The following is a 57181-nucleotide window of genomic DNA, read 5'->3' as shown; positions in this document are numbered from 1 at the left end:
GGCGGCTGGCTCAGGGGACACGGAGGTGCAGCATCCCGTCCAGGAGGCGCTGACGCACCCCATGCAGACGATGACGACGGCAATGGAGAAGGTCCCTGGCGCCGAGAGGGCCAAGGGGATCGTCGACGGTGTTCTGGACTCCGTCGGGATCGTCTCGCCCCGGGCGCGGCGTGTCGCGGCGTACACCGGTGCCGGGCTGCTCGGCGTGGCCGGTGTGGTCGAGTGGCCAGTGGTCGCGGCGGGCGCCGCCGTGGTGTGGCTCACGCAGCCACGCCCCAAGGATGTCGCGGCGGCCCGGACAGCCGAGGCCCGCGCCGAAGCATTGCACGCGAAGCGCGCCGCCGGGTCGGCCAAGGCGTCGACCGCCACCGGGAAGTCGAAGACCCGTCCGGGCAAGGCCACGCCGGGGACGGCGAAGACCCGCGCGCCCAAGAAGACGAGCACCTCGGGCACGGCGAAGGCCGGCTCGTCCAAGCGTGCCGCCACGACCACCTCACAGGCCAAGGCAGGTGGGCGGAAGAAGCCCTGACGCCGGCCTTCCACCCGCTCTCATGACCGTTCCACCGCCGACCCGTGCGGCAAGCCCGCGAAGGTGAGACATGATGCTCCGTTTGCTGACCGGGCTGCCCGCCGTGGCCCTCCAGAACGTCTTGGCCGCCCCCGTCGAGGCCACCCGCCGGATCGCCCCGCCGGCCACCGGCACGGCCCAGACGGTCGCCGAACTGGTGAGCGCCGGTGCGCGTGGCGCTGCGAGCGGCGCGGCGGCGGTGGCGGCGACGGCGCTGCGGGTCGGCAGGGTCGCCCGCAACGCCGTGACGCCTCAAGTCGGTTACTGGCGCTCCGGCTCCCGCATCCACCTCGCACTGCGGCAGCATCCGGACTCGCAGGAACCCACCGTGGAGCGACTCGAGGCCGCCGCCGAGAAAGTGGCCGTCGAACTGGCCGAGCACCCTGACGTCCTGATCGCCTACTGGGACGGCGGCCTGGGGCGGCTGATCGTGCAGACCACCGAGGGTGCGATCAGCGAGCAAGTGGTGGACTGGGCGTCCGAACTTGCCGCCGAACACGGGCTGGAGCCCGTCGGAGAGCAGACGCTGGAACACGCGCATCCGGGTGCACCCGGGGGCGTGCGCGCCAATGCTGTCGCCGTGGCGTGCGACGCGGCGGGCATCGCCACCTCCCTCGCGGCACGGGCACTCTTCCTGAAGCCCGTGCCGGAGGTCGCCGTGGCCGCGGTCGTCGTGATGCGCGAGGACTCCCGGGTACGGACGGTGCTGAGCCGCGCGCTGAGCCCGGACGTGGCCGACCTGGTGCTCGCCGCGGCCCATGCGGCGGTCTGCGGGGTCGGGCAGTCGCCGACTCCGCTGCTGCTCGACGCGGCATTGCGGACCGCCCAGTTGGTGGAGTCCGTTGCACAGCTCGCGACATTCGACGCCCTGCACGACACGCTGTGCGCTCCGGACAGGCTGACCCTGGCCGGAGACGACGTCGCACGTCCGCCGCTGCGTTCGTGCCCTGGCGAAAAGTATGCCGACGCCGCGATCAACGGGATGCTGGGCGGCGCCCTCACCACGCTCCTGTTCACCCGCAACCTCGATGGGGCGGCCGAGACCGTACTGGCCGGTTCGCCCAAGGCTGCGCGCTACGGTCCGGCGGCCTTCACCGCGGCGCTCGGCAGCGCCCTGGCGCGCGAGGAGGTGCTGGTCCGCAGCCCGGAGCGGCTGCACCGGCTGGAGCTGGTGGACACCCTGGTCCTGCACCCTGAAGCGCTGCGCGGCACTCGGCGCACCGTGCTCGAGGTCCATCCCAGCATGGCCGGCTGGGACCACCGTCGGCTGTGGCAGGAGTCCCTCGCAGCCCTGAGTGCGCACGCGGACGGAGCGACGCCGTCCGGGGAGCCGGGACTCGGCCTGCGACCGGTGCCCGACGAGTTGACGTCGGACAAGGGGCGGTCGGACACGGGACTGATGATCGCGTCGGTGGACGGCGAAGACGTCGGTACCGTCCTGGTCGGCTGGGAAGTCGACCCGATGGCCGAGGCCGCGTTGGACGCGGCGCGCCGGGCCGGCCTGCACGTTGTGGTGCTGGACGACCACTCGCTCGGCGAGTTCGGGACGCTGGCCGACCAACTCGCCCCTGCCGAGATCCCGTTGGCCGAGGTGGTGGCCGGCCTGCAGAGCAGCGGGCGGACGGTCCTCACGGTGGCGCGCGTGCCGGACGACCGGGTTGCAGCGGAACGGGCGTTGACCGCGCCCGCCCGCGACGTACTCGACGGACTGCTCCGCAGTGACATCGCCGTCGCCGTCGCCGACGAGCGCAGCGCTGTCGTCTGGGGCGCGGACATTCTGCCGCTGCGCGGGCTGGAGGGCACGTGGCGGTTGCTGTCCGCCGTGCCCGCTGCACGGGCGGCCAGCCGGCGGTCCAAGTTTCTCGCCGAGGCGGGCGCCACGCTCTCCGAGCTCCTGGTGCTCACCCGTGGGGCCCGGACACAACGGGTCCCCTTCCCCCTCGAACTGCGGATCAGCCCGGTCAACATCGCCACCGCCGCGGCTCTGGTGTCGGGCTGGTTCACCGCGCTGGGTGTAGCCGCCCGTACCGCCCCGCACCCCAGGCCGCGGGTGCCTTGGCACGCTCTGCGTCCGGAGGAGGTCATGGACCGGCTGGCGAGGGCGCCGCGGGCCGCGCCCACCGCATGGGCGGTGGTGCGGGCCCGGGCCGGACACGTCATGAGCGCCGCAGCCACTCATCCGGCCTTCGCGCCGGCGCGGGTCGGCGCACATCTGGCAGGCGCCGTGTGGGCCGAACTCGACGACCCGTTCACCCCCATCCTGCTGGTCGGTGCCAGCGCATCGGCACTGCTGGGATCCGCAGTGGACGCATTCCTCGTCATCAGCGCCGTCGCGGGGAACGCCCTGGTCGGCGGAGTACAGCGGCTGCGCGCGGAGCGGGCACTGTCCGAGCTCGTCACCGGGCAACGGCGAACAGCCCGGCGGCTCCCCGACGTGTCAGCAGATGAGGCGTCCCTCGTCGAGGCCGAACGACTGGCGCCCGGCGAGGTGATCGAGCTGCGCACCAACGACGTCGTGCCGGCCGATGTGCGGCTTCTGGAGGTCAGCGGCTTCGAGGTCGACGAGTCCTCGTTGACCGGCGAGTCACTGCCCACCCGCAAACAGGTGGCCGCCGTACCACAGGCGCCCGTCGCCGACCGCAGTTGCATGGCGTTCGAGGGCACCACGGTGGTGGCCGGCCACGCCCGCGCCGTGGTGGTGGGCACCGGCGCCCAGACCGAAGCCGGCCGCGCGGCGTCCCTCGCCGCCCGGGTCCCCACCTCGGCAGGGGTCCAGGCACGACTGCACCGGCTGACCCGCCGGGTCCTGCCCCTCACTCTCGCCGGCGGCGCCGCGGTGGCCGGCCTGTCCCTGCTGCGCGGCCGCCCGGTGCGCACCGCGCTCCAGGGCGGGCTGGCAGTCGCGGTGGCCGCCGTCCCCGAAGGCATGCCCTTGGTGGCGACGGTGGCGCAGATGGCCGCGGCGCGGCGGCTCAGCAGGCTGGGTGTCCTGGTCCGCACGCCGCGCAGTCTGGAGGCCCTGGGACGCGTGGACACCATGTGCTTCGACAAGACCGGGACCCTCACCGAGAACCGGTTGCGGGTCGTCCGCCTGGTCACTGCCGCCGGCGCCGAGCAACCGACGACCGGCCCCGAAGCGGAACCGATCCTTCGCATCGCCGCCCGAGCCTGCCCGCGCGTCGCCGAGCAGCCGGGTGCCCACGCCCACGCCACCGACGAGGCCGTCCTGGCAGCCGCCCCGCCCGCGACCGGGTGGACCACCGTGCGGGCCCAGCCCTTCGAGGCGAGCCGGGGCTACGCGGCCGCCGTCGGGAGGGACGACGACGGCGAGGACATGCTGGTCGTCAAGGGGGCGCCCGAAGTCGTGCTGCCCTGCTGCCCCGATGCGGATCCGGCAGCCGTCGCCGCGGCACATGCCCTTGCCGCCCAGGGCCTGCGGCTGCTGGCCGTGGCCCGGCGCCGCCTCGCGGTGGAAGAGGCGGCGGAGGCCCTGGACAAGCCCCTCGAACTGCTGGAACTCATCGGTTTCGTGGCACTTGCCGACACCCCTCGCGCCAGTTCGGCTCCGCTCGTGGCCGGTCTCGGCGAGATCGGCGTACGACCCGTCATGCTCACCGGCGACCACCCTCAGACCGCCCGTTCCGTGGCGGTCGCTCTTGGCTGGCCATCGGATGTCACGGTCGTCACCGGTGACGCGCTGGCCGCACTCGACCGGGCGGGGCGGGCGCGCCTGCTCCGGGACTGCGGCGTCGTGGCTCGCGTCGCACCCGAGCAGAAGCTGCAGGTGGTCGAGGCGCTCCGGGAGGCGGGACGCGTCGTCGGCATGGTCGGGGACGGCGCCAACGACGCCGCCGCCATCCGGGCCGCCGATGTCGGGATCGGCATCGCGGCGCGCGGATCGGCCGCCGCGCGCAACGCCGCAGACCTCGTGATCACCAACGACGAACTGTCGGTTCTCATCGACGCCATCGGCGAGGGCCGTGCCCTGTGGCGAAGCGTGGCCGACGCGATCAGCATTCTGCTCGGAGGGAACGCCGGCGAGGTCGGCTTCTCCGTACTGGGCACCTTGCTGTCCGGTACGTCACCGCTGACGACGCGTCAGCTGCTGCTGGTCAACCTGCTCACCGACATGTTCCCGGCGATGGCGGTCGCGGTCACCCCTCACGATCCGGAACCCGAGGGCGAGCCCACCGCAGCCGACGACGTACCCGTGGGCCTCGCCGTCCTCGGCGGGCCGCTGACCCGCCAGATCCGCCATCGTGGCCTGATCACCGGAATCGGCGCCGCCATCGCATGGCTGATCGGCACCCTCACTCCGGGCTCGGCGCAACGCACCAGCACGATGGCCCTGTGCGGTGTGGTCGGCGCCCAGCTCACCCAGACCGTCGTCGGACGCCGCCACAGCCCACTGATCCTGGCCACCGTCCTCGGCTCCGCTGCCGTGCTCATCGCCCTCGTCCAGACTCCCGTCGTCAGCCACTTCTTCGGGTGCACGCCGCTGGGCCCACTGGCGTGGGCCGGCGTGGCCGTAGCCGTCGGCGCCGCCGCCCTCGGCCCCCGCGTACTGCCGCAGGCCGACCGGCTGCTGGCCGAGCTCACCTCGCGCGTGCGCCCCCTGGTGCGGCTCGCCCACTGACGACCTGAAGGTGATTCAGCGCGGCGCCGGGAGTCAGCAGTGGCAGATCAGCGACGTCGGGGGCAGGTGACCACAGCGACCGGCCGCGGGGGTGCTCGGTTCCACTCCCCGGCCTCCCCCGCGGTCGGGAGCCCACTCCCTGTCGCGGGGAAGGCCGTTACGGGGTCATCGGGTCCGGTAGGCGTCGATGACGGTTTGGGTGAGGGTGTTCCCGTCGGTGTCGGTCAGCTTCGCGCGCAAGGAGACACCGGTGTCCGCGTTCGGGTTGTGGATCGTGACGGCGCCGTTCTCGACCGGAACCCGGGTCCACGAGACGCCGTTGTCCACGGACACCGAGACTGCCAGCGAGCACACACGTCCGTCCGCGGCGGCGCCCATCACGGTGACGGGCACACGGAGTGCCGCGTTCGCCGCCGCGGTGCCGGTCGGGCTGAGCTCGGGCGAGAACCGCACGGCGCTCACCGGGACCGGGACCGGACCCGTCGTCCTGTCCGAGGTGAAGGTCCACGCCGTGGTCACGCGGGTGGCGACGCCGGGCGCACCCTTGCGATTCACCGTACTGGTGAGCCGGTATGCCGCTCGCCCCGACGGCACGTTGAACGCGGCCCGTCCGGGGGCGCCTGCCTTGGTGGCGACGCGCACGCCGTCGCGGTAAAGAGTGGTCGAGGCCGTGCTGAACTGCGGTGACCACGGCACGTGGCCATCGCCGTCGGCGAGCAGCGGGACATCGACGGTGACGCGGTTGCCGTCGCGAACGACGCCGGGCCGGCCGGTGAGGTCGGGGCCGAAGACGGCGTTGTCGAAGGTGTGCGTGGTCGTGCCCCCGGCCCGCACGGCGACGCCGTCGGCGCTGTAGCGGCTCGATGCCGCGCCGGGCGTACCGGGGGTCGAGTAGGAGATGTCCCAGGTGCCGCGTTCAGGTGTCACGAGGTAGGTGGCGGTGCCGGGGGTCGCCAGCATCTGGGCGACGCCGACGGTCGGTCCGGCACTCTGTTGCAGGTCGCGGACGCGGTCCCCGGGGCGCCCGGCCGGGCCGCGCCGCGGATCTGCACGGTGGCCAGGTCCTTCGGGGAGGGGTGCCGGGTGAGCCCTGTCAGGGCGCGGGGGCCGGTGAAGGTATAGCCGAGCGCGTAGCCGGCGGTCTTGGTCGACCAGTACGCGTCGAACCACTGCTTCACCGATCCGGGTTCGCTGTCGGGGCCCAGGTGCGCGACGCGCAGGTTCGAACTGGAGTTGATCAGGTTGGCGTCCCGGGTGGCACCGTCGTGCGTGACCTCGACGAACATCGCACTGTGCAGGAAGCCTGCGGAGCCGTCCGGCGGCCGTACGTCGACGGGGACGGTGGTCCGTGCGTCGACGGTGATGGTGGTGTCGCGGTCGAGGTCGAGGCGCGGTTGGACGACCCAGTCCGTCCCGTCCGCTTCGTTGCCTGTGGTCAGGGAGCTGTCCAGGAGGTACCGGCCCCGGGGCAGGCGCACGGTGGTCGTACCGGAAGCGTCGTACGGATGGACGGCCTCGTCGGCGCCCGGGCCGGAGATTCCGGTGACGTTGGTGGCGTAGTTCCCCGTCTTGTGGCCGGTGCGGTCCAGGTGAGTAATCGTGAGGGCGTATGTCGTCGGCTCCGCGGCGAAGGCGGTGGTGTCCCATGCGGGCGTCGCGCTGCCGACCAGGGCGACGGCGAGAGCCAGAGTGCGGAGGACACTCCGGCGAGGTAGGGAAGAAGTGTTCATGACCTGCACTGCGCTTCCGTGCGCCGGCGTTCCCGTGAGCTGGGTCACGCCGGGCGCGAGGACGCGTCCCCGAAACGGCACGTGTGGCGCACGTCACCGGAACCGGCGCAACGGACGTGGCAGAGCAGAGTGTGGAATCACTCATGAGGAATCGCTTCCGCCGCGGAGACCGCGACGCCTTGGGAGAGCTGTACGACGAGCACGCCCAAGTGCTGTACCGCTATGCCCTGCGGGTGACGGGTGACTGGGCGGGGGCCGAAGACGTCGTCTCGGCGACCTTCCTGGAAGCATGGCGCAGCCGGGAGAAGCTGCGCCCCGACGGGGACAGTCTGCGCCCGTGGCTGCTGGGAATCGCCACCAACATCATGCGCCGCAACGCACGCGCACGCCGACGCCGTGAGATCGCGCTCGCCCGCGTCCCGGAACGCGGCTCGATCCCGGACTTCGCCGACGATCTCGTCACGCACCTCGCGGACAGCGAGCAACTGCGCGCCGCGCACGCCGCTCTCGCCCGCCTGCGCCGCCGGGACAGGGAGGTCTTCACCCTCGTGGTGTGGGCCGGCCTGGACTACGCGGCAGCGGCCGAGGCACTCGGAGTGCCGGTCGGCACCGTCCGGTCGCGCCTGTCCCGCGCCCGTACCCGACTGCGCGAGCTCACCGGCGCCGAAGCCCGCGCCACACACGCGCAGGGCACGCCGGCCGGAACCGAACGGCCACCCGCGGCAGGAAACAGAGCCCCCGCCACCCCCGCCAAGCCACTGCCGGGCCGCACCGTGGCCCCGTTGCTGCCCCAGGAGAACCACCGATGAACTTCACCTCGCGGCGCCGTACGCACCACCGGTCCGAGCAGACCGAACGCCCCGGCCTCACCGAACTGCTGCCCCCGCCGCCGGTCCCCGGCCTGGGCCCCGACCGTGAACTGCTGCTGAAGGAAACCCTGCTGCGCAAGGCCGCCGTCGCCGAACCGCGCGGCGGCCTCACCCCCCGGGCCTCGCGCCCGCGTCGGCGTCTGGTCCGGGTCATGGTGCCCGCCGTCGCCTGCGCCCTGGCGGTCGGCGGCATCGTGGTGGTCAACCTCGCGGACACACCGGGGCACGGCACCACCGCCGTCACGGGCAGCCGCGCCCCCGGCACGTCCGAAGCGGCACACCTCCTCGACCGCATCGCACTCGCGGCCGCCGGAAAGAAGCAACCGACGGTCGGCGCCGACCAGTTCGTGTACATCGAGAGCCAGGTCGCCTACGCCGGGCAGAGCGCCGGGGGCGGCAAGGTGACCATGCCTCCCGCGCACACGCGGCAGGTGTGGCTGTCAGTCGACGGCAGCCGCCCCGGCCTGCTGCGCGAGGAGGGTGAGCCCGACTCCTCGCTCGGCGGCGACGCGCCGGTCCACGACCTCGACAGCCGAGGGGCAACACCCAAGCCGCGCAACTCTCACCAGGAGGCCGCGTCGATCAGCGACCCGACCCATCAGTACGTCGCGTCGCTGCCCACCGACCCCGACGCCCTGCTGAGACTGATCCGGGCCGAGACCCGCGGACAGGGCCAGGACCCGGACCAGCGAGCATTCACCGCGATCGGCGAACTGCTGGCCGAGACCTGGGCACCCCCGCAGGTCAGCGCCGCGCTCTACAAGGCCGCCGCGAAGATCCCCGGAGTCACGGTGGTCGATGCGGCCACCGACGCCACAGGACGCAAGGGCATCGCCGTCGCCCGTACGGCACACGGGCAGCAGACGCAGTGGATCTTCGACCGGACCACGTACGCGTTCCTCGGTGAACGCACGGTCCTCACCGAAGCCGGCGACGCCGGCCCGGCCGGGACCGTTGTCGGCACCTCCGCGGTCCTCACCAAGGCCGCGGTCGACCGCGCCGGCGAGACTCCCGCGCCGACGACCACGTAGAGGGGCAGCCATCCACACGGCCGCCCCGGACCGCGGTTCCACCGGGGCGGCAGCTACCGTCTCCCATCCGTTCAGGAAGCCTGTGCGCGGATGCGGAACCGATCAGTTCCTGCTCACCGGCAATCCAGGCCCGCTCGCCCCTACTCGCCGATGCGCACCATCGCGAGCGTGATGTTGTCGGGGCCTCCCGCCTCGATAGCGGCCTTCCACAGCTCGAAAGCGGCCCTGCCGTCGTTGTGCACACGCAGCAGACTGTCGAGCGCGTCCTCCGTCACCTGGTCGGTCAGCCCGTCGGTGCAGACCAGGTAGCGATCACCTGCGGACAGCGGCGCCGTCGTGACGTGGGGCGTGATGGCGCTGAACCGGCGGGCGCCGCCGAGCGCCTGTGTGACAAGTGACGTGGTGCGCCGGCCCGGGGGCAACGGCGGGCTGTCGTCCACGCTCACCTGGCGGAGTCCGTCCCGAGTCGCGTCGAGCACCCTGCTGTCGCCGACGTTGAAAGCGAGCAGCGACTCCGCCAGCACGACGGCGCCCGCGACCGTGGTCCCCATGGTGACCAGTTCCGGATTGCCGTCGGCGGCTGCGTACACCGCGTCGTTGCAGACGTTCAGCGCGTCACGAACGGCTTCCTCGCTGTCCAACGAAGGGCCGAACGACGCGAGTTGGCGGACGACCAGCGCACTGGCCACTTCGCCGGCGGGCTGCCCGCCGATCCCGTCGGCGACCGCGACGACGAGCGGCGTGCCGAGCGGGAACAGCAGCGTCTGCGGATTCTCGGTCACGGTGCCGCACAGCGTCCACGGTCCGACGACGAGGCTGTCCTCGTTGTGGTCGCGAATGAGCCCGGTGTGGCTCAATGCAGTGACGGCTATGTACGGCATCGAAGGGCCCCGCTCTCCGCAACGGCAGGCGCGTCCCGCATCTCCATTGTGGCGCTGTGCGCACGCGGATGACGCGGCCCCGCCGAGCAGCCTGTCGCGCGTGTGCCCCACCGCACCGGACCGCGCCTTCGCGACGTCAGACGTTACTAGCGGACGAGATAGTATCTTCCGCGCTACTATCTTTGGGGACAGTCAGGAGGGACCGCCGTGCACCGCTTCATCGGCCGGGCCCGGGAGCTGAGCATTCTGGGGCGGACGCTCGACGAGGTCCGGGCTGCCGCAGGGTCCGCGAAGCCTGGGCAATGCACGCTTCTGCGCGGTCGGCGACGGGTCGGAAAGTCCAGCCTGGTCGAAGAGTTCCTGCAGCGTGCCGGGGTGCCGTATCTGTTCTTCACCGCGGCCGGCGGGTCGGCCGCGGACGAGCTCGCCGAGCTCGCCGATGCGGTGGCGACCTCCACCCTGCCGGAGCGCGGCCTGTACGCCGAAGAAGCACCGAGCCAGTGGAACGCGGCCTTCAGACTGCTTGCGGAGATCGTGCCCGAGGACACTCCGAGCGTGATCGTCATCGACGAGGTTCCGTACCTCATGGACCGCGTCGACGCCTTCGAAGGCATGTTGCAGCGAACCTGGGACCGCCTGCTCAGTCGCAAGCCGGTGCTGCTGCTCCTGATCGGTTCCGATCTGTCGATGATGGAGGCGCTCGGCAGCTACGACCGGCCCTTCCACCAGCGGGGGCGCGACATGGTCCTGGGTCCGCTCAACCCGGCCGACATCGCCGAGATGCTCGACCTGGACCCGGCCACCGCCTTCGACGCCACGCTGATCACCGGCGGGCTCCCGATGCTCTGCCGGGAGTGGCGCCCGGGGGCCTCCATGTGGGAGTTCCTGACCACCTCGCTGGAGAACCCGACCTCCGCCCTCCTGGTCTCCGCGGAACGCTCACTGGCCGCGGAATTCCCACCCCAGGCGATGGGCCGGGAAGTCCTCCGCGCGATCGGCACAGGGGAGCGGACCTTCAGCAACATCGCGCGGGCCGCCGGAGGCATCGCGCACAGCACCCTCAGCCGGGCCACGGACCTGCTCATCGACAAGCGTGCGGTGGCCACCGAACTCCCGCTCTCCCTGCGCCCGTCCAAGGAACGCCGCTATCGGGTGGCGGACCCCTACATGCGGTTCTGGCTGGCCTTCCTCGAACCGCACATGGCGGAGATCGAGCGCCTGCGCGGGGACCTCACGCTCGCCCGTATCAGGGACCGTTGGACCACCTGGCGCGGGCGCGCGGTCGAGCCGCTGATCCGCGAGTCGCTCGCACGCGCCCTGCCCGACGGTCAGTTGCCCGCCGCACCGGCCATCGGCGGCTACTGGACGCGCAGCAACGACATCGAGATCGACCTGGTGGGCGCCGACGGGCAGCCCGTCGCCAAACGGCTGCTGTTCCTCGGCTCGATCAAGTGGCTGGAGACCTCGCCGTTCGACGGGCACGATCTCACCGCACTGCACAGACACCGGGCAGCCGTCACCGATGCTCCTGTCCCGCTCGTCGCGGTCTCGCGCTGCGGAGTCGCCTGTTCGGGGCTGCAGGCCGTCTACGGCCCCGAAGATCTGCTCGCCGCGTGGCGCACCCGCCGATGAACGACGGCGTGCGACACGCGCCCGTGCCCGTGCCCGTGCCCGAACGTGCCTCCACCACAGCGCACTCGCCCGGCGAGGCGTTACGGCCTTCGGCCTCAGGGGCAGAGATCGGACCATGCCCATGCTCGTCGGAACCTCAGGGTGGCAGTACAAGGACTGGCGCGGCGTTCTCTATCCCCCCGGGCACCCGCAGCGGCTGTGGCTGGAGGAGTACGCCCGGCACTTCGCCACGGTGGAGAACAACAACGCCTTCTACCGGCTCCCCACGGAGGAGATCTTCGCCTCCTGGCGGGAGCGGACGCCGCAGGGGTTCGTCATGGCGGTCAAGGCCAGCCGCTACTTGACCCATCTGAAGCGGCTGCACGATCCCGAGGAGCCGGTGCTCCGGCTGATGGATCACGCCGAGGGTCTCGGCGACCGCCTGGGACCCGTGCTGCTCCAACTGCCGTCGAACTTCCATGCAGACATCGCGGCTCTGGACGCCTGCCTGAGCTGCTTTCCCGACGGGGTTCGGGTGGCCGTGGAACTCCGGCACACCTCGTGGTGGGAGACGGAGCGGGAGCTCCGGGCGGTGCTGGAACGGCATGGCAGCGCCCTGTGCTGGGCAGATCGCTGGTCCCGCCCGGTGACGCCGCTGTGGCGTACCGCGTCATGGGGGTACGTACGGTTTCACGGCGGCATCGCGGAGCCGCCGCCGCGCTACGGCCGCCAGGCGTTGACGTCCTGGGCCCGTCGCATCGTGGACGCCTGGCCCGACGAGGACGATGTGTATGTGTACTTCAACAACGACCTGGGTGGTGCGGCCGTCGTGGACGCCGTGAAATTCGCCCGCGCAGCGGCCGCGTTGGGCCGGACGGTGAGCCGTACGCCTCCCGGAGATCTGCCGGGGCAGTCCACGTCCTGAGGGTTTTCCTGCCGGGCTCCGGTTGTTCCGGGGACCGCGGAATCGGACCGGCTCGCCGTCACGATGAGGCGGGCCGCACCGGCGAGCCCCTTGCCCGGCGCCCGCGGAGCGACCGTATGCCGTTGATTGGCGACCGTGCCGGACCTGGCTGATGATGGAAGTTCAAGCAGCGACGTCCAAGGGCCGGGCCATGGCTGTGTGGCATGTGCGGGACTTCACGCCGGACGATCTCGAATCGGTGGTGCGGCTCGACGCCGAGAGCACCACGACCGACCAGCCCGCTGTATTCCGCCTGTCCGAGGTCGTCGCCGCGGTGCAGGCGCAGAATCCCGGTGTCGTCGCGGTGGCCGACGGGCATCTGGTGGGCGCGGCGGTGGGGCGGGTGAACGGCGACCGGGCCTGGGTGCTGCGTATCACCCTGCATCCGGCCTGGCGGAACCTGGGGCTGGGCACCGCGCTGCTCTCCGCCCTGGAGCGCCGCCTGCAGAGCGCCGGAGCCAAGATCGTCGCCGCGGTCCTGCCCGAGGAGGAGACGGGCGCCGCCGCGCTCGGCCATTCCGGGTTCCGGCAGCATCGGGGGCTGACGTACTTCGAGAAGGTGCAGTCGGTGACCGCCCAGGACTCCGCGATCCTGTCCTCGCTCGGGGCGACGGTGCCCGCGGCCGGGCTCTGGGAGAAGCTCTCGGGTATGGCGGACGAGAAGCGGCTCGTCGAACGCCGGCTGGTGCTTCCGCTGGCCAACCCCGAGCTTGCTGACGCGCACGGCGTCGAACCTCCCCAGGCCGTCGTCCTGTTCGGTCCCCCGGGTACGGGCAAGAGCACGTTCGCCAAGGCTGTGGCAAGTCGGCTCGGCTGGCCGTTCGTCGAACTTTTCCCCTCCCGGCTCGCGCTGGAGGACGGGCTCGCGAGCGGACTCAGCCGCCGCTTCGAGGAGATCTCACAACTCGACCATGCGCTGGTTTTCATCGACGAGGTGGAGGAAGTCGCCGGCACCCGCAATCTCGCCGACCCCATTTCTGTCGGCGTGGTCAATGAGCTCCTCAAATCGATCGTGCGGTTCCGTGACCGCGACGGCAGACTGCTCATCTGCGCCACCAATACGGTCGCCGCCCTGGATCCGGCTTTCCTGCGTCATGGCCGATTCGATTACGTCCTGCCCGTCGGGCCGCCCGACCACGAGGCCCGTAAGGCCCTGTGGGCCGGCTATATCGCCAAGACCGGGACCGAAGCCGACACGGCCGTGCTGGCCGACGCCAGCGAGGGATTCACCCCCGCCGACATCAAGCAAGCCGCCCGTACGGTCGCCCAGTCCGTCTTCGAACGCACCCTCGACACGGGGGAGAGGGCCCAGCCGACCACCGAGGACTTTCTCCACACGATCAGGCATACCCGCCCCACCGTCACCACCGACATGGCCCTGGAGTTCGCCGACCACACCATCCGCTACGGCCGCACCTGAAGGCCCGCGCCGGCCTGGGTCCGCTCCGGCGGGCCCAGGCCGGCGCGTGGTCTCCGAGCGGCTCCGGCAGGCGTTTCCGGATGATCGCGGGGAGGCGTACGAAACCGGGCGTCGCGGGAGAACACACCGCGCTCGGTGAGCTCGGCCGGGGGACGGGTGCTCCCGGGCATCCGCGGATGCGGTGCCCCGTCACAGCCGGAGTGATCCTTTTGCCCGCCCGGCTCAGGTGATCTTCTTTTATCGCCTTTCGGGCGGCATTCCTTTCCTTGCGCACTCACGAACCGCACGTTGCGCAGCGCGAAACGAAAAGAGAAGGCGCATTCATTCGCCGGTGACATCTCCCACACCGATGTTCGGCAATGCGGTCACCGAATAGTAGATATCACGACGGCGACTTGATGAGTTTTGTCCGACTTGATGTCACATGCCCCGCACAGGGTGGGCCGGAATCCGAACGGGCGGGTGGTCGCGCCCGTTCCATCGGCATGCAGGGAACCCTGACGACGCAACAGGACTTCTCGCTGCCCCGGGAGCCGGACAAGCACGGCCGGGCGGCTGCGGCAAGGGCCGGCCGTCACTACGACGCTCGATAGTAATGAGGCGTGTTGCCCCGCCTCGCGGCAGTTCCAAGAATGACGGCCGCACAGCATCTCCAAAGCTCAAGCCCAGGAACTGCGCTGAGCCCTGCCCTACCGGGGCGCTTGGCGATTACCGAGCGAGGTCACGCATGAGGAAGCACCGCAGGAAGAAGTCCTACCGCCCGATAGCCATCGCTGTCGTCGCAGCGGGAGCCGTGGGTATCCCCTCCGCGGCCATGGCCTGTATGGGTTCTCCGGAGGACGCGGGCGGCCGGCCCTCCGCCCACTGGGAGTCCGTGAACTCCGCGCACCACTGGAAGGCCGGCCCCCGGGGGCAGAAGCCGACTGCGAGTGCGCCCACGAGCCCTGCGGCGTCTGCGAGCGCATCGGCAGCGCCCGCCCCGACCACCGCCCCCGCGGACACGGCCCGCGTGCTGGCGCTCGTCAACAGCGAGCGCAGCAAGGTCGGATGCTCGCCGCTCACCGTCAATGCCAAGCTGACCAAGGCCGCGCAGGACCACAGCAAGGACATGGCCGACCACCGGAACATGTCCCACACCGGCTCCGACGGATCGTCGCCCGCCGACCGGATCACGCGAGCCGGTTACACCTGGCGCGCCTACGGCGAGAACGTCGCCTACGGCTACTCCACCCCCGAGTCGGTGATGAACGCCTGGATGACCAGCCCCGGCCACAAGCGCAACATCCTCGACTGCACGTACAAGGAAATCGGCATCGGACTCGCGCAGCCCGGCCACTACTGGACGCAGGATTTCGGAACGGCCCGATAGCCGACCAGGAAATCCTCGGTGGTCGCCGCGGCGCTCCTGGTCGCGATGCCGGCGTCGAGGCACAGAACGACGCACAGGAAACAGCCGGGTTGCCGCCGCGGCCCACGCCGACCACCGGCGGTAGTGGCTGCCGCATCTCATGCGCGACAGCGACTGAGGCCGCGGGGCTCATCGGTCCAGAAGGGCCGGGAGGCCGGCGAAGGAGTCGATGACGTGGTCCGGGGTGCCGGTGGCGGAGCGGTGCGTCTCGGGCAGGTACTTGCCTGTTCTGACGAGGACGCCCGTGATGCCGCACCGCTGGGCCGCGAGTACGTCGGTCTCGATGTCGTCGCCCACCATCAGCGTGCCGGACGCGGTGGCGCCGAGATGGGCCAGGGCGGTCGCGAAGAACGCCTCGGCGGGTTTGCCGGTGATTTCCGCCTCGGTCCGGGCGGCCCGTTCCAGCCCGGGGAGGAAGGCCCCGGTGTCGAGGGCGAGGCCTTCCTCCGTACGCCAGTACAGGTTGCGGTGCATGGCGATCAGCCGGGCCCCGTGCTGGAGGTGGCGGAACGCGGCGTTGAGCGACGCGTAGTCGAACGCGTCGCCCGCGCCTCCCAGGACGACCACGTCCGCGGGAGCGCTCTCCCCCACGTCGACGACGGTCACGCCCGTCAGGTCCTCACTGACGTCGCCGGTATTGAGCAGCGCGCACCGGGCACCCGGGCAGTGGGCACGCAGATACGCGGCGGTGACGGCGGGCGCGGTGAGGACGTCGTCCTCGCCGACGGGGAAGCCCGCCGCGACCAGCTTCGCGGCGATCCGGGCACGCGTGCGTGAGGTGGTGTTGGTGACCAGGGCAACCGGGAGTCCGGCGGCACGCAGCCGGTCCAGGGCGGCCACCGCACCGGGCAGCGGTTCCCAGTCGACGGTGAGCACGCCGTCGATGTCGATCAGTACCGCTCCGATCCGTTCCATGGATCGACCGTCGCCGACTTGCGCGGGCGCCGCAAATGGGGTTGCTTCGAAGTAGGTGCGTACGTGCCTCTGTCTCCCCTGGGTCGGAGGTGAACCACCGTGTTGTTCACCGATCGCACCGATGCGGGCAAGCAGCTCGCCGAAGCGCTCCGGCATCTGCAGGGGGAGAAAGAGGGGGAGAGACCCGTCGTTCTGGGGCTGCCCCGGGGCGGGGTCCCGGTCGCCGCGGCGGTGGCGACCGCGCTCGGCGCACCTCTCGATGTGATCGTGGTCCGCAAGCTCGGTGTTCCGTACCACCGTGAGCTGGCATTCGGTGCCATCGGGGAGGGCGGGGTGCGGGTGATCAATGAAGACGTCGTACGCCGCGGAGGGATCAGCCGCGGGGACATCGCGTCCGTGGAGCGCGCCGAGACAGCGGAACTCACCCGGCAGGCACGGCAGTTCCGGGGCGACCGGCCGCGGCTGGAGCTGGCCGGCCGTACCGCGATCGTGATCGACGACGGGGTGGCGACCGGCGCCACGGCGTCGGCCGCCTGCGAGGTCGTACGGGCGCAGGGCGCGGCCCGGGTGGTGCTGGCGGTTCCGGTGGCGCCCGCGGACACGATCGCCTGGCTCCGTACGCAGGTGGACGAGGTGGTCTGTCTCTCCACGCCGGCCCTCTTCTCGGCCGTCGGCGAGTGGTACCGGGACTTCTCCCAGACGCCCGACGAGGAAGTTCTCGCCCTGTTGAAGGCTTAGAGCCTGTCGGGTGACCTTCGATCGGATAGCGGACAAGGCCTGGTGCGTGCGATTCCAAGGCGGCGGGATGTCCTCGTAGCGGAGCTACTAGGGCATTTCGGCAACGCGGGAAGCGTGCGTGCCAGGGCGCGGCCGCCCGATCAGAGGTCACCCGACAGGCTCTTAGGCCGGTCCGCGCCGTACGTTCCCCGGCCCGGACCCGGGGCACTGCCGCGGTTGCTCAGTCCTGCTTGCCGAACCGTAGCTTCCACGGCGCCACCGCCGACTCGATCTGCACGCGCAGTCCGAGCTTCGACTCACCGTTCACCCGCTCCTCGAATCGGATCGGGACCTCGACCATCCGCAGTCCGCGCCTGACCGTGCGGTAGTTCATCTCCACCTGAAAGGAATATCCATTGCTGCGGACGGACGGCAGATCGATCGATTTCAGAGTGTCCGCCCGCCATGCCTTGAATCCGGCGGTGGCGTCCTTCACGTGCAGTCGCAAAATGGCATTGACATAGAAATTGGCCCAGGCGGAGAGCGCCTTGCGGTGCCATGGCCACTCGGTGGCCAGCGAACCGCCTTCCACATAACGGGACCCAATGACGACTGCGGCATTCTCGGCGAACAGTTTCTCGACCATGACCGGAACCACCGACGCCGGATGGGAGAGGTCCGCATCCATCTGAATGACAACTTCCGCTTTCTCTGCGAGCGCACGCGTCATCCCGGCCACGTAGGCGCGCCCGAGCCCGTCCTTCTCGGTGCGGTGCAATACCCCGACCAGGCCCGAGGTCTCGGCCGCGAGCCGGTCCGCAACATCCCCCGTGCCGTCGGGAGAATTGTCGTCCACCACCAGGATGTGCAGGTTCGGCAGGTGCAGATCCTTGAGCAGATCGACGAGGATCGGCAGATTCGTCCGTTCGTTGTAGGTGGGGACGACCACCACAATCCTCGGGGAGGTCTTCTCCACGGCCATTCCCTTGCGCTCTCTCGTGCTCTCGGGGGTTCCCAGACGTTCTCGGGACTTCTCCATTGTTCCGCGCTCCCGATCCGCGCGAGCCTAGCACCCGCCCCTCCCCTCTAAATGAGCGAAACAGCATTCTCCGGATTTCCCTCCCTCCGTCGCGACATCTTGGGGCAGCTGCCGGGCGGAGCCCCGGAGCTCTATGGACCTCTTCCGTCACCGAACCGGAATCGTGCTGTCAACCACCCGCAGAATCCGGTCACTTCGAGCGCGGTGGGCGCAGCGTTCGGCCGGGCGATAGTCTGGTGCGAGCAGGGACTGGTGACGGTTGCTGCGCGGCGGTGGGGCCCGCCGTACCCGAACCGCGGCAGCAGTGCCGCCAACGGTCCCTACTTGCGGTGGAACGTGCTCGTGTCCGGGCACCCAGCAGGTAGGAGACATGCGCCCATGGGAGCCCAGCAGCCCCGAACGACCGTGACGGACGGTCCCGACGGCACCCGGGGTGCCGCGCCCGCACCCGGGCAGCGCAGCCGGCAGCCGGGCGGGCAGTGGCCCGTCCTCGGCGTCATCGCCCTCGGCGGCGCCGCCGGAGCGACCGCCCGTTACGGAGCGTCGCTGATCTGGAGCACCCCGCCGGGCGGCTTCCCCTGGACGACACTGATCGTGAATGTCCTCGGGTGCGCGGTGATCGGCGTGTTCATGGTCCTGATCAGCGACGTATGGGCGGCGCACCGGCTGGTGCGCCCGTTCTTCGGCACGGGGGTGCTGGGCGGGTTCACCACGTTCTCCGCATACGCCGCGGACATCGAACGGCTGGTGGACGGCGGCCGGGCCCGTACCGGCATCGCGTATCTCGGGCTGACCCTGGTGGCGGCGCTCGCCGCGGTGTGGAGTGCGGTGTGGGTGACCCGCCGCGTGCTGGCGTGGAGGCAGCCATGACGAGGGAGACGGAACCGGCCGGGGCGGCCGAGCGGGGGCTGCGCCTGACGGTCCTGGTCGGGGAGTCCGACGTCTGGCACCACCGCCCCGTCTACGCGGAGATCGTGCACCGGGCGCACCGTGCCGGGCTGGCGGGTGCGAGTGCGTTCCGTGGCATCGAGGGGTTCGGCGCCTCGTCGCGGATCCACACCCAGCGACTGCTGTCGCTGAGCGAGGACCTGCCGGTGGCGGTCGTGATCGTGGACACCGAGGACCGGATCCGCGCGTTCCTGCCGGTCATCGACGAACTGACCGGGGACGGCGTCGTCGTCCTCGACGCGTGCGAGATCGTCCGCCCCCGCGACCGCGAGGAGGGCCGGTGACCTGGCTGCTGGTGATCGCCGGCGCCGCGATCGGCGCCCCGCTCCGCTATCTGACCGACCGTGCGGTCCAGGCCCGGCACGACACGGTCTTCCCGTGGGGGACGTTCGCGGTGAACGTGGCGGGATCCCTGCTGCTGGGACTGCTGACCGGCGCGGTGGCGGCCGGTGCCGCCTCGTCGCAGGTTCAGCTGTTCGTCGGTACGGGGCTGTGCGGGGCGTTGACGACGTATTCGACGTTCGGTTACGAGACGCTGCGGCTGGCCGAGGACGGGGCGAAGTTCTACGCGGCGGCCAATGTCGTGGCGAGCGTGGTGGCGGCGCTGGGCGCGGTGTTCGCCGGGGTCGCGGTCGCCGAGGCGCTCTGGCAGTGACCCGCGATCAATCCTCCCGTGTACGCCAAACGGGTGTGCCGTCGCCCGGCCGGCGGCACGCGGTCGCCGAACGCGCATTGCGGGTAAGACCGCCCAGCCCCGCGACGTCGCCTCCCATGTGCCGGCCAGCCCAAGGGACTTCATGATTTCTTCGGCGGCCGTAGCCATCGGAGCGATATCCGGAACCGGAACGGTAGCCCGAACCGGAACGTCTCGGGGCTCCGCCGCGGTCGCCGGAGTAACAGTCGCTACTGCACGTTGAGCGGTTCCAGGAGAACTCTCCCTCGATATGGCGCGTATCGAGGAATTTCGCGTTGAAGTGAAGGGGCGCAGGAATCACAGGAACGGGCCGACGAAATGCACGGAAGAAGCCCGGCTGCGAAAAGTGAACCGCGTCCGGCACGGCGGATGATGAACCGTGTCCGTCACGGGGACGGGGCCGGCACACAGGTGCGGGCCCGGAAAAAGCAACGAGCCGGGACCCGCACCCGAAGGTGCGGGTCCCAGCTGCGCACGCGCGTCTCGGCGCGTCAGACGCTGGAGCATCTGCAGGATCACACGGGGGTGATGTTCTCCGCCTGCGGGCCCTTCTGGCCCTGCGTGACGTCGAAGGTCACCTTCTGGCCCTCCTGGAGCTCACGGTAGCCACTCGCGGCGATGTTCGAGTAGTGGGCGAAGACGTCAGGTCCGCCACCGTCCTGCTCGATGAAGCCGAAGCCTTTTTCCGCGTTGAACCACTTGACGGTGCCAGTAGCCATGTCTTTTCTCCTTCTGGGGCAGTGCCCGGGGACCTCGCACTGTGCCGGTCCCGCGTCGCCGCAATGATTACCCCGTCCGGAATGATGATGCCGGAATTACAAAAGCGCACCCATCAGCCAATTGTGGCGATAAGAGCCCTTGGATTTTCGGGAACCACAACCGCAACTGAGATCCACCGTAGCACGATGCAAGCGACCGCGCGCGGCGTGTAATTACACTCCGCCCGGCATGCATAAACCCTTATCGCGCATTGCAGATGCGGTGCATCGCAAGGCGGAAGGACGTCCTCATACTGGGTGTATTCGGGCGTTCCGACAACGCAGCGAGGTGCCGCAGCTGTCGTCGTGCGCCCGCCAGGGATTACGGGGCAGCCCTCAGCCCTCCAGAACGACGGCGCAACCGGTAGCGGGAGCAGCGGCGGTGGCCGCCCTCGGACCGCAGGGGGCGGTGGACACTGATCAGCCGGTCAGTTGATGGAGGAGTGATCAATGGTCATAATGCATGAGTAGCCCTTCACGCATCCCCCGTCGTGAAGGGCTACAACTCGTTGCGGGCCCGAACACACGGCCGGGCGCGCGGGCACACGGGCGCATGACGACTTCACGGGCAAGGGACTCCCCTCGTGGTCCCTTGCCCATGTTTTTTCGAGTTAACAGTGACGTAGAGTATTTACGCAAGCCCACTCCTGACAGCGGAGCAGGATGTTCCGCTATGTCTCGCCCGCCTCCCCACGCTGCGGACCCCTCATCCCGGTTGGTTACAGTACGAGCCCGTCGACCGGATCCAGGCAGGCGCAGCGTCCCAGGGGCGCGCGTGCCGGCGGACGTGAACGTGGGAGCCCCGATGGACAACGGCGAAGAGCGCGCGCCGGAGCTGCGGACGCTGCAGCAGAAGGTCGAATACATGGTGGAGGAGACCTTCCCCGGCCAGAAGATCTCGGGGCGGGTATTCGCGGACCTGGTCAGGGAACGCGGCGGCTCGCTGTCGCACAGCTACTTTTCCAACATCCTCGCCGGGAAGGTCACCCAGCCGTCCGAGGACATCCTCAAGGCCCTCGGACTGGGCTTCGGCGTCGACTGGCGCTTCTTCAAGGAGGAGTCCGAGGTCGTCGACGACGTCGTCGCCGGGCTGCGGTTCCTCGCGAAGCGGCGTACCGGGGAGATCAGCGGGCTCGCCGGACGCGGCCTGGCCGACGACGGTCTGCCGCCGGAACTCCTGCAGTTCGCGCTCTCGCTCCTGGAGGACGCGAAGAACCGGCCCGGCACCCCCGCCGACGGCGAAGGCAGCGGTTCCGCCGCCGACGGCCCGTCGGCGCAGTAGGCCGCCATGTCCCTGCGCAAGCTGCGGAAGGAGTGCGAGGCCGGACTGGCCGACCTCCCCATCCCCGCACCGTTCTCGATCGCCGGCCTGGTGGCCAACATGGAGGCGGCCCGCGGGCGCACCATCGTCCTGCATGAATTGCCCGACCGGCTGGCGCGCGTCGATGCCGCCTGTGGTCTGCGGCTCGCCTCCGGCCCGACCAGCTTCGTGCTCTACCGGCGGCGCCCGACCGCGTACCGGACCCAGCACGTCATCCTGCACGAGCTGTGCCACGAGTGGTTCGACCACGGCACCTCGCTCGACGCGGACCAGCTCCAGCGGCTGCTGCCCGTCTTCGACACGTCCCTGATCTCCCGGGTCGTGGACTCCGGCATCGCCGACGCGCTGCGCGCGGGCGACTCCACCGTCCAGGCCCGCGCCCAGTACGACACGCACGACGAGCGGATCGCCGAGTTCGGCGCCTCGCTCATCCCCCGGATGGCCAGGGACGTGACCAGCGACGACATGGTGGGGCGCCTCGCCAATTCGCTGTCGCGCCCGGTCGCGCACCGCCGCCGCGGGCTGTTCCGCCGTACGTGACCCTGTCCCCTTCTCCCACCCAGAGGAATCCCGCCGTGACCCCGCTCGACCTCGCCGGCTATCTCATAGCCGTCCTGATGACGGCTGTCGCCGTGTGGCGCATGCCGGCCGCCCTGTGGGGCGACGAAGAGGACAAACGTCGCCGCGCCTTGTGGGGCTGTTACGCCGGATTCGCCGCCGCCCTGTGGACCAAGACCGAGGTGGTGCGGATCGGGCTCAACAACAGCCCGGTCACCGACCTCTCGGTTCTGATCAAGCACTACACGGCGACGATCGCGATCCTGGCGATCCTCAGCTACATCGTCGCCATCTACGGCCAGTACCCCGACGCCGGTGACGTCCCGCGGCACGTCCGGTTCGCCCGGGCGGTCCAGCAGGTGGCGGCCAAGGCGTCCGTCGCCACGCTGATCCTGCTGACGGTGCTCTTCTTCACCGTCGTCGACCGTTCCGTGCCGTCGGACCGCTTCGTCGCCGACCATGCGGGCCAGTGGGGCGCCACGCTGTACATGAGCGTGTTCTACCTCTACCTCGGCGCCGCGTCCGCGGTCTGCGCCTACCAGTGGGCGCTGGCCACCGCCGCTGCCGGGCTTCGCCATCTGCGGGTGGGGCTCGCGATGATGACGTTCGCGATGTTCATCGGGGTCGCCTACACGGTCAGCCGCACCCTGTTCCTGTGGGTCAGCGTCGTCGACCAGCCGAGTGCCGCCTTCGCGCTGGAGTTCGACGAGGTCACCGAGGCCGCGCAGGTTGTGCTGTTCGCGTTCTTCGCGGTCGGCGCCTCCGTCCCCGCCCTCAGCAAGGGGCGGCGTCGGGCAAAGCTGTGGCGGGCCCAGACCCGACTGCACGCGCTCTGGTACGAGTTGATGACGGCGTTCCCCGACCAGCCGTTCGAGCCCCCGGCGTCGCTCCGCCGCGAGCTGACCCGGTTCGGCACCCCAGCGGATCTCCGGATCGACCGGTGGGCCGCCGATATCGCGGACGCGGTCGAGAAGCTGCGGCACTACGTACCGGACAGCCTGCTCCCGGCCACCACGGCAGCTGCCGCGGCCGACGCCCCCGCCCCCGCGAAGGCCGGTCCGCTCGCCGACGCATACTGGATCAAGGCCGCCCTCACCGCGATGAAGACCGGTGCTCCCGCCGGCAGCGCCGCGGCAGTCGGCACCCAGCACGCCACCGATCAGGACGGTGAAGTGGCGTGGCTGGTGCAGGTGGCGACGGCCTACCGGACCGTCACCGAGGACCGGGCCCGGGACGTACTGGCGGCTTCGGCTGCCATGGAGAGGACGGCATGACGATCACCGATTCGGCCACCGGCTCCGACCCGACGACGGCCTCGACCGCCCGCGTGGTCACGGATGTGCTGCAGCCTCGCAACCTTCTGCTGGCCGGCATGCTCGGCATCGGGTCGGCCGCCGCCGGCCACTGGACCGGTCTGCTGTGGGGCCTGCTCGGCGCCCTGTGCGCGGGGATCCTCCCGGCCGCATACATCGAGTGGGAGCGGGGGCGCGGCACCTGGGGCGACCGGCATGTGGTCGACCGTACGAAGCGAGCACCGATCTTCCTCGTCATCCTCGGTTCGATCGGCGCAGGCTCGGTCGTCATGGTCCTCGGCCACGCGCCCACCGGGATCCTGGTGGCGATGCTGGCGCTGTGGGCGATGACGGTCGTGCTGCTGGCCGTCAACACCGTCTGGAAGATCTCGGTGGACGCGTCGGTCGCCTCGGCGGTCGTCGCGCTGCTGGCCGCGGTCCACTCGCCGTGGTGGCTGCTCGCGTATGCGATGACGGTCGCCGTGTGCTGGTCACGGGTGGCGCTCGGGTACCACAGCGTCGCCCAGACGGTGGCGGGCTCGGCGCTGGGTGCGGGGACCGCGACCGCGTTCCTGTTCGCCTGACGGCCGCTCGGTTCCGCCGACGCCCGTTCGGTCCGGCGATTCCGTGACGTGCCCGCACGGCGCAGGGCATGGGCGCACGACAACAGCTACGGCACCTCGCCGCATTGCCGGAACGCGCGAATACGCCCAGGTACGAGAACGCTCCTCCGCCTTGCGATGCACCACATCTGACACCGTGCGCTGATCCACCAGGGATGACGGGACAGCCCTTAGCGTGACGGACATGCGCGTACTGCTCACCGGCGGAGCCGGTTTCATCGGGGGACACATCGCCGGGGCGCTGGCGGCGCGGAAGCACGAGGTGGTGGTGGTCGACGCGCTGCTGGAGTCGGCCCACGGCGTGGGCGCCGGAGACGGCCGGGACGGGCTGATCGTTGCCGATGTCCGGGACCGGGCGGCGGTGGCCGACGCGCTGCGGGGCGTCGACGCGGTCTGCCATCAGGCCGCGATGGTCGGTCTGGGCAAGGACTTCGCGGACGCCCCGGAGTACGTCGGCTGCAACGACCTCGGGACCGCCGCCCTGCTGGCGGAGATGGCCGCGGCCGGTGTGCGGAATCTGGTGCTCGCCGGTTCGATGGTCGTCTACGGCGAGGGGCGGTACGACTGCCCCCGGCACGGACGGGTCCGGCCCGGGCCGCGGGCCGTGGACGATCTGGCGGCGGGCCGGTTCGAGCCGCGCTGCCCGGACTGCGGGGCAGAGCTGACGCCGGGGCTGGTGGGCGAGGACGCGCCCACCGACCCACGCAATGTGTACGCGGCGACGAAGCTCGCCCAGGAACATCTGGCCGCCGCGTGGGCCCGGGCGACGGGCGGCCGGGCGGTGGCCCTGCGCTACCACAACGTGTACGGCCCGGGGATGCCGCGCGACACCCCGTACGCGGGGGTCGCCTCCTTCTTCCGCTCCTCGCTGGAGCGGGGCGAGGCACCGCAGGTCTTCGAGGACGGCGGTCAGCGGCGGGACTTCGTCCATGTACGCGATGTGGCCGTCGCGAACGCGGTGGCGCTGGAGGCCGTGGGGGGACGCGGGGCGGGAAGTTTCGCCGCGTACAACACGGGGAGCGGGGATCCGCACACGATCGGCGAGATGGCGACGGCGCTGGCGTCCGCGCACGGCGGTCCGGCACCGGAGATCACCGGCAGGTACCGGCTCGGAGACGTACGCCATGTGACGGCGGATTCCCAGCGGTTGAGGGAGGAACTGGGCTGGCGCCCGGAGGTGGGTTTCGCGGAGGGGATGGAGGAGTTCGCCGGTGCGGCGTTGAGGGGGGCGGTCGCCACCGGTTGACCGACGGCCGCTCCGGCTCCGGACGCCCGCGCGGTCCGCCGGGGCGGGGTTCGGGACCCGAGGTGTCCGAGATGTTCTCCATACGGTCACCTTGGCATCCCGGCCGCCGGGTCGGGCAGTCGGCGGTCCGCCGAAGGGTCGACGTCCGTCTTCCGTAAGAACCTGAAGCCCGAAATGCCGGCTTTCGCTCCGTAGTGTGAGCGAGGTGACCGACTTCTACCCCGCCCGCTCCCCCCACGCCGACGTGATCCTCCCCTGTCTGGACGAGGCCGCCGCGCTGCCCAGGGTGCTGGGCCGTATCCCGGACGGCTGGCGCGCCGTCGTCGTCGACAACGGCTCCACCGACGGATCCGCGGAGCTCGCCCGCTCGCTCGGGGCGACCGTCGTACATGAGCCGCGACGCGGCTTCGGCGCTGCGTGCCAAGCCGGACTGCTCGCCGCCGAAGCGGAGTTCGTCTGCTTCTGCGACTGCGACGGTTCCCTCGACCCGGGTCTGCTGCCCGGCTTCGTACGCCGGATCGCCGGCGGCGAGACCGATCTGCTGCTGGGGCGCCGCCGCCCCGAGGGCCGTGGCGCGTGGCCGCTGCACGCCCGCGCCGGGAATCTGGCGCTGGCCCGGATGGTGCGCCGCCGGACGGGACTGCGCCTGCACGACCTCGGCCCGATGCGGGCCGGGCGCCGGGCGGACCTGCTGGCACTGGAGCTCACCGACCGGCGCAGCGGCTACCCGCTGGAGATGGTGGTGCGTGCGTCGGACGCAGGGCTGCGGGTCGCCGAGACCGATGTCCCGTACCTGCCGCGTACGGGCAGGTCCAAGGTGACCGGCACCTGGTGGGGGACCTGGCATGCGGTACGGGACATGCGCGCGGTCCTGCGCAGGCCGCCGGAACGGACAAGCGCGGGGACGGCCCGTCAGGGGGCGTCCCGATGAGCGTGTCCGGCCCGACCGCCCTCCTCGTCATCGCCAAGGAACCGCTGCCGGGACTGGTCAAAACCCGGCTCACGCCGCCGTTCACACCCGCCGGGGCCGCACAGCTCGCCGAGGCGGCGCTCCGGGACACGCTGCGCACGATGCTCTCGCTGCCCGCCCGGCGGCGCGTACTCGTGCTGGACGGGCGGCCCGGGCCCTGGCTGCCGGAGGGCGTCGAGGTGGTGGCGCAGAGCTCCGGCGGACTCGACGAGCGGCTCGCGGCGGCATTCGCCGGCTGTACCGGTCCGGCCCTGCTCATCGGCATGGACACCCCGCAGATCTCCGCCGCCCAACTGGCGCCCGCGCTCTCCCCGGACGCCTGGGACGACTGCGACGCCTGGTTCGGCCCCGCCGACGACGGCGGCTTCTGGGCACTCGGCCTGGCCGTCCCCGACCCGGACCTTGTGCGCGGCGTGCCCATGTCCGTCCCGCAGACCGGTGCGGTCCAGCGGCGGCGTCTCGTCGACGCCGGACTGACGGTGCGCGATCTGCCGCGGCTGCGGGACGTGGACACAGCGGCGGACGCCGCGCACGTCGCCGCCGCCGCACCGCACGGGGAGTTCGCCGCGGCGCTGGCCCGGCTGACCGCGGCGGCGGCCCGGTGAGCGGTACGGTGCCGGGCCGCGGCGCCATGAGCACGGCAGGTTCCGCAAGAGAGGACCTCGCCCCGTGGTCCACCGACCCCTACACCGACGCGCTGCGCAACGGCCACGGTCCGCTCTTCCTCCGCCGTACGGACGGTTGGCTGTTGCCCCTGGACGTCGAGCGCTGGTGTGCGGAGGCCGACGCCGCCGACCTGTCGGCGCTGCGCCGCTGCGAAGGGCCGGTCCTCGACATCGGGTGCGGTCCCGGCCGCCTCGTCGCGGAACTGGCCTCCCGCGGCCACCGTGCACTCGGCATCGACGTCAGCGCCGCCGCCGTCGCCCGCACGCTCCGGACCGGCGGCTCGGCGCTGCACCGTTCCGTCTTCGACCCGCTTCCCGGTGAGGGCCGTTGGGGCACCGTGCTGCTGATCGACGGCAACATCGGCATCGGCGGCGACCCGCACGGTCTCCTGCTGCGCACCGCGGACCTCCTCGCCCCCGGCGGGCTCCTGATCGCGGAGACATCGCCGCTGGACATCGACGAGCGGGTCCAGGTCCGGTTGTACGACGGTCGCCTCGCGCCGGGAGGGACCGGTGAGGAGGACCGGGCCGCCACCGGGGGCGCGCTGTTTCCCTGGGCCCGGCTCGGCACCCCGGCCCTGCTCCGGTACGCGCAGCCGAACGCGTACCGGACCGTCGATCAGTGGGTGTCGGACGGCCGCCCCTTCATCGCCCTGCGCCGCACCCGGAAGGCCCGGACGCCCAGCCAGCACGCCGACACCGCGAACAGCACCGCTGTGATCAGCAGCCAGTTCCCGAGGAACACGTCGGGGGAGAGCCCGCTCGCCGGCTTGTAATGGGTCGCCTTCCTGCTGATCAGCGGAAACCACATCAGCAGGAGCAGCCCGGAGAGAAAGGCGGGCACGCGGACGAAGTTGACCAGCCCGGAGCGTGGCCCCAGAACCGCGCGTACGCCTCGGTCCGCCGTCGCGTACACCGGCAGCAGCACGAGGTCGTGCACCAGCGCGGAGCCGACGAACCACACCGCGACACCGGACGTGTCCCCCTCCAGCAGCCGCACACCCGCGTAGCCCGCGAGGGCGAAGGTGGCGGCCAGGAGCAGGAGATGCAGCGGCCCTTCCCCGTACCAGCGTCTGAAGACCGCCGCATACCGCGGGCCGTTCGTCCTCCGCATCACAGCTCCCCGAACGTCAGCCGGTTCACCCATTTGGTGTTGAGCACGCCGGGCGCGGCCGGGACGATGATCCGCGCCGGGTACCCGTGGTCCGGCGACAGCGTCTCGCCGTTGACCTCCAGCGCCAGCAGCGAGCGCGGGTCGCGCACCTGGTTGTCGCGGAGCGCGGCCTTCCGGAACGGCCCGCTGCGCTGCACGGACTCCACGAACACCCCCGGCGGCCGGTCCGGATACCCGGCGAGCGCCGCCAGATCCCGCAGCCGCACCCCGCGCCACCACTGGTCCGCGGTCGACCAGCCCTCCACGCACGCGATCGGCAACGCGGAGCTGTACTGATCCATGGCCAGGAGCTGTTCCCGGGTGAACACGAGATCCCCGGCGGGTCCGCTGACGGTCAGCCGCCACCGTTCACCCGTGTCGGCCGGGATGATCCGGACGGACGCGGCCGTCTTGTTGATCTGGAAGCCGTTGGGCCCCGTCCCGGGGTCGGCGGCCCCGCGCGGGGTGAGGAGTGCGGTGCCGCGCAGCACGTCGAAGCTCCGTCCCACCGAGGTGACCAACAGGAGGAGCGACCCGGCCCCCACCATGGCGAAGGCGCCGCGCCGGGAGATGGTCGGCACATCGGGGGCGGGGGACGCCAGCTCATCGGTCTCACCGCGCAGTTCACCGCTGCGCAGCACCCGTACGGCCCGTGGGAGCTTCAGCCCGATGTGGGCGACGAACCCGGCGAAGAACACCCACGCCCCGTAGAAGTGGAGCGTGTAGAACGACCCCGGGAACACGTAGAACACCTGGATGTTGACCAGCCCGGTGATGAACTCGAACAGAGCCCCGCCGACAAGCAGCAGCAACGACACCCGTTCCAGGGCGTGCCCCACCGACCGGACCGGCGGCAGCGCGAAGAGCTTCGGGATCACCGACCACAGCTTCGCCAGCAGTACCGGTACGAGCACGATGCCGCACGTGACGTGCAGCCCCTGGGTCAGCCGGTACAGCCAGTGCGGTCCGGTCGGCCAGGCGAACAGGTAGAACCCCAGCAGTCCCTTGCCCGGCGTCTTGTCGTTGACCGCCGCAAGATCCGGGTTGTACGCGGCGTACGACAGCAGCCCCGTCACGAACACCAGCGTCAGCCCGACGAGGAGGATGAGCCCGAGCACCGCCGTGAACCGGACACTGCGCACGGGGCTGCGCCAGAACCCGGGGGAGGAGGGCAGCCGATCCGTGGTCCGGAGCCGTTCGAGCACGGCCGGGGCCCGCCGCGCGGACGGTCCGTCATCCGACGGCCCGGCACGGCCCGTCCCACCGAAGCGGAACGGGATCCGGAACGCTCTGTTGTGACGACGGTCGCCCATGTCCCGACGCTAAGCCCGAGGACTCCGGCGGCAGCGTGTACGACTCCTGACAGAACTCCGACGTCACTCCCGATGACCGCCAACCGGGCCAAGATCCGACAGTTCGATGACGCGCCCCGGTGGCACCACCCGTCCTCGCCCCGCCCTGCATAGCGTGCCTGTGTGAAGACCGAGGAGCACCTGAAACACGAGCAGCGCACCGCCGGCCGCAACCACCGCGCCAGGGCCCGACGCCTCGACCTGATCGCCGCCGCCACCGGTGTCCTGCTCGTCACCGCCGCCGTGCTGGTCGGCCGGGCGATCCAGGACGCCGACGGCAGCCTCTTCGTGAACTGGCCGCCCCTGCTGGCGTCCTGGTACCCGCACACCGGCCCCGGCACCCCGGCCGCCGTGGTCGTCGCCGCGGCCGTCGTCGCGTACGGGCCGGTCCTCGCCGGCCGGCTGCCCTGGCGGGGTCTGCTCGCGACCGCGTGGGCAGCCTCCCTCGGCTGGATCTTCTCCTTGGCGATGATCGACGGCTGGGGGCGGGGCATCGCCGACCGGCTCACCACGAAGCATGAATATCTGCAGGTCATCAGCCGTTTCGACGATATCGGCGCAGCGTTGCGCGGATTCAACACGCACATCCTGGTCGGCCCCCCGGGCAACTGGCCCGCCCATGTCGCCGGTCATCCGCCGGGCGCCACGCTCACCTTCGTGCTGCTGGACCGGATCGGGCTGGGCGGCGGGGGCTGGGCCGGTGTCTGGTGCATCGTGCTCGGCGGCTCCGCGGTCGTCGCCGCCCTGATCACGGTGCGCGCCCTCACCGACGAGCGCCTCGCCCGCCGCGCTGCCCCGTTCCTCGTCCTCGCGCCGATGGCGGTCTGGACCGGCGCCTCGGCGGACGCCTGGTTCGCCGCGGTCGCCGCGTGGTCGGTCGCCCTCCTCGCCCTGGCCGCAACCCGCCGGACCCGGCCGGGCCACGCCGCCGCGGCCGCCCTCGCCTCCGGCCTCCTCTACGGCCTGACCTGCTATCTCTCGTACGGCCTGACGCTCATCGCGCTCCTGCTCCTCGCCGTCCTGCTCCTCGCCCGCACCGCACGCCCCCTTCCGCTTCTCCTGCTCGGAGCGCTCGTCGTGCCGGTCGCGTTCACCCTGGCGGGCTTCAACTGGTGGGAGGGGTACCGGCTGTTGGTCGAGCGCTACTACCAGGGGGCGGGTGGGATCCGTCCGTACGCCTACTGGGTCTGGGCGAACCTCGCAGCCACCACGATCGCCGCCGGTCTCGCCACCGTCGCCGGTCTCCGCCGGGCCGCAGCCGGCGCCCCGTCCGCCGTCCGCGCCGTCCGCACCGGCGCCACCTCCGCACCTCAGCGGCTGAGCCTCCTCGCCCTGGCCGCGCTCCTCGCCCTCCTCGTCGCGGATCTGTCCGGAATGAGCAAGGCCGAGACGGAACGCATCTGGCAGCCGTTCGTCCTCTGGCTGCTGCCCGCCGCCGCACTGCTCCCCGGGTCCACCCGCCGCGGCTGGCTGACGGCGCAGGCGGTCGTCGCCCTGCTCGTCAACCACCTGCTCTGGACCGGGTGGTGAGTTCGGGAAGCCCGTTGAACCGATCATGCACGGGGTACAGGTTGCCCCGTGCCGACATTCGAGATCACCACAGCAAGCGCCGCCGACATCGACATGCTGGGTGAGTGGGCCCACACCGAGGGCTGGAACCCGGGCCGCACCGACAGCCATGCCTTCTTCGCCACCGACCCGTGCGGCTTCCTGATCGGCAGACTCGACGGCGAACCCGTCTCCTCCGTCTCCGTCATCCGTTACGGCTCCGGTTTCGGCTTCCTGGGCTTCTATCTCACCCGTTCGGAGCTGCGCGGCCGGGGTTACGGGATCCAGGTCTGGCGCGCCGGGATGGACCGGCTCGCCGGGCGCAACGTCGGACTCGACGGCGTCGTCGCCCAGCAGCCCAACTACCGTAAATCCGGGTTCCGTCCGGCGTGGACGAACATGCGCTGGGAGGGGCTGCCGCCGACGGACATCACCGCACCGCCCGGTGTCTTCCTCGTCGACGCCCGGTCGCTCCCCTTCGATCGGTTGGTTGCCTTCGACCGCCGCTTCTTCCCCGCCGAGCGCGACAGTTTTCTCGCCCCGTGGGTCGCCGCCCCCATGCGCACCGCTCTCGCCGCCGTGGCCGACGGGGAGATGCAGGGCTTCGCCGTGCTGCGCCCGTGCCGAACGTCATCACGCATCGGCCCGCTGCACGCCACGTCGTCCGAGGTGGCCGCCGCCCTGGTGAGCGCCCTCTCGGCCACTGCACCGGAGACGGAGATCGCCGTCGACGTACCCGACATCAATCCGGCGGCGGTCCGGCTCGCCGAACAGCTGGGTCTCACCCCCTCGTTCGAGACAGCCCGCATGTACACGGGTCCGACGCCGGACGTCGACCACACCGGGCTGTTCGGCATCACCAGCCTGGAACTCGGCTGACCGGCGGATGCCCTGACCGCCGCCCCCTACCGTCCGAGCCGGTCCAGCACCCGGCCGCGGAGCAGCTCGTACTCCTCGCGCAGCCGTACGATCTCCGCCGGCCGGGGTATCACCGTGCCACCGGTGACGATCTCCTCCGGCCCGAACTGCTCCCGCGTGAGGTCGATCTCCACGCCCATGCCCAGCCGGTTCCACCAGTGGAAGTCGGTGCGCTCACCGTCGACCCGGACCTCGCCGCGGATCAGCTCGCCGCCCAGCAGGTCGTTGAGCACGAGGGCGGTGACCCCGCACTGGTCCCGGGCAGGATTGTCCGCAGTCCAGTGCGGCCGGTGGTCGGGCGTGGTCGTGTCGGCACCCCAACCGGCGCGGACGGCGGCTTCGACATCGACGAGCAGCAACGGCTCCGTGGTCTCCATGACAGCGATCCTCGCAGCACCCACTGACAACGCGGCTGCTACTCCCTCTCCTTCCGCGCCCGGGTCCGTCGCCGCGAGGCAAGCACCGCGATGTCGTCCTCCGCGCCCGGACCGAACGTCGCCAGCACCTCGTCCAGCAGATCGTCGAGGCTTCCGTTCACCGGCAGGGTCAGTTGCTCCAGCCGGCGCACCGATACGTCGATGTCCTCGTCCCGCCGCTCCACGAGACCGTCGGTGTACATGAACAGCACCGTTTCCGGACCGACCTCCACGGCCGTCGTCGTGTAGCCGCCGTACCCGGTGCCGAGCGGCGGCCCCGCCCTTATGTCGCCCACCCGGGTCCCCGCCTCACCCGGGTCGATGAAGACCGGCGGCAGGTGCCCCGCGCTCGCCACCTCGCACATCCCGCCGAACCGGTCGACGACCGCCAGCAGACATGTCGCCGCCCGGTCCAGGCCCGACCGCTCCACCATGCGGTCGAGCTGTGCCAGGATGCGGTGCGGCGGGAGTTCGTCGTCGGCGAGAAGCCGCAGCAGGGAGCGATAGTGGCTCATCGCGACCGCCGCCTCCACCCCGTGTCCCATCACATCGCCGATCGCCTTCAGATGGCGTCCGTCCCGCAGCGGGATGACGTCGAACCAGTCGCCGCCGACCATCACGCTCCGGTCGGCCGGCAGATAGCGGGTGGCGACCTCGAGGTGCGGGTGCGGCGGGCGCGGCTCGGACAGCAGGGAGCGCTGGAGCTCCAGGGCGATGGTGTGCTCGTGGGCGTAACGGCGGGCATGGTCCAGTTCGACCGCGGCCCGTCCGGCGAGTTCCCGGGCGACGACGACGTCCTCGTCCGAGAACGCCAGCGAGTCTCCCGCCCTGACCAGGCTGAGGACGCCGAGCGGCCGACTGCGTACGGCGAGCGGCACGTTGACCGACGAATGCATGCCGAGGGCGCGGTAGGCGGCGACCCGCCCCGGACTTGCTGCCGAGCGGCCGAGCAGATCGTCGCCGGTGAAGTTCCGGACGACGGGCTGATTGGTCGCCAGGCAGCGCTGTACGGCCGCGCCGTCCTGGTAGTCGATGTACTCGCCGGTCAGCCCGAACTCCGCCAACTCCTCCCGCAGCCCGGCGACCGCCGCCAGTGCGGCCCGGCGCAGCCGCAGCACGCCGGGGGGCGCGGGCCGTACGGGAGGTGCCACGTCGGGCGGAAAGACCTCGGCCGTCGCGATGTCGGCCAGCGCCGGGACGACGAGGTCGACGAGCTCCGCGCAGGTGGTGTCCATGTCGAGCGTGGTACCGATCCGGGTGACCGCGGAGTCGAGAAGACCGAGGTGACGTCGCGCCTGTTCCAGTTGGCGCTGCTCCTCCTCCGAGGCCATCACCTCCAGCACGATCCCGGCGACACCCACCACCTGCCCGTCGACCTCCACCCGGTGGTACGCGCCGTGCCAGTACCGCCGGGCCGTCCCGGACGCCGCGGGCGTGAAGCCGCTGGATTTGATCTCGCGGGGTTTCCCGTCGGCGAGGACCGCCCTCAGCATGTCCTCCCGGGAGTCGACGTAGGGCAGGACTTCGGAGACGGTGCGGCCGAGGTGTTCGGCTGCGGGGATGCCGTTGAGCCGTTCGAGGGCCGGGTTCACGTACAGGTAGCGCAGCCGGGTGTCGAGGATGCCCACCCCTGCCGTGGTGCCGTCGAGCAGCGCCGCCAGGACCGCGGGGTCGAGCGGTGGCGGGCTGTCGGCATGCGCATCGGCCTGCAAGGGAACCTCCTGGGGCGGGGCCCGGACCACCCGACTACCCGGTCTTCATCGTCGGCCGCCGCGCTCCGCCCCGCATCCGCACAGCAGGCTTCAGTGCACGTGCGGCCTGCCCGTCGTCTCCGGCTTCCCGCGCGGCACGAGTCCGGCCGCGACGACCGCACCGGCCCCGGCCGCCGCCGCGCAGACCGTGAACGCGTCGGCGAACCCGTCCACCGCACCGCGTTCGATCCCGGCTGCCGCGACCGTGGAGACGACCGCCACTCCGATCGAGCCGCCCACCTCGTGGAACGTGTTGACGACCCCGGAAGCGAGCCCCGCCTCGTGGTGCCCGACCATGCCCAGCGCCGTCGTGGTCGCGGTGACGAAGACCGCGCCGAGCCCGAGCACGGCGACGCAGAGACCGGGCAGCAGCGCCCCGTACACGCTGCTGTCAGCTCCCAGCCGGGTCAGCGGTACGGAACCGGCGGCGGTGATCACCATCCCTGCGACCGCTGTCCCGCGGCTGCCGGCCGTCCCGACCAGCCGCGACCCCAGATGCGCGCCGAACCCGACCGCGACGGCCACCGGCAGGAACACCAGCCCGGTCCGCATCGGGGTGAATCCTCGCGCATGCTGCAGATAGACCGATCCGAGGAAGAAGAAGGCGATCAGCAGCGCCGTCGCGACCAGCATCAGGAACGCGCCGGCGAGCACCGGCCGCCGGGTGAACATCCGCAGATCCATCAGCGGATGTTCGGCCGCCCGTTCGACGCCCGCGAACGCCCCGTACAGAAGCACGGCCCCCGCGACCGGCACGAGGACGGCGGCCGATCCCCACCCGGCGTCCCCCGCCTCGACCAGTCCGTAGATGAGCGCTCCGGTCCCGGCCGTGGCCAGCAGCGCTCCGGGCAGATCGAGCCGGGCGGAGGGCTGGGGAGCGCGCGCCGGGACGAGGGCGGGCACGGCGGCGAGCAGGGCGATCCCGATGGGCACATTGATGTAGAAGACCCACTGCCACCCGGGGCCGCTGGTCAGCGCACCGCTGAGCAGCACCCCGATGGCCGACCCGGTCCCACCGATCGCCGCCCACACCCCGAGCGCCTTGTTGCGCTCCGCGCCGTGGAACGAGGTGGTGACGAGGGACAGGGCGGCGGGCGAGAGCAGCGCCGCCCCCACCCCTTGGGCGATCCGGCCCCCGACCAGCACCGGGGCGCCGTCGGCGAGCCCGGTGCCCAGCGAGGCGACGGTGAAGAGGGCCAGCCCCGCAAGGAAAGTACGGCGCGCGCCGAAGGCGTCGGCGAGCCGGCCGCCGAGCAGCATCAGCCCGCCGAAGCAAAGGGTGTAGGCGGTGACGACCCAGGTCAGGGCGGTGCGGCCGAGGTGCAGGTCGGCGGCCATGTCGGGCAGTGCGACGTTCACGACGGTGACGTCGAGGACAAGCATGAACTGCGCGACGCAGACGAGGGCGAGCGCCGCCCAGCGACGTGGGTGGGCGGGCGGATGCCCGGCCTGATGTGCGGCCGGATGCTGTACGTGCGTCTCATGCGGACTCATGAATTGAACTGTACGGGCCAGTTCACATGAACTCAACTGTTCAGTTCAGCTGACTGTTAGCCTTGCCCCATGACCATGCAGAACAGCCCTCGGGGGAACGCCAAGCAGCCCCCCGGTGGACCGCGCGCCGAAGCCAAACGGCGGGCCATCGTCAAGGCCGCCCGTGAGGCGTTCCTGCGGGAGGGGTTCGGCGTCGGGATGGACGCCATCGCCGCCGAGGCGGGCGTGTCGAAGGTGACCGTCTACAACCACTTCGGCAGCAAGGAAGCACTGTTCACAGCCGTCATCGCGGGCGCACTGGACGAGCCCCTGGGCGGCCCTTCGGCCGCCGCACTGACCGGACTCGCCGACGCCGACGACCTGCGCACCGCCTTCGTCGAAGCGGCCCGCACCTGGGTGGCCGCCGTCCGCAACAACGCCGACGTCATCGCCCTGCGCAACCTCATCACCGCCGAACTGCACCGCTTCCCGGAGCTGGCGAACGCCTGGCAGGGCCACGGCCCCGAGTCCCACCACCCCGCCGTCGCCGACGCCCTGCACGCCCTCGCCGACCGGGGCCGCCTGACCATCCCGGACCTGGAGACGGCGATCATCCAGCTGTACGCGCTGCTGGTCTTCCCGCACCTGGTCTTCAGCTCGTACGGCACGACCATCGACGACTCGATCACGGACCGCCTGATCACCAGCGGCGTCGACATGTTCCTGGGCCACTACGCCCCGGCGGGGCCCACCGGCTGAACGCCCCCGCCGTCTCGGTTCAGCGCGTACACCGGATGCCCCCCGCTCGAGGCGGTTCCCAACCCCGTTCCAGCCAGAACGTGTTGATCCCTGGCAACCCCTCCCACCTGCCGGATTCCGGCAGCCCGAGCCGGTGACCGTACGGGCAGGGGGAGAGGTCCGCGCAGTGGGAGGCCAGTACCGCACCGAGCATGCTGTACCGGAACATCACCGAACGCCGCACATCCGTCGCACACAAGGGACCCGCCATGGGATCGTCACCACAAGTCGGCCAGCCCGTCCAGGACTTCACACTGCCGGGCGGAACGCTCGCCGGAGGCACGTTCGAACGCCGCGACTACACGCTCTCGGACGCCCGCGGCCGTACCGTCGTCCTCGCCTTCTACCCCGGCGACAACACCACCGTCTGCACCAAACAGCTCTGCTCGTACTCCTCCGGCATGGAGACCTTCACCGGTCTCGACGCGGAGGTCTGGGGAATCAGTCCACAGGGTGTGGACAGTCACGAGTCGTTCGCCCGCACGTACGGTCTGCGGATGCCGCTGCTCGCGGACACCGGACGGGAGGTGGCCCGGGCGTACGGGATCACGGCGCCCGGGATCGGGGTACGCCGCGCCGTGTTCCTGATCGGGCCGGACGGCGTGCTGCGGTGGAAGCATGTCGCGGTCCTCGGGGCCACCTTCCAGTCGCTGGACACGCTCGCCGACCACATCTCCGGCATCAAGAACAAGTAAAAGACTGCCGGACCTCGGCAATGCCACGGCGCAAGCAGGTATGGCATCATCCAGCCAGTTCGACGGAACTTCGGAGGATTTCGCAGATCGGGAAGGGTGATCACATGACCTTGTTCCTCGGCCTGGGCATTGCGGGGATCGTGCTCCTCGCTCTCTCCCTGATCTTCGACGGAATCCTCGAAGGGCTCTTCGGGGGCGTACTCGACGGGCTCTTCGACGGCCTCCTGTCCCTCCCCGTCATGGCCGGATTCCTCTCGATGCTCGGCTTCGGCGGCGCGATCGTGCTCGGCACCACCGGTGCCGGTACGGTCACCGCCACCGCGGCCGGACTGGTCGCCGGACTGGTCGCGGCCTGGCTGACCTGGAAGTTCAGCCGCGCCCTGATGCGCGATCAGACCGCCGCCACACCGCGGGGCGACGATCTCGTCGGCACGTCCGGGTCCGTGGTCACGGCCATCCCGGCCGACGGCTACGGCGAGGTCCTGCTGCGGCTCGCGGGCCAGCCCGTGAAACTCGCGGCGAAGAGCCCGGCGCCGGTCGAACGCGGCACCGAGATCTGGGTGGAGGCCACGCTGTCGACCACCTCGGTCGCGGTCCGCCCCGTCGAGCGCTGACCACCCACTGAACCGAACTGCCGTCCCCGATCGGGAGGCAGGGGGGACCCCTTATGAGCCCAGTTGTGACCGCCGTCGTCGGAGTCGTCGTACTCCTCGTACTCCTCGGCCTCGTGGTAATCACCCGCTACAAGGTCGCCGGGCCCAGCGAGGCCTTCATCATCACCGGCCGGCGCGGCAAGAAGTCGACCGACCCGGTGACCGGACGCACCAGCATCGACAACAGCGGTCAGAAGGTCGTCGTCGGCGGCGGCGTCTTCGTCGTCCCGTTCGTGCAGCAGAAGTTCACCCTGGACCTCTCCAGCCGGCACATCCCGGTCGCCGTGCGCGGAGCCGTCACCCTGCGCGGCGTGAAGTCCCACCTCGAAGGCGTCGCGATCGTCAAGGTCGGGGGCAACGAGGACGCGATCCGGGCCGCCGCCCAGCGGTTCCTGCAGCAGCAGGACGGCATCGTCGGCTTCACCCAGGAGGTACTCTCCGGCGCGCTGCGCGCCATCGTCGGCCGGATGTCGGTCGAGGACATCATCCGCGACCGCGCCGCGTTCGCCGGCCAGGTTGCCGAGGAGGCCGAGGCCAGTCTCTCCGGCCAGGGCCTGATCCTGGACGCCTTCCAGATCCAGGACATCACCACCGAGGGCTCCTACCTCGAAGACCTCGGCCGCCCCGAGGCCGCCCGCGCCAAGCAGGAGGCGGACATCGCCGAGGCGATCGCCAAGCGGGCGTCCGAGCAGGCCCGCCTGAAGGCCGCCGAGGAAATCGCCGTCGCCGAGCGGACGTTCTACCTCAAGCAGGCCGAGATCAAGGCCGAGACGGAAGCGGCGGCGGCCAAGGCCAACGCCGCCGGCCCGCTCGCCGAGGCAGCCCGCCAGCAGGAAGTCCTGGAGGAGCAGGAGAAGGTCGCCCAGCGCCAGGCGGCCCTGACCGACCGCGAGCTCGACACCAAGGTGCGCAAGCCCGCCGACGCCGCCCGCTACCAGGCCGAGCAGGAGGCCGAGGCCCGCCGCATCGCCCAGGTCAAGGAGGCCGAGGCGGACGCGGAGCGCTCCCGCCTCACCGGTCAGGGCGAGAAGCTCCACCGCTCGGCGCTCGCCGACGCCGTCCGCATCGAGGGCGAGGCGGAAGCCGCCGCCATCGCCGCGAAGGGCGCGGCCGAGGCCGAAGCCATGCAGAAGAAGGCGGACGCGTTCGCCCAGTACGGCGACGCGGCGGTGCTCCAGATGCTGGTCGAGGTACTCCCGCACGTCGTCGCCAAGGCAGCCGAACCGCTGAGCGCCGTCGACAAGATGACGGTCATCTCGACGGACGGCGCGAGCCAGCTGTCGCGCACGGTCGCGGACAACGTCGCACAGGGCATGGAGCTGCTCACCGCCACGACGGGCGTCGACCTGGCGGCACTGCTGAAGAACCTGAAGGGCGGGTCGGCTTCGGACACTGCGGCGAAGATCACGGCGCAGGAGCCGACCACGGCATCGGCATCGGCATCGGCATCGGCATCGGCATCGGCATCGGCCAACGGCAAGATCGAGATCACCGACTGACGCCGTTCCCGATCCCCTGTGCCCGGCGGTGAGCAGCGGACCGCCGGGCACGGCCGTGTCCGGACCTCGGCCGCCTCCCGGGAGCGGTGCACCGATCACGCCGTGTCCGCAGGTGAGCAGGATCTCCGTGCGCGCGGGCACCAGGCGGCGGGATCCTCCGGTTAAGGTAATGGAAGGTTAAAGAGATCACCAAGTGCGTCGCCCTGTCGCCGCGCGTATCGGGAGGAAGCCATGGGAACCCACCGGACCACGCTGCCCGGAGTCGGTGTGCAGTACGACTACATCACCGAGTCGGGACAACACATCTCCGTCGTCGTCCACCACGACGGGCGCCGGTTCATCGGGTTCTACGAGCGCGACGATCCCGATTCCTGCCAGCTCTCCGTGGCCCTGACTCCACGGGAGGCGACCGGACTCGCCCACCTCATCGACGCCGCGCCCATCGACGCCGTACGGACCGAGGGCATCGATCTCGTCACCGAGCACATACCGCTCGGGTCTCGCTCCCCGTACGGGGGCCGGCTGCTCGGGGACACCCGGGCCCGGACGCGGACCGGGGCGTCGATCGTGGCCGTGCTGCGGACGCACAGTGCGCATCCGTCGCCCGGGCCGGACTTCCGGCTGGCCATCGGGGACACGCTGGTCGTCGTCGGAACGCGTGAGGGCGTCGACGCGCTCTCCGAGATCATTGCGGAGGGCTGACGGTGCACGACACGACCGCACTGCTGGTGGAGCTCGGCTCCGTCATTCTGGGGCTCGGAATCATCGGACGGTTCGCCGGACGGATAGGGCTTTCGCCGATTCCGCTCTACCTGCTGGCCGGTCTGGCGTTCGGGGACGGGGGGCTGCTGCCCCTCGGGGCCAGTGAGGAGTTCACCGCCGTCGGCGCCGAGATCGGCGTCATTCTGCTGCTGCTCCTGCTGGGGCTGGAGTACAGCGCGTCCGAGCTGGTGACCAGCCTGAAGACGCAATATCCGTCCGGGGCCGTCGACTTCGTGCTCAATGCGACGCCCGGCGCGGTGGCTGCGCTGCTGCTCGGGTGGGGACCCGTGGGAGCCGTCGCACTGGCCGGGGTCACCTGGATTTCGTCGTCCGGCGTCATCGCGAAGGTACTCACCGATCTGGGTCGGCTGGGAAACCGGGAGACGCCCGTCATTCTCGGGGTTCTCGTCATCGAGGACCTGTCGATGGCCGTCTATCTGCCGCTCCTCACCGCGATGGTGGCCGGCGCCGGTCTGGCCGGGGGCAGCATCGCCCTACTGATCGCCCTGGGCACCGTCGGTCTGGTTCTCTATGTGGCGCTGCGGCACGGCCGGCTCATCAGCCGGGCCGTCTCCTCCGACAATCCGGAGATGCTGCTCCTCGTCGTGCTCGGGCTGACCGTCCTGGTGGCCGGTGTGGCACAGCAGTTGCAGGTCTCCGCGGCCGTGGGGGCGTTTCTCGTCGGGATCGCGCTCTCGGGGGAGGTCGCGGAAGGAGCCCGCGAGCTGCTGACCCCGCTGCGCGATCTGTTCGCCGCCGTCTTCTTCGTGTTCTTCGGTCTCTCCACCGATCCGTCCGACATTCCGCCCGTGCTGCTGCCCGCACTGCTGCTGGCCGTCGTCACCGTCTTCACCAAGATCGGCACCGGGTGGTACGCCGCCCGGCGCGCCGGGATCGGGTCGCACGGGCGGTGGCGGGCCGGCGGGACGCTGGTCGCGCGCGGCGAGTTCTCCATCGTCATCGCCGGTCTGGCTGTGGCGACCGAGCCTCGCATCGGGCCGATCGCCACGGCGTACGTCCTGATTCTCGTCATCATCGGTCCGCTCACCGCCCGTTGGACCCAGCCCGTCGTGGCCAGGATCCGGAAGTGGCGGGGCGGCGGGGGCGGTGCGTCCGGGGGCAGTGTGCCTGCCGCCCGCACAGAGATGCCTGTCGTCGAGCACGCCGCGGCCGCCGACTGAGAGCCTGTCGGGTGACCTCCGACCGGGCGGCCACGCCCTGGCACGCACGCTTCCCGCGTTGTCGTCAGTCACCAACTCCCCCATAGCCTTGAAGGCATGGGGGAACCCCCTTCGCGTTGACTCCCTCCTCCGCCTTGGAATCGCACGCACCAGACCGCGTCCGCTATCCGATAAGAGGTCACCCGACAGGCTCTGAACCGCTCTCAGAGCGGGGTCGCCTCGTGCAGGATCCGCACCAGCGTCACCGTCGCGTTCAGCGACGACAGCGCCGACACCGTCGTTCCGACGGTGGCCACCAGTCCCGCCAAGGCGACATGCGCGGACGACGGGGGCCACAGCCGGGTCGGCGGGACCGGCTCCAGGAGCGCTGCGACCCGCCGCGGGATCGGGCCCACCGCCGCGAACGCGGCGAACGCGGGCGGGGCGGTCGGCGAACCGTGCGCGAACAGCGCCGCCTTGCCGACCGCGCCCGCCACCGCCCGCCGGTCACCGATCGCCCGCGCCGCCTCCTCGTCCGCCCACCGTTCCGTGCTGTACGCCACGGCCGTACGCAGCGGCAGCAGGAACGGGTTGGCGCGCGCGGCAAGTTGGGTGGCCAGGAGGTAGCGGTGGTGACGGGCGGCCAGATGGGCCTGCTCGTGGGCGACGAGCGCCCGGCGTTCGCGGGCGGTCAGGCACTCCATCATCGCCGTCGACACGACCACCCGGCCGGGGGCGCCGGGAAGTGCGTACGCGTACGGCTTCGGGTCCGGCAGCACGGCGACCGGGGACGGCTGCTCCGGGAGGGACTGCAGGGCCCGTGTGGCGCGGATGCGTTGGCGTATGTGGCGGTGGACTGCCGACCCGCAGGCCACGACCACCGCCGCCAGCACCCCGATCGCGACGATGCCCGCCTTCTCCTCGTACGGCACCGCCGCACGCACCTCGGGGTCCGACCAGCCGTCCGGCAGCGGGTTGCCGGGGAGTTGGGCCGTGCCCACCACCATCAGCAGCGCCAGGCACACCGTGCTGCACAGGGCGAGCGTCGCACCGACGGCCGCCAGCAGGCGGGTGGCGCTGCGCGGGTGCAGATGCTGTTCGGCGAGGCGCGCGACCGGCAGCGCGGTCAGCGGCAGTATGAGGGGCAGGTAGACGAAGACGCCCATGGGTCAGTCCTCGTCCTTCTCCGTCGTCTGCGCCAGCAGCGCGCGCAGGCGTTCCTCGTCGCCCGGGGACAGCGCCGAGACGAACCGGGCGAGTACGGCCTCGCGGTCCCGTTCGCCGTCCAGGACCCGACGCATCCGCAGCGCCGCGAGACCGGCCTCGTCGGAGGCGGACGTCCAGGTGTAGGAGCGGCCCTGGCGGGCACGGGCCACGTACTTCTTCTGGTACAGACGGGACAGGATCGTGATGACGGTGGTGTACGCGAGGTCGCCGTCGAGGTGTTCCTGCACCCAGCCCGCCGTAGCGGCGCCGTTCGCCGAGCGCAGAACGGCGAGGACCTGGGCCTCCAGCTCGCCCTGTCCGCGCTTGCGGGGGCGCCGGCCGTCGGAGGCGGGGCCCGTCGGGGGCACGTTGTCGTCGGGCAGTTCGTTGTGACGTTGGTGGCTGGCCCCGGCCGTGTCCATCGTGGTGACTGCCCTTCGTGCGATGCCGCGTCGGCCACGGCGTCGCAGCATCGTACTGAAGGCCGGTTCCCGGACGCAGCGGGCGACCATCCTGCTAACTTCTACACGTCTGTAGAGTTGGATCTCGTTCCGGCAACGCAACGCAAGCAATGTATGGAGACGTCATGGCACTGTGGGATCGGATCAAGGAATCCGCGACGACGATGCAGTCGCAGCTCGAGGCGAAGAAGAACGACCTGAAGAGCGGTGCGTTCCGCGACGCGAGCATGGCCATGTGCGCCCTGGTCGCCGCCGCCGACGGTTCCATCGACCCGTCCGAGCGCCAGCGCGTCGCCTCGCTCATCGCCTCCAACGAGGTGCTCCAGAACTTCCCCGCGGACGACCTGCAGCGGCGTTTCAACGAATACGTGAACAAGCTCACCGCCGACTTCGCCTTCGGCAAGGTCAGCGTGCTCCAGGAGATCGGCAAGGCGAAGAAGAAGCCGGCCGAGGCGCGTGCCGTCATCCAGATCGGCATCGTCATCGGCGGCGCCGACGGCGACTTCGACAAGTCGGAGCAGGCCGTCGTCCGGGAGGCGTGCTTCGCGCTCGGCCTTCCGCCGCACGAGTTCGACCTCTAGTGCCGTAACCGGCAATGTTTGCCCTGCGCGACGGGGCAAAGCTTGCCGGGAGGGGCACCAGGGCGTGTTCGAAAGTCCCGTCTGCCGGGCGACGCCTGGCCCGCACGGCACTGGAAACCGCCTTCGGGCACCCTCTCCGGGCCGGCCGAACGGCACCCCCGTACCGCCGGGAACACACCGCGGTCCGACTGACCATCGGACCGCGCCCGGCCAGGCCGGGGAGTCGCAGTCCCCCCGAGCGAATCCCCGGCCAACCACCTCGCAGGACCCCGTCTCCGTGCCGCGATGCATACGCGGCAGGGAGGCGGGGTCCTGCGAGGTCCGGGGGAGCCGGCCCGGCCGTCAGGCGCGGACCGGGGCCGACTCCTCCACCACCTGGGTCCGGGGTGCGCCCCTGGGGTACAGGACCGCCGTCACCACCAGCCCGATGAAGAAGAAGCCCGCCGACCACCAGTACGCGGTGGAGTAGCTCTGCAGCTGGGCCCGGGCGGCATTGGCCGGAGTCACCGGGCGGTCGGACAGGTAGTCCATGGCGGCGCCGGTGGCGAGGGTGTTCAGCAGCGCCGTGCCGATCGAACCGCCCACCTGCTGGCTGGTGCTGACCATCGCCGAGGCCACACCCGCGTCGCGGGCGGCCACCCCGTACGTGGCCAGGTTCATCACCGTGGCGAAGATCGCGCCGAGGCCCAGGCCGAGGACGAGCAGGGCGGGCAGCACATAGGTGAGGTAGCTGCTCGTCAGGTCCAGGCCGGTCATCCACACCATGGCGGACGCGGCGATGCCCATGCCGAGCGGCACGATCGGTTTCGCGCCGAAGCGCGGCACCAGCACATTGGTCGTCGTCATCGACGTCACGATCATCAAGCAGACCATCGGGATGAAGGCGAGACCGGTGGTCACCGGCGAGTAGTACAGAGTCTTCTGCAGGTAGTACATGAGGAACAGGAAGACGCCGAACATGCCGCCGCCGGCGATGAACATCGCCAGGTACGACGCCCCGCGGTTCCTGTCCAGCACCACCCGCAGCGGCAGCAGCGGATGCGCGGCCCGCGTCAGCCACCAGACGAACGCCGCCAGGAGCACGCCGCCCGCCAGCAGGAAGCCCCAGGTGTCCGGTGAACCCCAGGGGTGCGACTCGGCGTTGGAGAATCCGTACACGATGCAGAAGAGTCCCGCCGAGACCAGGACGGTGCCCGGGACGTCGAGCTTGGGGCGGACGGTGGGGGCACCGGCGGTGAGCAGCCGGACCCCGCCGAGGAAGGCGACCAGGGCGAACAGCAGATTCACGTACAGGCACCAGCGCCAGTTCAGGTACTGGGTGAGGACCCCGCCGAGCAGCAGCCCCACCGCGCCGCCCGTCCCCGCGATCGCGCCGTAGATCCCGAACGCCTTGGCGCGCTCCTTCGGGATGGTGAACGTCGTGGTGAGGAGGGAGAGCGCGGCCGGGGCGAGGAGCGCGGCGAACATGCCCTGGAGTGCGCGGGCGAAGACCAGGACCTCGAAGCCCGGGGCGGCCCCGCCGATCGCCGACGCGACCGCGAAGCCGACCAGACCGGTCAGGAAGGCGATCCTGCGGCCCACCAGGTCGGCCATCCGGCCGCCGAGCAGCAGCAGTGAGCCGAAGGCCAGGGCGTACGCGGTCACGATCCATTGGCGGTTGCCGTCGGAGAAGCCGAGGTCCTGCTGGGCGGAGGGCAGGGCGATGTTCACGATGGTGGCGTCCAGCACCACCATCAGCTGGGCCAGACCGATCACCGCCAACACCCACCACCGGCGCGACGGACCGCGCCCACGGCCGGATGCGGGGCGGGACGGCGGGGAGGTGGCGGTCGCTCTCGCGTCGCTCGCGGAGGGCTCCCCCTCGACAGGCTCCCGCGCATGACGTGAGTGACGAGCCATGGTCGGGTCTCCCTCGGTGCGCACCCCCGAAATCCCCCGGACCCACGCTAAAGGCAGGCCCGCATCCCCGCATGCGGGAAGGGGCGCCGGGGCCAAGGGCTGTCCCGTCGTCCCCGGTGGCGGACCGGCCCGCGGCGCCGGACGCGGTGCATCGCAGGGCGGAGGAGCGTCCTCGTACGGGGCGTATCCGGGCGCTCCGACAACGCGGCGAAGTGCCGCAGCTGTCGTCGTACGCCCATCAGGAACGGCAGGAACAGCCCTGAGGAGCCGCCCGGTCCCGGCTGGGCCGTCAGAGTTCCTTGGCGGGCCAGTCCAGCAGCCGGGCGCCGATCACCGCGGTCTGCAGTGTGTAGCGGTGCATCGGGTCGGACGGGTCGGAGCCGGTCAGCTGATGGATGCGCTCCAGCCGGTAGGTGAGCGCCCGCACGCTCAACGCCAGGCGGCGGGCCGTCTCGGCGGCAACACAGCCCGCGTCGAAGTAGGCGGCGAGCGTCTTCAGCAAGGGCTCCGCGCCGCCTCGCGCCTTCTGGAGCGGGCCGAGCTGACTGCGCACCAGATCGGCCATCGCCTGCCGGTCCCGGGTCAGCACCGGATAGACCAGCAGGTTGGCGGCGTACAGCACCGAATCCTCCAGGTCCATCCGGTCCGCCAGATCGAGCGCGTCGAGCGCCTCGTCGTACGACTGGACGACACCGCCCGGGCCCCGGTGGGGGCGGCCGACCGCGACCATGCCGCCGTCCGTCGCCGCATGCACCTGCTGGGCGAAATAGCGCAGGACGTCCGGCTGGGCGCTCGGGGCGACGCAGACCAGGCGCCCGTCCTTGGTCGTGAGGAGGATCTTCCGGCCGTCGAAGCGGCCGAGCAGCGCCGCCTCCACCATGCGGGGCACCGCGTCCGTCTCGGTGTACGCCTCCGGGCCCGTCGCCACCGCGACCGCGTGGGCGCGCGACAGCCGCAGTCCGAAGCGGGTGGCCCGCTCGGCGAGCCGGCCCAGGTCGCTGCGCCCGTACAGCAGGTCGTCGATGAACTCGCGGCGTGCCGCCTCCTCCCGCCGCACGGTGAGCCGCTGGGCGCGCTCGAACCCCTCGGCGAACGCGTCGACGGCCTGCTCGACCGCGGCCAGCACGCAGTCCGTGGATCCGGGGTGCGCGGCTGCGGCGTGCGGCCAGGCGATGCGGGTCGCCGCCAGATGGAGACCGACCAGGGCGCGCAGCTGGAATCCCGCCTCGGCCGCCTCCCGGCCCAGGGTGCGGCGGGCGTCCAGCTCGTCGCGGGTCAGCCGGCGGCCGGTCGCCGCGACCTCCGCCAGGATGTGGACATACTCCCCCAGATACTCATCGGGAATCTCCGGCTCCGCCACGCCCATGCCTCCAGTTTTGACGCGTCACTGACATCCACTCACCACATATGAACAGGTGTCGGTGCCCGGCATCAAGGACGTACAAAGATTGCCGGATTCCGGCAGTGCGATACGACGACGTCGGCTGTCATGATCTGACCCAGCACCAACCGGGGAAACGCGGGGGAATACGGGGGATACGGGGACGGGGGACGACCCGGTAGCCGCGGCGCCGCATGCAGGCGGCGCCGCGGCACCGGAGTCACCGCCGGACGTCCCGTCCACCGCACGCCCACCGACAGGCAGGGGGAGTGGACCGATGCAGGAATTCCTGAGAGCCGCATCCTCCTTCCCCGCCGTCCTCTTCGGCGCCGCTCTGATCGTCGTCATCTGCTTCTGGCTGCTGGTCCTGGCGGGCGCGGCCGACCATCACTCCTTCGACGGCGACCTCGACACCGGCCTGGCCGGGATCGGCGGTGTGCCGGTCTCCGTCTCGGTGTCCGTGATGGTCGTCGTCGCCTGGTTCACCAGCCTGACCGGTTCCGTCCTGCTGCTCCGCAGCGCGGTCACCGGCACCGCCCGGGCCGCGCTCGCCTGTGCCGTGCTCGCCGGGGCGCTGCTGATCTCCTGGGCCGTGGTCCGGGTCCTCGTCAGCCGTTACCGGCGCCACTTCCCGGCCGAACTCCCGCCGTCCCGGCAGGACTTCCTCGGCCGGGTCTGCACCGTCCGTACCGGCTCCGTCAGCTCCGACTTCGGCCAGGCCGAGGTCGTGGCGACCGACGGTTCGACCGCGATGGTGCAGGTCAGGCTGTTGCGGCAGACCGACGAGGCGGCGTTCACGGCGGGCAGTGCGGGACTCCTGTACGCGTACGACGAAGAGGGCGAGTTCTTCTGGGTCTCGCCGTACGACGTGACGCTCGACCCGGGACCGCCGAAGCCCCCACGGCCGCTGTCACGCACCCGACGCCGTACCCGCTGAGCCGCCCGCACCGCCGGGCACCGCACTTCTCACCTTCCTCACCAGCCGTCAAGGACTGTCATGGATGCCATCTCCCTGGGCTTCGGTGTGCTCGTCGCCGTGGTCCTGCTCATCGCGATCGCCCTGCTTCTCGTCATCGGCCGGCTCTTCCGCAAGGTCGAACAGGGCAAGGCCCTGATCATCTCCAAGACCAAGAAGGTCGACGTGACCTTCACCGGAGCCGTCGTCCTGCCGGTGCTGCACAAGGCCGAGTACATGGACATCTCGGTGAAGAAGATCGAGCTGCGCCGCACCGGTCGCGAGGGCCTGATCTGCCAGGACAACATCCGCGCCGACATCCACATCAACTTCTTCGTACGGGTGAACAAGACCGTCGAGGACGTCATCAAGGTCGCCCAGTCCATCGGCACCGAGCGGGCCAGCGACAAGGACGCCATCCAGGAGTTCTTCGCCGCGAAGTTCGCCGAGGCGCTCAAGACCGTCGGCAAGCAGCTGGACTTCGTCGATCTCTACACCAAGCGCGAGGAGTTCCGGGACCGCATCATCCGGGTCATCGGCACCGACCTGAACGGCTACCACCTCGACGACGCGGCGATCGACCACCTGGAGCAGACGCCGATGGCGCAGCTCGACGGCGCCAACATCCTCGACGCACAAGGCATTCGTAAGATCACCGAGCTGACGGCGATCGAGCACGTGCGCACCAACGAGTACCAGCGCACCGAACAGAAGGAGATCACCCGGCAGAACGTCGACGCCCGCGAGACCATCCTGGAGCTGGAGCGCCGGCAGGCCGAGGCCGAGATCAAGCAGCGGCGCGAGGTCGAGACGCTGCGGGCCCGCGAGGAGGCGGCCACCGCCCGGGTCCAGGAGGAGGAACGGCTCGGCGCGCAGACCGCGTTCATCCGTACCGAGGAGCAGCTCGGCATCCAGCGCGAGAACCAGGCGCGGGAGATCGCCGTCGCGCAGAAGAACCGTGAGCGGGTCATCGCGGTGGAGAACGAGCGCATCGAGAAGGACCGGCTGATCGAGGTCATCGGACGCGAACGGCAGACCGAGCTGAACCGGATCGCCGCGACCAAGGAGGTCGAGGCCGAGCGCCGCGAGGTCGCCGATGCGATCCGGGAGCGGATCGCGGTGGACCGTACGGTCGCCGAGCAGGAGGAGTCCATCAAGACGCTGCGGGCGGTCGAGGAGTCGGAGCGCACGCGCAGGTCGGTGATCATCGCGGCCGAGGCGGAGGCCCAGGAGAAGCTTGTCAAGGACATCAAGGCGGCGGAGGCGGCCGAGGCGGCGGCCACGCACCGGGCGGCGGAGCAGTTGACCCTCGCCGAGGCCCGGCTGAAGAGCGCGGACCTCGACGCCCGGGCCAAGCTGCGGCTCGCCGAAGGCGTCCAGGCGGAGTCCGCGGCGCCCGGACTTGCCGAGGTGCAGGTACAGGAGGCGGCGGCCGATGTCATCGAGAAGACCGGTCTCGCCGAGGCCGGGGCCACGTCCGCCCGGCTCAAGGCCGAGGCCGAGGGTGCACGGCTGAAGGCTCTCGCCACAGCCGAGGGCACGCAGGCGCAGGCCACGGCGGACGCGGCGATGATCGGCGAGAAGCTGAAGGCGGAGGCGGCCGGGCTCACGGAGAAGGCGGCCGCGATGGCGGCGCTGGACGACGCGTCGCGCGGGCACGAGGAGTACCGGCTGCGGCTCGCCGCCGAGAAGGAGATCCGGCTGGCCGGACTCGATGTGCAGCGGCAGGTCGCCGAGTCGCAGGCGACGGTTCTGGCCACCGGTCTGGAGAACGCGGACATCGACATCGTCGGCGGGGATTCGGTCTTCTTCGACCGGCTCGTCTCGTCCATCTCGCTCGGCAAGAGCGTGGACGGTTTCGTGGAGAACTCGGACACCGCGAAGGCGCTCGCAGGCCCTTGGCTGAACGGGTCGTCGTCGTTCACGGACGACCTGACGCGGGTGCTCGGGTCGGTCTCGACGGGCGATGTGCAGAACCTGACGGTGTCGGCGCTGCTGATGCGGATGCTGGCGGCGCCGGGAGTGGGTGCGGATGCCGGACAGGTCCGCCTGCTCCTGGACTCGGCACGGAAGCTCGGTCTGGCGGACCTGCCGGTCGGGGCACTGGCGGACGCCCCTGACGTACCCGCGTCGCGCAATGGGACGCCCGTGGCGTAGGGGCGTCAGCCGACCCCGGCGCCGAAGTGGCCGCTGTGTCCTCGGAGGCCGGACGGGCTCGGGTGGACTGCCCCGTCAAGCCCGTCCGGCGTTCGAGGACACAGCGCGGCCGGCGGCCGCATCACCCGACACACATCTCGCAGGGAGCCGTACGCATGGACACCGACCCCACCTCCACCGTGGACGCCGGCACCTACGACGTACTGCGGCGCCGCCTCACCGCACAGGCCACCGAGCTCACCCACCGCGCCGAAGCACTCAACACCCGCCGCACCGAGGAGTTCGGGTCGACGCAGCTCCGTCTCCTGGCCACCGAACAGATCCGTACGGAGCGCCCTTCCGTGCCCCGCGATCTCGTCGCCGTGGGCGGGCAGTTGCTGTTCGGCTTCGAGCGAGGACCGGGTGCACGCGGCGACGCCGAGGTCGGGGACGTACTCACCCTCTGCGGACCCGATCTGTCACCGGGCCGGGACGCTCTCCTCGCCGACGAGGCCTTCGTACGCGAGTTCACCACCCTGCACCGCTACTACCGCGACGCCCGCCTGCTCCGTCTCCGCCGCGTCGACGGGCGGCTCCTCGCCGTGTTCCGTACCGGCGAGACCGCCGACGGCATCCGCGTCCTGCGCTGGGCGCTCGCCCCGGACGGTTCCCCCGGCGCATTCCTCGACGCGCGCGGCGACCGCGACCACGTCTTCCCGCCGTCGCACGACTTCACCTGGACCGCGGCGGGCCGCGAGTCGCACATCCCTGGCCGCCACCCGCACATCGCGATCGGCAGCAGCGGCGCGCTCTTCGTCGACACGCTCGGCGGCACTCTGACCGTCAAGACGGCCGACGACACCGACACACCGCACGGGATCTACGAGGAGCCGGTCACCGAACCCCTCCAGTCCCTCGCCGACGCCGACGTCGAATACGCCGAGGCCGGCCCCCTGATCCTGCTGCGGATCCGCCCGTACAACGAGGACGCCTGGCGCCACCTGGTCTTCAACACGCTGCTCTCCACCGTGCAGCGCCTCGACGCCATCGGGCCCGCCTGCCACCGGCTGCCGGAGGACCAGGGGATCATCTTCCCCGGCGGCACGTACCTCACCACCGGCGCCACCAAGACCTTCGATCTCGCCGAGCCGCTCGCCGACCCGGTCTTCGAGGGGGCCGTCCGCTCCCCCAACGGCGAGGACGTCCTCTACCTCTTCCGCTCCCGGGACGGCGGCCGCGGCCTGCTCCTCCCCTACAACCTGATCCGTCAGGAGGTCGCCACCCCGCTGCTCTGCCGCGGCCACGCGCTGCTCGACGACGGCACCCTCGTCCTCCTCAAGGACACCGCGTCGGCCGAGCCGGCCCGTGTGCACACGGTGCAGCGCTGGCAGACCCCCTACGTCTCCGACACCCATGCCGCCTCCCGCCCGGCCGGGACGGGTCCACTCGCCCGGGTCGGCAACGCCGATCTGGTACGCGGCATCTCCGACTGTCTCGCGCTGGCGAACAGCGCGACGCGGACCACACCGACCACGGCCGTGTACGCCCGGCTGGTCGCCGACTGCACCCGCACCACCGACCGCTACCACTGGCTCACCGACCCCGAACTCGGCTCGCTCAGTGCCCCGTTGACCGCCCTGCACGACACCGCGCAGCAGGTCCTCGCCGAGTTCGAGACGGTGCAGGAGCTGACCCGGCAGGCCGCCGAGGCACTCACCGGCGCGGTGGACCACCTCACCGCGCTCGTCCGCCGCATCCGCGGCGAAGCCCCGCGCTCGGCCGCCGCCTGGGTCTCCCAGCTCACCGAACTGCGCCGCGCGCACGGCCGCTTGGCGACGCTCGGCGAGATGCGGTACGCGGACACCGACCGGATCGCCGAGCTGACGGAAGCCACCGCCGCCGATCTCACCTCCGCCGCCCACCGTGCGGTCGCGTTCCTGAGCCGGGACGACGCGTTCACGGACTACCACCACGACATCGAGCAGCTCACCGCCGACGCGTCCGCGCTCGCCACCGTCGCGGACGCGACCGCGCTCGGCGACCGGCTGACCGGGATGACGGACGGGCTCGCGACGGTCACCGATGTCGTCGCCGGGCTCGACATCGGGGACGCGACCGTCCGCACATCGATCCTGGAACGGATCGCCGACGTCCTCGGTGGTGTGAACCGGGCCCGGGCCACGCTCGACGCGCGCCGCCGCGAACTCCTCGATCACGAGGGGCGGGCGGAGTTCGCCGCCGAGTTCGCCCTGCTCGGGCAGGCGGTCACGGGTGCGCTGGCCGCCGCGGACTCCCCCGACGCGTGCGACGAACAACTGGCCCGGCTCCTGCTTCAGCTGGAGAACCTGGAGTCCCGGTTCGCCGAGTACGACGACTTCCTCGCCGGGCTGGCCGAGCGGCGGACCGAGGTGTACGAGGCGTTCTCGGCCCGTAAGCAGACGCTGCAGGACGACCGCGCCCGCCGCGCCGAACGGCTGGCGGACTCGGCGGCCCGGGTCCTGGAGACCGTGTCCCGGCGCCTGTCCGCGCTCCCGGACCTGGATGCCGTCCACACGTACTTCGCCTCCGATCCGATGGTCGCCAAGATCCGGCGCACGGCGGACGAGCTGCGCGGGCTCGGCGACCCGGTGCGGGCCGAGGAGCTCGACGGACGGCTGAAGGCGGCCCGCCAGGAGGCGGGGCGGGCCCTGCGCGACCGCAGCGAGCTGTACGCGGACGGCGGGGCGACGATCCGGCTCGGCCGGCACCGGTTCGCCGTGAACACCCAGCCGTTCGACCTGACGCTCGTGCCCTCCGGGGACCGGCTCGCGTTCGCCGTCACCGGAACCGACTACCGGTCTCCTGTCACCGACCCGGCGTTCGAAGCGACCCGCCCCTACTGGGACCAGCTGCTGCCCTCGGAGTCCCCGTCCGTCTACCGCGCCGAGCACCTCGCAGCCCGCCTCCTGGACGAGCACGGCGCGGATGCGCTGGCCGCCCGGGAACCGGCCGAACTCGCATTGCTCGTACGGGAGTCGGCTGCGGACGCGTACGACGAGGGATATCAGCGCGGCGTCCACGACGAGGACGCCGCCGCCATCCTGACCACGCTGCTGAGACTGCAGGCCGGTGCCGGCCTGCTGCGTGTCCCGCCTTCCGTACGGGCGGCGGCGCAGCTCTTCTGGACCTACGACACGGACGACGCCCTCCGCGCCTCCTGGACGCGCCGGGCCGCCTCCCTGGCCCGGGCCCGCGAGACGTTCGGCCTGGCGCCCGCGATCACCGCGCTCCAGGAGGAGTGGGCAACCCGGATCGGGACCGATGACGCGCACGCCGCCGCCGCGTACCTCTTCGAGGAGCTGACCTCGGGTCCCGCCGGCTTCGTCACGAGCGCGACCGCCCGCACCTTCCTGGAAAAGTTCCGCCGCACGACCGGAACTTCGGCGTACGACGAGGATCTGGAGGCCCTCCGCGACGACCTCCCCGCGCGCCGCCAGCTCGTCGAGGGCTGGCTGACCTCGTACGCCTCCGCGAGCGGAACGGACATCCCGAGCGGGGATCTCGCCGAGGCGGTCGCCGTCGAACTCTGCCCGGAGCCGGAGTTCACCCGCTACGACTGCGAGGCACCGCTCTCGGCGACCGTGGACGGCCTGCTGGGCACCCATCCGCGCATCGACCGTGGCCGCCTGACCGTTCGTCTCGATGAACTCCTCGCTCGCACACAGCAGTTCCGCGCGAGCACCGTCCCCGGCTTCCGGGCCTACCAGCGAACCCGCACCGCCCTCGTCACCGCCGAACGCGCCCGGCTGCGGCTCGACGACCACCGGCCGCGCGTGATGTCCGCGTTCGTCCGCAATCAGCTGCTCGACGAGGTGTACCTGCCGCTGATCGGCGACAGCCTCGCCAAGCAGCTCGGCACCGCCGACGCCGACCGGCGCACCGACTCGCAGGGCCTCCTGCTGCTCGTCTCCCCGCCCGGCTACGGCAAGACGACACTCATGGAGTACGTCGCCGACCGGCTCGGCCTGGTCCTCGTCAAGATCAGCGGCCCGTCGCTCGGCCGCGACGTGACCTCCCTCGACCCCGCACAGGCACCCAGCGCGACCGCCCGCCGGGAGATCGAGAAGATCAACTTCGCACTGGAGGCGGGCAACAACACACTCCTCTACCTGGACGACATCCAGCACACGTCACCCGAACTGCTCCAGAAGTTCATCCCCCTCTGTGACGCCACCCGCCGCGTCGAGGGCGTCCGGGACGGCGAGCCGCGCAGCTACGACCTGCGGGGCAAGCGGTTCGCGGTGTGCATGGCGGGCAACCCGTACACCGAGTCCGGCGAACAGTTCCGGATCCCGGACATGCTCGCGAACCGGGCCGACGTATGGAATCTGGGCGAGGTGCTGAGCGGCCGAGACGACGTCTTCGCGCTGAGCTTCATCGAGAACGCGTTGACCGCCAACCCGGTGCTGGCCCCCCTCGCCGGCCGCTCCCGCGAGGACCTCGCGCTGCTCGTCCGCCTGGCCTCCGGCACGGCCCCTTCCCCAAGCTCTCAACTCCGTTCGAGCGAAGGAGACCCCCTTGCACGTGCGGACCGCCTCGACCACCCGTACACCCCCGCCGAACTGGACAGGATCACCGCGGTTCTGCGCCACATCGTGACCGCCCGCGACACCGTTCTCGCCGTGAACGCCGCGTACATCGCCTCGGCCGCGCAGACCGACGCGACGCGCACCGAGCCGCCCTTCCGGCTGCAGGGCTCGTACCGCAACATGAACAAGATCGCCGAACGGATCGTGCCCGTGATGAACGACGCCGAACTGGCCGCCGTCATCGACGACCACTACACGGGCGAGGCCCAGACCCTCACCACGGGCGCCGAGTCCAACCTGCTGAAACTGGCGGCTCTGCGCGGCACCCTCACCGCCGAACAGGCGGACCGGTGGGCGGCGATCACCGCCTCCTACGTACGCACCCAGGCACCCGGCGGCCCGGACGACACCCCTTCCCCGAACTCCCGGCCCCGTCCGAGCAGCGCAGACACCGTCTCGCGGGCGGTCGCGGCACTGGACCTGCTCTCCGAATGGATCGCGGCGGTCGAGGCGGCGATCGTCCGGGCATCGGAGCCACGTCCTCTGCTTGCGGGCCCGGAGCACTCCCCCCGGCACGCGGCTCCACGCACCCCCGCGCCACACGAAGATCACTGATCGGCCGGAATGAGTCGAACACCCGGAGGTGTGCACGGCATGCTGGGATTCGTGTCCACACTTCCCCAGCAGCCCCAACGCTCCCCCTTCAGCGGCCACATGGTCATCTGCGGCGACGACGCGCTCGCCCGGCGGCTGGCGGTGGAGCTGCGTTATGTCTACGGAGAGCGGGTCACCCTGCTTCTCCCGCCCGGGCGCGATCCACGCCGGCCCGATCTGCCGCTGACCCAGCGCGGCCGGGCGGCGACGCTGTTCGGCCGGATGTCGGCGGCGATGAACCGCAACCTGGGCAACGGCGGCAACGGCGGCAACGGGACGACCGGCAGCTCCGACAACGACACGAACGCCGGCGTCGAGGCGGTCCGCATCCTGGAGGCCGCGGAGCCGTCCGACGAAATCTTCGAGGAAGCGGGCGTGGACACCGCCGCGGCACTCGCGCTCGTCTACGACGACGACGAGCGCAACATCCGCGCCGCGCTGACCGCCCGTCGCCTCAACCCCCGCGTCCGGCTGGTCATCCGGCTCTACAACCGCAAGCTCGGGCAGTACCTGGAGACCCTTCTCGACCAGGCCGCCGCGGTCGCCGTCCCCGGACTCGACCCGACGGCGCTGGACGCGTCCACCACCGTCCTCTCCGACGCCGACACCGCCGCCCCGGCACTCGCCGCGACCGCACTCACCGGTTCCAGCAAGGTCGTCCAGGCGGACGGCCTGCTCCTGCGGGCCGTCGAGCGCACCCCGCCCCGGCCGGGCGAGGTCGCCGACCCCGGACTCTGCACGCTCGCCCTGCTCTCCTCCACCACCCACGACCCGGCGGGCGCCGAAGGATCCGACAGCAGCGGCGCCGAAGGGCCCCAACTCCTGCCCGATCACGAGCAGGTGGCCGCGGCGACCGGGCGCGGCACCGTGGTCCTGGAAGCCATCCGCGAGGCCGCACCGGACGGTCCGAAGCTGCGCATGGGGGGCCGCAGCGCCCCGCTGAGCCAGATCTTCTCGCGCCGTCTGCGCTGGTCGGCGCTGGGGGTCGGCTCGGCGGTCCTGGCCCTCGCCGTCGCCTCCACCCTCACCACGGGCGACCACCCCCTGCACGCCGCGTACCTGACCCTGCTCGACCTCTTCGCGATGGGTGATCCGGCGATCGGCAAACCCACCGCGCGGCAGATCATCCAACTGTTGTCCGGAATCGCCGGCCTGATGCTGCTGCCGCTGCTGGTGGCGGGCGTCCTCGAAGCGTTCGGCTCCCTGCGTACGGCGTCGTCCCTGCGCCGTCCGCCGCGCGGCCTCTCCGGTCATGTGGTGCTGCTGGGGCTCGGCAAGATCGGCACGAGGGTGCTGGTCCGGCTCCGCGAACTCGACATCCCCGTGGTGTGCGTGGAGGACGACCCGGACGCGCGCGGTATCCCGGTGGCCCGGCGGTTGCACGTACCCGTCGTCCTCGGGGATGTCACCCAGGAGGGCGTCCTGGAGGCCGCGAAGATCCAGCGGTCCCGCGCCCTTCTCGCCCTGACCAGCATCGACACCACCAACCTGGAGGCGGCGCTCTACGCCCGCTCGGTCAAGCCCGATCTGCGGGTGGCACTGCGCCTCTTCGACGACGAGTTCGCCACCGCCGTCTACCGCACCCTGCGCACCGCCCACCCGCAGGCCCTGACCCGCTCCCGGTCCGTCTCCCATCTGGCCGCCCCGTCCTTCGCCGTCGCGATGATGGGACGGCAGATCCTGGGCGCGATCCCGGTCGAGCGGAAGGTGATGCTGTTCGCCGCGATCGAGGTGGCGGGCCACCCGCAGCTGGAGGGCCGGACGGTCGAGCAGGCGTTCCGGGCGGGGGCATGGAGGGTGTTGGCCCTGGACGCGACCCCGCGCGAGGACCGCCACTCCGGCCTGACAACCGTCGCACCCTCCCCGGACCGCCCGTCGGGCCTGATCTGGAACCTCCACCCGGGGTACGTACTGCGCGCCGAGGACCGTGTGGTGATCGCGGCCACCCGACGCGGACTTGCGGAACTGCTCCGCCGACGCAGGGCGGTGACGTTGCGTTAGTCCGACCGGCACACGGGGGCGGCGTCGGCCTCGAGGGCGTCCACGCCCTGACCGAGGGTGCCGTTGCGCGCGGGCGAGGGCGTCGGGCGAACGTGCCAGACGCGGGCCGGGGGGACATTGGCCCAGACGGTGCGCCCTGACGCCCTGCCGCGCTGCCGGTACCCGGCGAGCACGGACTCGACGGATCGGTGACGGGCCGCTTCGCCCGCCGAGGCGACGAACCTGCGGGCCGGCGCGGTAGCCACGTACGCGAAGTACGTCAACGACCCGCCAGGACGAAGCAGTTCGAAGTATCTG

At 71.2% G+C, this 57181-nt stretch carries 47 protein-coding genes and 1 pseudogene (2 of these 48 only partly in view); 33 read left to right on the top strand and 15 right to left on the bottom strand.

Annotated features, from left to right (window positions below; translation table 11 throughout):
• Nucleotides 1–529, top strand: partial view of a hypothetical protein gene (locus tag ACNPQM_RS07935; protein ID WP_418083437.1) — the 3' portion only. It extends 17 nt beyond the left edge of the window; the window shows 529 of its 546 coding nt (coding positions 18–546); its start codon lies off the left edge, out of view; the stop codon is at nucleotides 527–529.
• Between the two features lie 70 nt (nucleotides 530–599).
• The gene (locus tag ACNPQM_RS07930; RefSeq protein ID WP_418083436.1) at nucleotides 600–5204 is read left to right on the top strand and encodes an HAD-IC family P-type ATPase; all 4605 of its coding nucleotides are present in this window, start codon (nucleotides 600–602) and stop codon (nucleotides 5202–5204) included.
• Between the two features lie 165 nt (nucleotides 5205–5369).
• Here ACNPQM_RS07930 and ACNPQM_RS07925 read toward each other — a convergent pair whose 3' ends face one another.
• Both ACNPQM_RS07925 and ACNPQM_RS07920 read right to left on the bottom strand, forming a co-directional pair.
• Nucleotides 5370–6164, bottom strand: a complete 795-nt coding sequence (locus ACNPQM_RS07925) for a hypothetical protein (RefSeq protein WP_418083435.1) — start codon at nucleotides 6162–6164, stop codon at nucleotides 5370–5372.
• Complete coding sequence (locus tag ACNPQM_RS07920) at nucleotides 6128–6934, bottom strand: hypothetical protein (RefSeq protein WP_418083434.1); 807 nt, start codon at nucleotides 6932–6934, stop codon at nucleotides 6128–6130. The genes ACNPQM_RS07925 and ACNPQM_RS07920 overlap by 37 nt, the downstream gene beginning before the upstream one ends.
• A 143-nt stretch (nucleotides 6935–7077) precedes the next feature.
• On the opposite strand from ACNPQM_RS07920, the gene ACNPQM_RS07915 reads away from it, so the two are divergent.
• Entirely contained in the window at nucleotides 7078–7743 is a 666-nt protein-coding gene (locus ACNPQM_RS07915; protein ID WP_418083433.1) for an RNA polymerase sigma factor, read from the top strand.
• Nucleotides 7740–8834 (top strand): CU044_5270 family protein, encoded by a 1095-nt coding sequence (locus ACNPQM_RS07910; protein ID WP_418083432.1) that lies wholly within the window; start codon nucleotides 7740–7742, stop codon nucleotides 8832–8834. The genes ACNPQM_RS07915 and ACNPQM_RS07910 overlap by 4 nt, the downstream gene beginning before the upstream one ends.
• A 140-nt stretch (nucleotides 8835–8974) precedes the next feature.
• Here the strand turns inward: ACNPQM_RS07910 and ACNPQM_RS07905 are convergent, their stop codons facing one another.
• The gene (locus tag ACNPQM_RS07905) at nucleotides 8975–9715 is read right to left on the bottom strand and encodes a PP2C family protein-serine/threonine phosphatase (protein ID WP_358856967.1); all 741 of its coding nucleotides are present in this window, start codon (nucleotides 9713–9715) and stop codon (nucleotides 8975–8977) included.
• Between the two features lie 207 nt (nucleotides 9716–9922).
• Between ACNPQM_RS07905 and ACNPQM_RS07900 the strand changes: the two genes are divergently transcribed.
• From ACNPQM_RS07900 to ACNPQM_RS07885, 4 genes are all read left to right on the top strand, one after another.
• The gene (locus tag ACNPQM_RS07900; RefSeq protein ID WP_418083431.1) at nucleotides 9923–11347 is read left to right on the top strand and encodes an ATP-binding protein; all 1425 of its coding nucleotides are present in this window, start codon (nucleotides 9923–9925) and stop codon (nucleotides 11345–11347) included.
• 115 nt (nucleotides 11348–11462) lie between these two features.
• Nucleotides 11463–12251 (top strand): DUF72 domain-containing protein, encoded by a 789-nt coding sequence (locus ACNPQM_RS07895; protein ID WP_418083430.1) that lies wholly within the window; start codon nucleotides 11463–11465, stop codon nucleotides 12249–12251.
• A gap of 190 nt (nucleotides 12252–12441) precedes the next feature.
• Nucleotides 12442–13710: an ATP-binding protein gene (locus ACNPQM_RS07890; protein WP_358856964.1), complete on the top strand. Its 1269-nt coding sequence runs from the start codon at nucleotides 12442–12444 to the stop codon at nucleotides 13708–13710.
• Nucleotides 13711–14437: 727 nt separating this feature from the next.
• Entirely contained in the window at nucleotides 14438–15079 is a 642-nt protein-coding gene (locus ACNPQM_RS07885; RefSeq protein ID WP_418083429.1) for a CAP domain-containing protein, read from the top strand.
• A 168-nt stretch (nucleotides 15080–15247) separates the two neighbouring features.
• Here ACNPQM_RS07885 and ACNPQM_RS07880 read toward each other — a convergent pair whose 3' ends face one another.
• Nucleotides 15248–16033, bottom strand: a complete 786-nt coding sequence (locus ACNPQM_RS07880) for an HAD-IIA family hydrolase (protein WP_418083428.1) — start codon at nucleotides 16031–16033, stop codon at nucleotides 15248–15250.
• A gap of 99 nt (nucleotides 16034–16132) precedes the next feature.
• Between ACNPQM_RS07880 and ACNPQM_RS07875 the strand changes: the two are divergent.
• A pseudogene (locus tag ACNPQM_RS07875) lies at nucleotides 16133–16762 on the top strand (phosphoribosyltransferase); the annotation flags it as partial.
• 229 nt (nucleotides 16763–16991) lie between these two features.
• On the opposite strand, the gene ACNPQM_RS07870 reads toward ACNPQM_RS07875, so the two are convergent.
• Nucleotides 16992–17732, bottom strand: a complete 741-nt coding sequence (locus ACNPQM_RS07870; RefSeq protein WP_418083427.1) for a polyprenol monophosphomannose synthase — start codon at nucleotides 17730–17732, stop codon at nucleotides 16992–16994.
• A gap of 435 nt (nucleotides 17733–18167) precedes the next feature.
• On the opposite strand from ACNPQM_RS07870, the gene ACNPQM_RS07865 reads away from it, so the two are divergent.
• The 3 genes from ACNPQM_RS07865 to crcB are packed head-to-tail and all read left to right on the top strand — an operon-like array spanning nucleotide 18168 to nucleotide 19392.
• Nucleotides 18168–18659, top strand: coding sequence for a fluoride efflux transporter FluC (locus ACNPQM_RS07865; protein ID WP_418083426.1), 492 nt, complete (start codon nucleotides 18168–18170; stop codon nucleotides 18657–18659).
• Nucleotides 18656–19021: a DUF190 domain-containing protein gene (locus tag ACNPQM_RS07860; protein WP_358856959.1), complete on the top strand. Its 366-nt coding sequence runs from the start codon at nucleotides 18656–18658 to the stop codon at nucleotides 19019–19021. The genes ACNPQM_RS07865 and ACNPQM_RS07860 overlap by 4 nt, the downstream gene beginning before the upstream one ends.
• Nucleotides 19018–19392 (top strand): fluoride efflux transporter CrcB, encoded by a 375-nt coding sequence (gene crcB, locus ACNPQM_RS07855; protein ID WP_418083425.1) that lies wholly within the window; start codon nucleotides 19018–19020, stop codon nucleotides 19390–19392. Before ACNPQM_RS07860 ends, crcB begins: the two co-directional genes overlap by 4 nt.
• A 554-nt stretch (nucleotides 19393–19946) precedes the next feature.
• Here crcB and ACNPQM_RS07850 read toward each other — a convergent pair.
• Nucleotides 19947–20150, bottom strand: coding sequence for a cold-shock protein (locus ACNPQM_RS07850; protein ID WP_358856957.1), 204 nt, complete (start codon nucleotides 20148–20150; stop codon nucleotides 19947–19949).
• An 844-nt stretch (nucleotides 20151–20994) separates the two neighbouring features.
• Here ACNPQM_RS07850 and ACNPQM_RS07845 point away from each other — a divergent pair.
• The 8 genes from ACNPQM_RS07845 (at nucleotide 20995) to ACNPQM_RS07810 (ending at nucleotide 27640) form a co-directional block, all read left to right on the top strand.
• Nucleotides 20995–21471, top strand: coding sequence for a hypothetical protein (locus tag ACNPQM_RS07845; RefSeq protein WP_358856956.1), 477 nt, complete (start codon nucleotides 20995–20997; stop codon nucleotides 21469–21471).
• Between the two features lie 6 nt (nucleotides 21472–21477).
• Nucleotides 21478–22050 (top strand): toxin, encoded by a 573-nt coding sequence (locus ACNPQM_RS07840; RefSeq protein WP_358856955.1) that lies wholly within the window; start codon nucleotides 21478–21480, stop codon nucleotides 22048–22050.
• Between the two features lie 35 nt (nucleotides 22051–22085).
• On the top strand, nucleotides 22086–23342 hold the full coding sequence (locus ACNPQM_RS07835; protein WP_418083424.1) for an MAB_1171c family putative transporter: 1257 nt from the start codon (nucleotides 22086–22088) through the stop codon (nucleotides 23340–23342).
• Nucleotides 23339–23944 (top strand): hypothetical protein, encoded by a 606-nt coding sequence (locus ACNPQM_RS07830; protein WP_358856953.1) that lies wholly within the window; start codon nucleotides 23339–23341, stop codon nucleotides 23942–23944. The genes ACNPQM_RS07835 and ACNPQM_RS07830 overlap by 4 nt, the downstream gene beginning before the upstream one ends.
• A 223-nt stretch (nucleotides 23945–24167) precedes the next feature.
• Nucleotides 24168–25229 carry an NAD-dependent epimerase/dehydratase family protein gene (locus tag ACNPQM_RS07825; protein ID WP_418083423.1) on the top strand — a complete coding sequence of 354 codons (1062 nt, stop codon included), beginning with the start codon at nucleotides 24168–24170 and terminating at the stop codon, nucleotides 25227–25229.
• 196 nt (nucleotides 25230–25425) lie between these two features.
• Entirely contained in the window at nucleotides 25426–26160 is a 735-nt protein-coding gene (locus ACNPQM_RS07820) for a glycosyltransferase family 2 protein (protein ID WP_418083422.1), read from the top strand.
• Nucleotides 26157–26804, top strand: coding sequence for a TIGR04282 family arsenosugar biosynthesis glycosyltransferase (locus tag ACNPQM_RS07815; RefSeq protein WP_358856950.1), 648 nt, complete (start codon nucleotides 26157–26159; stop codon nucleotides 26802–26804). The genes ACNPQM_RS07820 and ACNPQM_RS07815 overlap by 4 nt, the downstream gene beginning before the upstream one ends.
• Before the next feature lie 26 nt (nucleotides 26805–26830).
• Nucleotides 26831–27640, top strand: a complete 810-nt coding sequence (locus ACNPQM_RS07810; protein ID WP_358856949.1) for a class I SAM-dependent methyltransferase — start codon at nucleotides 26831–26833, stop codon at nucleotides 27638–27640.
• A gap of 337 nt (nucleotides 27641–27977) precedes the next feature.
• Here the strand turns inward: ACNPQM_RS07810 and ACNPQM_RS07805 are convergent, their stop codons facing one another.
• On the bottom strand, nucleotides 27978–29330 hold the full coding sequence (locus ACNPQM_RS07805; RefSeq protein WP_418083421.1) for a molybdopterin-dependent oxidoreductase: 1353 nt from the start codon (nucleotides 29328–29330) through the stop codon (nucleotides 27978–27980).
• Between the two features lie 162 nt (nucleotides 29331–29492).
• Between ACNPQM_RS07805 and ACNPQM_RS07800 the strand changes: the two genes are divergently transcribed.
• Complete coding sequence (locus tag ACNPQM_RS07800) at nucleotides 29493–30899, top strand: hypothetical protein (protein WP_418083420.1); 1407 nt, start codon at nucleotides 29493–29495, stop codon at nucleotides 30897–30899.
• Between the two features lie 48 nt (nucleotides 30900–30947).
• The gene (locus tag ACNPQM_RS07795) at nucleotides 30948–31796 is read left to right on the top strand and encodes a GNAT family N-acetyltransferase (protein ID WP_418083419.1); all 849 of its coding nucleotides are present in this window, start codon (nucleotides 30948–30950) and stop codon (nucleotides 31794–31796) included.
• A gap of 26 nt (nucleotides 31797–31822) precedes the next feature.
• Here the strand turns inward: ACNPQM_RS07795 and ACNPQM_RS07790 are convergent, their stop codons facing one another.
• The 3 genes from ACNPQM_RS07790 to ACNPQM_RS07780 form a co-directional block, all read right to left on the bottom strand.
• Entirely contained in the window at nucleotides 31823–32212 is a 390-nt protein-coding gene (locus ACNPQM_RS07790; protein WP_418083418.1) for a hypothetical protein, read from the bottom strand.
• A 38-nt stretch (nucleotides 32213–32250) separates the two neighbouring features.
• Nucleotides 32251–33963 (bottom strand): SpoIIE family protein phosphatase, encoded by a 1713-nt coding sequence (locus ACNPQM_RS07785; protein ID WP_418083417.1) that lies wholly within the window; start codon nucleotides 33961–33963, stop codon nucleotides 32251–32253.
• A gap of 90 nt (nucleotides 33964–34053) precedes the next feature.
• The gene (locus tag ACNPQM_RS07780; RefSeq protein WP_418083416.1) at nucleotides 34054–35496 is read right to left on the bottom strand and encodes a DHA2 family efflux MFS transporter permease subunit; all 1443 of its coding nucleotides are present in this window, start codon (nucleotides 35494–35496) and stop codon (nucleotides 34054–34056) included.
• A 75-nt stretch (nucleotides 35497–35571) separates the two neighbouring features.
• On the opposite strand from ACNPQM_RS07780, the gene ACNPQM_RS07775 reads away from it, so the two are divergent.
• From ACNPQM_RS07775 to ACNPQM_RS07750, 6 genes are all read left to right on the top strand, one after another.
• A complete protein-coding gene (locus ACNPQM_RS07775) occupies nucleotides 35572–36234 on the top strand; it encodes a TetR/AcrR family transcriptional regulator (RefSeq protein ID WP_418083493.1) in 663 nt (220 codons plus the stop codon).
• Nucleotides 36235–36482: 248 nt separating this feature from the next.
• A complete protein-coding gene (locus ACNPQM_RS07770; RefSeq protein WP_358856941.1) occupies nucleotides 36483–36968 on the top strand; it encodes a peroxiredoxin in 486 nt (161 codons plus the stop codon).
• A 104-nt stretch (nucleotides 36969–37072) separates the two neighbouring features.
• Nucleotides 37073–37582: a hypothetical protein gene (locus ACNPQM_RS07765; RefSeq protein WP_418083415.1), complete on the top strand. Its 510-nt coding sequence runs from the start codon at nucleotides 37073–37075 to the stop codon at nucleotides 37580–37582.
• A gap of 53 nt (nucleotides 37583–37635) precedes the next feature.
• On the top strand, nucleotides 37636–39120 hold the full coding sequence (locus ACNPQM_RS07760) for a flotillin family protein (protein ID WP_418083414.1): 1485 nt from the start codon (nucleotides 37636–37638) through the stop codon (nucleotides 39118–39120).
• A gap of 231 nt (nucleotides 39121–39351) precedes the next feature.
• Nucleotides 39352–39822 carry a cation:proton antiporter regulatory subunit gene (locus ACNPQM_RS07755; RefSeq protein WP_358856938.1) on the top strand — a complete coding sequence of 157 codons (471 nt, stop codon included), beginning with the start codon at nucleotides 39352–39354 and terminating at the stop codon, nucleotides 39820–39822.
• A gap of 2 nt (nucleotides 39823–39824) precedes the next feature.
• Nucleotides 39825–41063 (top strand): cation:proton antiporter, encoded by a 1239-nt coding sequence (locus tag ACNPQM_RS07750; protein ID WP_418083413.1) that lies wholly within the window; start codon nucleotides 39825–39827, stop codon nucleotides 41061–41063.
• Nucleotides 41064–41266: 203 nt separating this feature from the next.
• Here the strand turns inward: ACNPQM_RS07750 and ACNPQM_RS07745 are convergent, their stop codons facing one another.
• On the bottom strand, nucleotides 41267–42208 hold the full coding sequence (locus tag ACNPQM_RS07745; RefSeq protein WP_418083412.1) for a M48 family metalloprotease: 942 nt from the start codon (nucleotides 42206–42208) through the stop codon (nucleotides 41267–41269).
• A gap of 3 nt (nucleotides 42209–42211) precedes the next feature.
• Nucleotides 42212–42670 (bottom strand): BlaI/MecI/CopY family transcriptional regulator, encoded by a 459-nt coding sequence (locus ACNPQM_RS07740; RefSeq protein ID WP_418083411.1) that lies wholly within the window; start codon nucleotides 42668–42670, stop codon nucleotides 42212–42214.
• A gap of 164 nt (nucleotides 42671–42834) precedes the next feature.
• Between ACNPQM_RS07740 and ACNPQM_RS07735 the strand changes: the two genes are divergently transcribed.
• On the top strand, nucleotides 42835–43290 hold the full coding sequence (locus ACNPQM_RS07735) for a tellurite resistance TerB family protein (RefSeq protein ID WP_358856934.1): 456 nt from the start codon (nucleotides 42835–42837) through the stop codon (nucleotides 43288–43290).
• A gap of 342 nt (nucleotides 43291–43632) precedes the next feature.
• On the opposite strand, the gene ACNPQM_RS07730 is transcribed toward ACNPQM_RS07735, so the two are convergent.
• Both ACNPQM_RS07730 and ACNPQM_RS07725 read right to left on the bottom strand, forming a co-directional pair.
• Nucleotides 43633–45189 carry an MFS transporter gene (locus ACNPQM_RS07730; protein WP_418083410.1) on the bottom strand — a complete coding sequence of 519 codons (1557 nt, stop codon included), beginning with the start codon at nucleotides 45187–45189 and terminating at the stop codon, nucleotides 43633–43635.
• Between the two features lie 289 nt (nucleotides 45190–45478).
• Nucleotides 45479–46549 (bottom strand): PucR family transcriptional regulator, encoded by a 1071-nt coding sequence (locus ACNPQM_RS07725; RefSeq protein ID WP_418083492.1) that lies wholly within the window; start codon nucleotides 46547–46549, stop codon nucleotides 45479–45481.
• Between the two features lie 298 nt (nucleotides 46550–46847).
• Between ACNPQM_RS07725 and ACNPQM_RS07720 the strand changes: the two genes are divergently transcribed.
• From ACNPQM_RS07720 to ACNPQM_RS07705, 4 genes are all read left to right on the top strand, one after another.
• Nucleotides 46848–47507, top strand: a complete 660-nt coding sequence (locus ACNPQM_RS07720; RefSeq protein ID WP_358856933.1) for a hypothetical protein — start codon at nucleotides 46848–46850, stop codon at nucleotides 47505–47507.
• Between the two features lie 60 nt (nucleotides 47508–47567).
• Nucleotides 47568–49682 (top strand): flotillin family protein, encoded by a 2115-nt coding sequence (locus ACNPQM_RS07715; RefSeq protein ID WP_418083409.1) that lies wholly within the window; start codon nucleotides 47568–47570, stop codon nucleotides 49680–49682.
• 155 nt (nucleotides 49683–49837) lie between these two features.
• The gene (locus ACNPQM_RS07710; RefSeq protein ID WP_418083408.1) at nucleotides 49838–54844 is read left to right on the top strand and encodes a DNA repair ATPase; all 5007 of its coding nucleotides are present in this window, start codon (nucleotides 49838–49840) and stop codon (nucleotides 54842–54844) included.
• Between the two features lie 39 nt (nucleotides 54845–54883).
• Nucleotides 54884–56884, top strand: coding sequence for an NAD-binding protein (locus tag ACNPQM_RS07705; protein ID WP_418083407.1), 2001 nt, complete (start codon nucleotides 54884–54886; stop codon nucleotides 56882–56884).
• Here ACNPQM_RS07705 and ACNPQM_RS07700 read toward each other — a convergent pair.
• On the bottom strand, nucleotides 56881–57181 hold the final stretch of the coding sequence (locus ACNPQM_RS07700; RefSeq protein WP_418083406.1) for a class I SAM-dependent methyltransferase. It continues 530 nt past the right edge of the window; only the last 301 of its 831 coding nucleotides appear in the window; the start codon falls outside the window, past its right edge; it ends in the stop codon at nucleotides 56881–56883. The genes ACNPQM_RS07705 and ACNPQM_RS07700 overlap by 4 nt on opposite strands.

The sequence above is a fragment of the Streptomyces sp. NPDC056231 genome (assembly GCF_048270745.1).
Taxonomy (GTDB): domain Bacteria; phylum Actinomycetota; class Actinomycetes; order Streptomycetales; family Streptomycetaceae; genus Streptomyces.
Note: the sequence above shows the minus strand (reverse complement) of the source record. Positions and strands in the feature narration are given on the sequence as shown.

Bases quoted from the DNA above. Each gene is read 5' to 3' on its own strand.
- ACNPQM_RS07740 (WP_418083411.1), bottom strand. From the start codon at position 42,670: ATGGACACGGCCGGGGCCAGCCACCAACGTCACAACGAACTGCCCGAC.
- ACNPQM_RS07880 (WP_418083428.1), bottom strand. From the start codon at position 16,033: ATGGAACGGATCGGAGCGGTACTGATCGACATCGACGGCGTGCTCACC.
- ACNPQM_RS07910 (WP_418083432.1), top strand. From the start codon at position 7,740: ATGAACTTCACCTCGCGGCGCCGTACGCACCACCGGTCCGAGCAGACC.
- ACNPQM_RS07705 (WP_418083407.1), top strand. From the start codon at position 54,884: ATGCTGGGATTCGTGTCCACACTTCCCCAGCAGCCCCAACGCTCCCCC.
- ACNPQM_RS07830 (WP_358856953.1), top strand. From the start codon at position 23,339: ATGACGATCACCGATTCGGCCACCGGCTCCGACCCGACGACGGCCTCG.
- ACNPQM_RS07770 (WP_358856941.1), top strand. From the start codon at position 36,483: ATGGGATCGTCACCACAAGTCGGCCAGCCCGTCCAGGACTTCACACTG.
- ACNPQM_RS07815 (WP_358856950.1), top strand. From the start codon at position 26,157: ATGAGCGTGTCCGGCCCGACCGCCCTCCTCGTCATCGCCAAGGAACCG.
- ACNPQM_RS07905 (WP_358856967.1), bottom strand. From the start codon at position 9,715: ATGCCGTACATAGCCGTCACTGCATTGAGCCACACCGGGCTCATTCGC.
- ACNPQM_RS07720 (WP_358856933.1), top strand. From the start codon at position 46,848: ATGCAGGAATTCCTGAGAGCCGCATCCTCCTTCCCCGCCGTCCTCTTC.
- ACNPQM_RS07930 (WP_418083436.1), top strand. From the start codon at position 600: ATGATGCTCCGTTTGCTGACCGGGCTGCCCGCCGTGGCCCTCCAGAAC.
- ACNPQM_RS07845 (WP_358856956.1), top strand. From the start codon at position 20,995: ATGGACAACGGCGAAGAGCGCGCGCCGGAGCTGCGGACGCTGCAGCAG.
- ACNPQM_RS07755 (WP_358856938.1), top strand. From the start codon at position 39,352: ATGGGAACCCACCGGACCACGCTGCCCGGAGTCGGTGTGCAGTACGAC.
- ACNPQM_RS07840 (WP_358856955.1), top strand. From the start codon at position 21,478: ATGTCCCTGCGCAAGCTGCGGAAGGAGTGCGAGGCCGGACTGGCCGAC.
- ACNPQM_RS07925 (WP_418083435.1), bottom strand. From the start codon at position 6,164: ATGCTGGCGACCCCCGGCACCGCCACCTACCTCGTGACACCTGAACGC.
- ACNPQM_RS07865 (WP_418083426.1), top strand. From the start codon at position 18,168: ATGGGAGCCCAGCAGCCCCGAACGACCGTGACGGACGGTCCCGACGGC.
- ACNPQM_RS07860 (WP_358856959.1), top strand. From the start codon at position 18,656: ATGACGAGGGAGACGGAACCGGCCGGGGCGGCCGAGCGGGGGCTGCGC.
- ACNPQM_RS07710 (WP_418083408.1), top strand. From the start codon at position 49,838: ATGGACACCGACCCCACCTCCACCGTGGACGCCGGCACCTACGACGTA.
- ACNPQM_RS07825 (WP_418083423.1), top strand. From the start codon at position 24,168: ATGCGCGTACTGCTCACCGGCGGAGCCGGTTTCATCGGGGGACACATC.
- ACNPQM_RS07730 (WP_418083410.1), bottom strand. From the start codon at position 45,189: ATGGCTCGTCACTCACGTCATGCGCGGGAGCCTGTCGAGGGGGAGCCC.
- ACNPQM_RS07805 (WP_418083421.1), bottom strand. From the start codon at position 29,330: ATGGGCGACCGTCGTCACAACAGAGCGTTCCGGATCCCGTTCCGCTTC.
- ACNPQM_RS07920 (WP_418083434.1), bottom strand. From the start codon at position 6,934: ATGAACACTTCTTCCCTACCTCGCCGGAGTGTCCTCCGCACTCTGGCT.
- ACNPQM_RS07890 (WP_358856964.1), top strand. From the start codon at position 12,442: ATGGCTGTGTGGCATGTGCGGGACTTCACGCCGGACGATCTCGAATCG.
- ACNPQM_RS07850 (WP_358856957.1), bottom strand. From the start codon at position 20,150: ATGGCTACTGGCACCGTCAAGTGGTTCAACGCGGAAAAAGGCTTCGGC.
- ACNPQM_RS07760 (WP_418083414.1), top strand. From the start codon at position 37,636: ATGAGCCCAGTTGTGACCGCCGTCGTCGGAGTCGTCGTACTCCTCGTA.
- ACNPQM_RS07715 (WP_418083409.1), top strand. From the start codon at position 47,568: ATGGATGCCATCTCCCTGGGCTTCGGTGTGCTCGTCGCCGTGGTCCTG.
- ACNPQM_RS07895 (WP_418083430.1), top strand. From the start codon at position 11,463: ATGCCCATGCTCGTCGGAACCTCAGGGTGGCAGTACAAGGACTGGCGC.
- ACNPQM_RS07810 (WP_358856949.1), top strand. From the start codon at position 26,831: ATGAGCACGGCAGGTTCCGCAAGAGAGGACCTCGCCCCGTGGTCCACC.
- ACNPQM_RS07790 (WP_418083418.1), bottom strand. From the start codon at position 32,212: ATGGAGACCACGGAGCCGTTGCTGCTCGTCGATGTCGAAGCCGCCGTC.
- ACNPQM_RS07780 (WP_418083416.1), bottom strand. From the start codon at position 35,496: ATGAGTCCGCATGAGACGCACGTACAGCATCCGGCCGCACATCAGGCC.
- ACNPQM_RS07765 (WP_418083415.1), top strand. From the start codon at position 37,073: ATGACCTTGTTCCTCGGCCTGGGCATTGCGGGGATCGTGCTCCTCGCT.
- ACNPQM_RS07735 (WP_358856934.1), top strand. From the start codon at position 42,835: ATGGCACTGTGGGATCGGATCAAGGAATCCGCGACGACGATGCAGTCG.
- ACNPQM_RS07775 (WP_418083493.1), top strand. From the start codon at position 35,572: ATGCAGAACAGCCCTCGGGGGAACGCCAAGCAGCCCCCCGGTGGACCG.
- ACNPQM_RS07885 (WP_418083429.1), top strand. From the start codon at position 14,438: ATGAGGAAGCACCGCAGGAAGAAGTCCTACCGCCCGATAGCCATCGCT.
- ACNPQM_RS07870 (WP_418083427.1), bottom strand. From the start codon at position 17,732: ATGGCCGTGGAGAAGACCTCCCCGAGGATTGTGGTGGTCGTCCCCACC.
- ACNPQM_RS07915 (WP_418083433.1), top strand. From the start codon at position 7,078: ATGAGGAATCGCTTCCGCCGCGGAGACCGCGACGCCTTGGGAGAGCTG.
- ACNPQM_RS07745 (WP_418083412.1), bottom strand. From the start codon at position 42,208: ATGGGCGTCTTCGTCTACCTGCCCCTCATACTGCCGCTGACCGCGCTG.